This window comes from Ruegeria sp. YKSE079, assembly GCF_059612845.1.
In genome coordinates, this window is sequence record NZ_JBXWRJ010000015.1 from 53,469 (window position 1) to 109,311 (window position 55,843).

Consider the following 55,843-nt stretch of genomic DNA (forward strand, 5'->3'; position numbering starts at 1 on the left):
CAGGACCAGCACCAGATACTCGAAGATTAGCAATGTGTAGATTTCCAGGGGTCGGTATTCGGTGACCACCAGTTCGTTTGCCCTCCGGGTCAGTTCCTGCATGCCGATGACGCTGGCAAAAGCGCTCATCTTGACGATGTAGATGAATTGGTTAGCCAGCGGCGGCAGGATGCGCCTGATGGCCTGTGGGAGGATCACATAACGCATTGTCTGGGCATAGTTCAGGCCGATGGTCTGGGCCGCTTCGCTTTGACCCTTGGGGATCGACTGGATGCCTGCACGGTAGATTTCAGCTGTGAAAGCACTGTCAGAGATCGCCAGGGTGATGATCGCCCCCCAGAACGGGTCGATCGGGATGTTCATACCCATCGACTGGAATACGATTGGCAGCCCGTAGAAGACCCAGAACAGCATCGGTAGCAACGGAATCGAGCGGATGAACTCGACATAGATCCGGTTGATCATGCGGACGGGCCATCGGTTCGATAGCCCCGGCAGGGCGATCAGCAGTCCCAACACGATGGAAATCACCGCGGCAATGAGTGAGATCAGGATGGTATCGCCCATGCCTGAGATCAGGAACCTGACGTTGGTCCATCCGGATGCGGTTCGCGGGTCGATCACGTACCAGCCCCAGGTGGAAGAACTGGAGCATCCGGAAAGCAACAGGAAGGGTGCCAAAATAACAATGTATTTCTTCATAGCGCGGCCCATTCTTAATGTTGCAATATCTGGCTGAGGAACTTTTGGCAGCGTTCGGATCGCGGATTGCCAAAGAAATCCTCGGGCGGGCCTTGTTCGACGATTTCGCCGGCATCCATGAACACCATGTTGTCGGCGACGCGGCGGGCAAATCCCATCTCATGAGTGACCACGACCATCGTCATGCCCTCACCCGCAAGCTGTTCCATCACGTCGAGCACCTCGGAAATCATCTCGGGGTCGAGTGCTGAGGTGGGTTCGTCAAACAATAGCACCTTGGGGCCCATGCACAGGGAACGGGCGATTGCCACGCGTTGTTGTTGTCCACCCGAAAGCTGGTTGGGCTTTTTGAGCGCCTGATCGGGAATGTGCACGCGTTCAAGATAATGGCGGGCACGCTCTTCGGCCTCTTTCCGGCTCAGCCCACGCGCCTTAATGGGGCCAAGAGTGAGGTTCTCAAGAACAGTCAGATGTGGGAACAGGTTAAATTGTTGAAATACCATGCCGACTTCTGACCGGATCGCGGCCACGGATTTGGGATCGTTGGTCAGCTCGATTCCATCGACGCGGATGGTGCCTTTCTGGTGCTCTTCTAAACGATTGATACATCTGACGACAGTGCTCTTGCCCGACCCAGAAGGGCCGCAGATCACCACTTTGTGACCAGCCTTCACCGAAAGGTCGATATTTCGCAGGACGTGAAACGTGCCATACCATTTGTTGACGCCAATAAGCTCGATTGCGGTTTCCGGCACAGTCTTCTCCCTTGGAGCATTTCCTGAAAGGAAATTTTTTTCTTGAGAATAAGAGTTATCTTTGCCTTAAATCAAGCGACAATCAGGTTATCATAAACAGAACATATAGCCACCAACGGGAGACCAAGATGAAACAGGTGTTCAAGGCAGCCGCGATTGCGATGATGGGGCTGGCGTTTGCCGGAGCCGCCCAGGCGCAGTCAGCACTCAACGAAATTCTCGATGGCGGCGTCCTCAAAGTCGGAACGACGGGTGACTGGAATCCGATGACGCTGCGCGACCCGGCGACCAACAGTTACAAGGGGTTCGATATCGACGTGATGACCGAACTTGCCAACGATCTCGGTGTTGAGGTCGAATATGTGCCGACCGATTGGAAAACGCTGGTCAACGGGGTTGTCGCGGGCAAATACCACATCACCGGTTCGGCTTCGATTTCGCCTCCGAGGATGAAGGTGGCAGGGTTCTCGGAAAGTTACATTTCGGTTGAGCTTTATCCCTATACCACCAAAGACAAGGCCGATCGGTTCGATGGCTATGATTCCATCAACCAACCGGGTGTGACAGTGGCCACGACACTGGGCACGACCTTTGAAAAGAACGCCCGCGAATGGTTCCCGAATGCCGAGATCAAGGTTGTCGAAGCGCCTGCGCGAGGGTTTCAGGAGGTGATTGCTGGGCGGGCCGACGTGTTCATTACCTCAAACATCGAAGGAGCGACTCTGGAGGAAAAATTTCCTGTCGTGCGCGTGACTGGTGCCGAAGCCAGATCTCCATCGCCTATTGCGATGCTGTTGCCGCAGGACGATCAGGTCTGGATCAACTACATGAACAACTGGGTCAAGGTAAAGCAGGCGCAGGGTTTCTTTGACGCCACCAGCGCGAAATGGGGGCTTTGAGAGTTCTCGGAGTTGGAGCAATCGCGAGGTCGCGCAGCTATGCGCGGCCTCATGGCATTTCAGAGATCGTTTGTTCCAGCCTTGGCGATGATTGCAATGAACCTGACCCTGCCTGTGGGAAGACCATCCGTTTGATGCGCACTTTTTCCCTCGAAGGACAGGCTGTCGCCGGGGTGCATGTGATAGTTTTGCTCGCCGCAGCGAAAGATCACTTCGCCCTCCAAGACATGCATAAACTCGATGCCCTGATGCAGATAGATGGGTCGCATTGCCAGAGGTTGCTCGAGTGTGATGTCGAAGCATTCAAAGCTGACGTGTCCGTCGTCTGCCCGGCCAATTAGCTTGTATGTGTGGCCAAAGTCACGGTCCAAGCGTTGCATATCGATGCCCTCGCCTGCGCGAACAAAGGAGACGTCCGTCCGTTCGACTGTTTCTGCAAAGAAGTTGATCAGCGGCACATCTATGGCAGTTGCCAAGGCTTCTAGCGTGGAGAGGGAAGCAGATACCTGACCGCGTTCGATCTTTGAAATCATCGCGGTCGATACGTTGGCCCGCTCGGACAAAGCCGCAAGAGTCAACCTCGCAAGTGAGCGATGGTATTTGACCGCGGTGCCGATTTTCTGGTCAAGTGTCGAGCCAACGGCGGGCTGTGGGGCTGAATCTTCCATGCTGCGAACCTAATACCATCAATCAATCACCGAAATAGCGGAGAATCAGGCAAATGCAACTCACTGACATGACGTGGCGCGACGTCGAGGCTCGGATTGGGCAGGGAAGCTGGGTGCTGTTGCCGGTGGGTTCTACTGAGCAGCACGGCCCAATGGGGCGGATTGGAACAGATACGATCTGTGCCAAAGCAGTGGCTGATCGGGTGGCAAAGCTATGCAATACTATCGTCGCGCCTGAGCTTGCCTATACGCCTGCGCCGTTCAACACGGCGTTTCCGGGAACGGTTTCAGTATCGGAGCCAGTGTTCGAAGCTTTGGCCGGTGAAGTCATCGGCGGGCTTTTGAGCCAAGGGTTCAAGGGCGTGTTTGTGGTCAACGGTCATGGAGCCAATCTGACGCCGCTGCGTCGAATCGCAGGTCGAATGAGGTCAATGGAAATCATGAGTTGGTGGGAGGCGCCCAAAGCGGATTCCTTGCGCAAATCGCTGTACGGCGACTGGGAAGGAATGCATGCAACGCCATCCGAGATCGCAATCACGCAGGCTTTGCTTGGGGTGTTGCCGGTCGGCGATGCCGCCGAACCGCCCGTTGGGCTGTCGCGCGAGTATATTGCAGCGCATGCCGGTGACCGCCACGGACCGCCAGATGAACATCGCGCGATGTTCCCGGATGGCCGTGTGGGTTCGCATTCGGCTTTGGCCACTCCCGAAGACGGAGCACGGCTTTTGGAACTGGCAGCTCATGGGGTTGCAGAACGGTTCAGGGCGTTTTGCCAGTCGGACCCGAAAGCCTCGGGGGTGCCAGCGTCAGGATGGTCCTGAGGCCGGGAGCTGCGTTTTCCGCCAAAAACGTTCCTCCATGCATGCGGGCAATCGCTGCAACCAGTGCCAGTCCCAGCCCCGAATTGCCTTCGCTGCGCGCTGGATCAAGTGTCACGAAGGGCTGCGCCAGTCGGGAAATATCCGTTTCGGGAACGCCCGGCCCCTGATCCGCGACGCTGAGAAAAGGCTGATCGTCTGCCAGTCCCACTACAACCTTGATTGTGGACCCCTTTGGAGCGTAGCGCAGAGCATTTTCCACAAGGTTTGAGAGGGCTTGTGACAGTAAGGGGCGGTGGCCTTGAAATCGCGTTGTATCGCCCGAAGTGGCAAATGAAATATCCTGATCTGCGGCAAGGGGCTCGTAGAGTTCCAGAACGTCTTGCGCCAGTTGTTTCAGGTCCAGTTCTTCGAACTGATCCCGGCCCAGCCCGGCCTCGGCACGCGAGATTTCGGTGAGTTGCGCAAAGACCCTCAGCAGGTGATCGACCTCAGACAGCGCTCGGATCGCGTCGGTTTCCCGGTCCAGCGTCGAACGGTCGGGATCAGACAAACCTTCGACTCGCTGACGCAGGCGCGACAGCGGGGAGCGCAGGTCATGGGCGATGGAATTCGAGGTGGTGCGCAGGTTGCTGATCAGTTCTTCGATCCGATCCAGCATTTCGTTCAGTGTTCCGGCCATCTGGTCGAATTCATCGCCCGTCCCGCGCAGCGGAATGCGACGGGTAAGGTCGCCGGACACGATGTTGTCGGCGGTTCGGGCGATGTCCTTGAGGCGCGAAAATACCAGACGCGTCAGCAACCAGCCGGTGAGAAGGCTTAGCGCAAACGCTGCGGTCAGCGCCAGTATGAACGAGCGCAGCAATACGCGGTCAAACTGTTGTCGGGCCGAGGCATCGCGCCCAACCAACAGGCGGTCGCCACCGGGCAGGCGGATCGAGGCGGCAGAAATCGGGACAGTTTCGCGGGATTCAGCTCGGATGAGATCGAGTTCGACCCAGCCACTGCCCGGTTCGATCCCCGGCGGCCAGGTGCGCATGTTTCCCGCCAACACCTTGCCGCTTGCATCGGTTAACAGGTACAAGGCGTCCCGCTCGGCTGCATTGACGAGGCGACGGTTGATGGTGGTTATGAGGCCAATCATGCCCAGCCGCTCGAATTCGTCGGACAGGCCTGTCAGTTCGGCAGTTACGACTGAGCGGGTCTCGCTGGCGATGGTTCGGTTGGCTGTCACATAGACCAAGGCTAGCACGGCTGCGGTCAGTAGCGTGCTGAGCAACATGCTGGCCAGCATCAGCCGTGCCCGAGAGTTCCTGAGCAGAACTAAAGGCTTAGCCATCGGAAACCATGTATCCGGCACCGCGCACGGTTTCGATCATGGGAAGCGCATCGCCTTCGTCGAGCTGCCTGCGTAGTTTGGATATGTGCACATCGACGACGTTTGTGTTGGGGTCAAAGTGATAGTCCCAGACACCTTCGAGTAGCATGGTTCGCGAAACTACCCGGTTCTTGCGGCGCAGGAAAAATTCGAGGATCTGGAATTCGCGCGGCGTCAGGGTGATGTCGCGGCCCGATCGGGTGACGCGGCGGGTCAGAAGATCCATTTCCAGGTCGCGGCAGCTGAGAGTCGAGTTTTCCTCGGTATCCTGCGGCCGGCGCAGCAGCGCTTCGATCCGGGCGTGCAATTCCTGAAACGAGAAGGGTTTGACCAGATAGTCGTCGGCTCCGGAGCGCAGGCCCTTGACGCGCTCATCGACCGCGCTCATGGCCGTGAGCATCAGTACCGGTGTTTTAAGACCCGCTGCGCGGACGGATTTGATCAGCGACAGCCCGTCTAGACCTGGTAACATCCGATCGAGAATGATCGCATCAAAGCCGCCGTCGGTGGCGTGATAGAGACCTTCGCGCCCATCTGCTGCGATTTCGATGGTGAAGCCTTCTTCGGAAAACCCCTTGGCAATGAAATCGCGGGTATCGGGATCATCTTCGACGATAAGAATGCGTCGGCTCATGCTCTGAATTCCTTTTTCTTTGGTATACATCCCGATTTTCGGAAATGCACGCGCCGGACGCGGTCACCCGCGCCCGGCGGACCGGCGGCTGGGGGACAATCCGGAACCGCCGGTGGATGCGCGCGCAGGAACTCCCCGGTGGCCACGCGCGCGTGGGCTTCGGTCAGGCGATTTTGATCGCGACGAAGATCTGGTTGCCCTTGCGATTGATCAGCATCAGGGCAGGATCGGTCTTTTCGCTTTTCAGTGCGCCCTTCAGCGCTTGGGGTGTATCGGTTTTTTGGCTGCCAAGTTTGACGATGACGTCACCGCGTTGCAGCCCGGCTTTGGCGGCAGGGCTGTTGGGCACCAGCGATAGAACGACGACGCCGTTCACGTCCTCGCTGATGCCGATTTCGGTCCGAGCGGTTTCAGTCAGTGGCGTCACGGACACGCCCAGTGCGGTTTCAGAGATCGTGTCTTCGGTTTGCTCCATGTCTGCAGAAGCCATTTCATGCGTGCCGATCCTGACAGTAATCTCTAGTTTTTTGCCTCCTCGCAGAATCCCGATCCTGCTGTTCTCGCCAATCTCGGAAGCACCAACCAGACGCGGCAGGTCGCTGCTTGAGGACACGGCTTGTCCGTCATAAGACAGGATAACGTCTCCGGGTTCCAGCGATCCATCCGCGGGGCTTTTGGCGGTGACGTCCGAAACAAGCGCGCCGGTCGCTTCATCCAAGCCCATTGCGGCGGCGATATCCGGGCTGACATTCTGGATCGACACGCCCAACCAGCCGCGATCGACTTCACCGTCGTCCATGAGATCGGCTGCAATGTCCCCGACGATGTTCGAGGTCACCGCAAAACCAAGCCCGACGGAACCACCCGTAGGTGAATATATGGCCGAATTCACGCCAACAACTTCACCCTCCATGTTGAAGAGAGGGCCGCCGGAATTGCCTTTGTTAATGGCCGCGTCAGTTTGGATAAACTCCGCATAAGGGCCTTCTGACAGGTTACGGCCCTTGGCCGAAACGATGCCGGTCGTCACTGTGGAACTCAACCCGAACGGATTACCAATGGCGACAACATCTTCGCCGACACGGATCGCATTGCTGTCGCCCAGTGTCACGGCAGAAAGTGGTTCGCCTGCGTCGATCTTCAGCAGAGCGATGTCGGTCAGGGGGTCGGTTCCTATGACTTCGGCCTCGAATGAACGTTGGTCGCTCAGGCGCACGGTGACAGTGTCGGCCCCTTCGACAACGTGGTTGTTGGTGATGATATATCCGTCTTTGTCCAGAACAAACCCTGATCCAAGGCCTTGTTGTGGGCCTTGCCGAGGCGATTTGAACTGTTCGGGCATGCCGAACTGGCGGAAGAATTCGCCAAATGGATGGCCCTTGAGATCAGAGTTATCGATGCCGGCAGGTGAAGGTTTGGCTTCCTGCTCGGCCAGAATTGTTACGACAGAGGGTGACACCTCTTCGATCAGGTTGGCCAGGTTTTCGTCCGCCATGGCAGGCAGGGCTGTGGTGGCCATGAGGGTGGCTCCCAGTGCCGATGCTCCGAGCCAGTGGAAGTTCGATGGGATAAGGCGGGGTGTTTTTCGAATGCTCATAGAGGTCTCCTGTGATCGGACCCGGTTTGTCACCGGGCTTGAACAAAGGAATGGCATGGCAAACTGAGGCGTTCATTTCCCCTGAATTAAGATTTGTTCATGGTTTCGGAGAGCGTACAAGGCACCTGTATTGCAGGTGCTTCCGTCCGCGAATGCGCCAATATTGCTCGGATAACGAATCAGCTAACCATTTCCGACAATCACATTGTGTCAAAATTGTGTCATTGTTCACGATCGGCAGGATAATGCCAAGCATTTTGTGGATTGAAGGTGCTGAGAATATTCAAGCCAAGCAAACGGGATGAAGAAGTAACGTTCTATTAGAGGTTGAAGGGCATTGCTGCGAAGTTCAAGGCTTTTGTACCGATATCATTGGCGACACTTATAAAACACATTTTTTTATTCAGGAAATTGTATCCATTTTTGTGCAGAGTATTGTGAGAGTTCAATCAATGGTGGAAAAGATTAGGGAAAATGGGGAGTTCCCAATGCCTCAGGAGCTTCAAAATATGTTGTTCGCGGCAAGATTTTCGTTGTTTGAAGCGCTCTGATGCGTAAGCATGAATTTGCCTAGATGAGGGGAACTGTCGACGCAAAGCGCGTTTGGGAGTTTGGAGTTCTGATACTGGGAGCGCACGTCGCCAATGTTAACGAGGGGGTCTTGTGTCGGTTGGCGGTGACGGAAGCAGAATCTGCGGCGTTGTCAGAAATGGGAAAACGAGTGGAAATCATTCTTTAGGCAAGTGACCCGGTCGACATGGCCGGGTCACTTTTTTGTTCCAGTGTTCTTGGCCATCCAGTCTGACCAGTCGCCGGGGGTGTCCAGATCAAAGCGGGCTCGGATGCCCGGCAAAGGAACAAGATGAACTCGGTCAGAATGCCTACGAACCACAGGTGAAGCTCCGTCGTCACCGGTGAGGGAACTCAGCTCCGGCCAGAGTGAGCGGTGGAAAATCACCGGATGACCGGGTTCACCTGTCTGTGTTGCACCGCGCCAGATCAGGTTGCCGGGATAGTCATCAACCGCGCGCATAACCTGCTCCAGATTTTTACGGGTCAGATCCGGCAGATCAGCGAGGAGCACCATTGCTGCGGGCGCGCCTGAAGGTAAGGCGGCCAAGGCGCGGCGCAGACTTGCATTCATTCCTTCATGTGCATCGGGAACACTAACCGCCCGCGCCGGTAATCCCCGCAAAGTTGCATGGCGCGGATGCGGTTCGGGGGGGAGCGCGACGATGACCGGACCAGCAGTCATCGCAATCTGTGCGCTGCGGCGCAACAGCGGGCAACCGTCGATCTCGCGCATTAGCTTATCTTCGCCGCCCATGCGGCTGGATTGACCGGCGGCCAGAAGGATGATGGGTATATTGTTCACCCCACCAATTCTACCTGGTATTTGGGGATTGTCACCCACGCATCCGCGCGCCTTCCGCGTCAAACAGTGGGGTCATGATCACGCACGCCTTGCGCATTTCTCCCAGGATTTCGATCTTTACTTCCAACCTCTCGGTTATGCGGTCAACGGGCAAGAAACCCTGCGCAATGGATTTTTGGGAGTAATGCGAATATCCACCCGAAGTACAGAAACCGACAACCTCGCCATCCAGCCAGATTGGTTCATAAGCATTGACGTCTGCGTCGTCGGCATCAACCTCAAACGCCACCAGTTTTCGCGCAATACCCGCGTTGCGTTCCGCCTCGGCGGCTGCGCGACCGATGAAATCGGCATTCTTTCTGAACGAGATGAACCTGTCCAGCCCGGTTTCTGCGGCGGTGTAATCAGGGGAAAATTCGGCCATCCATGAGCCAAAGAACTTGTCCAAGCGCAGACTCATCATCGCGCGCATTCCAAAAGGTGTCATGCCGAGCGGCTCGCCCGCCTGCCACAGCGACCACCAGAGCTGTCGCTGGGCCATCGGATCGCAATAGATCTCGTACCCCAAATCGCCGGTATAGCTGACGCGCTGAACGATGCAGTCGGTCATGCCGACGGTCATTCGACGTACTTCCATGAAACGCATGTCGTTAATGTCGATCCGGGTGCAAGCGGTCAAAACCTCACGCGCCTTGGGGCCCGCAATCTGGAATCCATTCCGTTTGTCGCTGATATTCTCGATAGTTACTCCACTCTGTGCATGTTGTAAGAACCAGCGCATGTGGAAGGCCTGACTGCCATAGGAGGCAGTGAGTTGGAACTCGTTGTCGCTTAGGCAGGAAACCGTGAAATCGCCGATCAACTTGCCCTTGGGGGACAACATGGGGGTCAGACTCAGGCGTCCGGGTTGCGGAATGCGGCCCGCCATAATCCGGTCCAGCCATGTCCGCGCGCCTGCACCCTTGATCAGGTATTTGCCAAAATTGTGGACCTCGTTGATGCCTACGCCCTCGCGCACGCCTCGCACCTCGCGTCCCGTGGCCTCGAACGCGTCCGAGCGTCGAAAGGACGGAGTTTCATATCCCGGCTCGTCGCCTTGAGCGAAGTAATTCACCACCTCAAGCCCGTATTGCTGCCCCCAGACCGCGCCCATGTCGCTGAAGATGTCATACATCGGAGTGGTGCGATTGGGTCGCGCGGCGGGCAGTTCCTCGTTCGGATAGGCGACCGAGAAGCGTTTCTGGTAGTTCTCGATCACTTTGGGCCGCGTATAGCCCGGGCTGATCCAGTCACCGAAGCGGGCAACATCCATGGCCATAACGTCGCGCTCGGGCTCGCCCTCTATCATCCACTGCGCCAGTGTAAGGCCGACACCGCCGCCCTGGCTGAATCCGGCCATGACGCCGCAAGCCGACCAGTAGTTGCGCACACCAGGAACCGGACCGACCAAAGGGTTGCCGTCGGGCGCAAAGGTGAATGGGCCGTGGATCACCGATTTCACGCCGGCCTCGGCGAGTACCGGGAAACGGCGGTAGGCAAATTCGATCGCGTCGGTGATCTTGTCGAAATCGTCAGGCAGCAGTTCATGCCCGAACTCCCAAGGGGTGCCATCTACTGCCCAGGGCTTGCAGGGCTGTTCGTAAAATCCGATGCACAACCCGCGCCCCTCTTGCCGAAGATAGCTTTCGCCGGCGGGGTCCATAACATGCGGATGCTCGCCGCCCGCGTCGATGATCGCCTCGATCTGGGGGATGGTGTCGGTGACCAGATACTGATGCTCCATCGGGTGCAGCGGGAAATAGATGCCCGCCATCGCACCCACCTCGCGCGCCCAGAGGCCGCCCGCATTGACCAAATGCTCGGCATGGATGGTGCCCTTGTCGGTGACCACGTCCCAGGTGCCGTCCGAACGCTGGTTGGTCTCGCGCACCATGCAATGGGTCTCGATGGTGGCACCGCCCATGCGCGCGGCCTTGGCATAGGCATGGGTGGTGCCGGATGGGTCGAGATGACCGTCGAGCGGATCGTAGAGCGCGCCGATGATGCCGTCGGTATTGGCGATGGGGGCAATCTTCCTGATCTCTTCCGGTCCGATGATTTCGGTTTCAAGCCCCATGAACCGGTGTTTGGCGCGCTCTGCCAGCAACATGTCGAACCGGTCGCGATTGTCCGCCAGCGTGATGCCGCCCACATGGTGCAACCCACAGGACATGCCTGTGATCTCTTCCAGTTCCTTGTACAACCGAATCGTATAGCCCTGCAGCGCCGCCATGTTGGTGTCACCGTTCAACGTATGAAACCCGCCGGCTGCGTGCCAGGTGGACCCGGACGTCAGTTCGGAGCGTTCAAGCAGCATCACATCCGACCAGCCCAGCTTGGTAAGATGATACAGAACGGAACATCCGATGACACCGCCGCCAATCACGGCCACCTGACATGTGGTTTTCATTTGGAACTCCCTAATTGTGGCCCGACTGTGCAAAGGCTGTTATGGGTCTTCTGTTCAAAATACGACCAGAATTGTCGCCGTCATCAATCGGTGCTGCGCAAGGGGGAGATTTGGACAATCCAGACCGCTATCAAAGGAGCAGCCACGGTTATGACAGCCACCGTGATCATCAGCATCCCAAGCTCTGAATAGTCTGCCGGGGTGGTCACAAGACCACCGTCGTCCTTGACCTCGCGGGTGATGGTGAAAATCTGGTTGAGGTATTTTGTGCCGAGACTGGAGGCGGAAAGCGCCAGATTGGTGAAGGAGGCCATCACCGCAAAGAAGGTGGCCTTGAGTGCGGGTGGGGCATTGCGGGCGATCCATGCCAGCATGGGGATCATCGAGATCTGACCGAGTGGGGATTCGACGGCGGTGTTGACCATGGCGATGAAGCGGGCATCCACGACGCCGCCAGTCATGGCTGATGTCCAGTGGTGGACACCGAAGTACAACCCGATGCCCGGCAGCGACAGAATACCTGCGGCGATGCTGAGCAGAATCACGATATCAGCGATGGTCTTCGAAGCCATTAAAGGGCGGAGAACCACCATACCGACCAATGTCAGAACGGAAGTGATCAGATAGAGGACCGACAGGAACTGCTGGTCGAAACCCAGGACATCGATTTCAAACCAAGTCGAACCCGCTCCGTTCAGGGGAACCGCGCGAAAGACGAACACGATAACGGCAGTTCCGACCAGAGCCCGCGCTTTGGCTAACTCCAGATTGCGGATGAGTTGCCGCATCAGGGTCAGCACGATGCCCATGGAACCGGCAAAGACGATTTCCTGCGAATAGGGGACATCCGTCAAACCGACCGTGAGGGTCATGACGATGAAAACCGCACCTCCGGTGAAGTACCAGTGGTTAAGTTTGACGGGTTCGCCATCGGGATCAAAATGCGCGATGGCCCGATGAAGTTCCATGCCACCCGAGATCAGCTTGCGGATCGCTCGACGTTTTTGGGTTGCGGCAAGAAGCACACCGGAGATCGAAATGCACGGGATCAGCTGCGCAAGAAGATATACCTCGCCATAGACCGTAGCCTTTTCCGCTTCGGGCAAAGTTTCAATCCCGGCAAACAGCCAGATATTCAGCAAGGCCACAGTGCTTGCACCACCGATCAGGGCGAACCGGCCCAGCGTCTGCATCGTGGTATGCAGGGCGCGTTCGGTGTCTTCGTTCAATCGGTTCCCGTCGGCATCGGTGCGCGGCACGGCTTCGACCGACATGGCGTCGGCCACCGCGTCCTGAACCACATAACCGCAGGGGGCAAGGATGACCGACAGCACATACCAGGCGGTGACCGACATGATTTCGGGCATCCAGGCAAGCCGCGTGGCCAATCCGAACATGATCAGGAAACTGGCCGCAATCAGGGTCGCGCCGACATAGACGAGGAAGGTCTTCCAACGCCAGATCAGATCGACCAGATGACCCAGTGGCATCTTCAACGCCCACGGCAGACCGGCCCAGAAGGCTAGACCCGCAATGAATGCTGCTGAGACATCGAGATATTCCTTGATGAAGAAGGTGCCTACGATCGCTGTCAGCCCCTGCGCCCCGGCTGCGAAATAGATCATCAGCGGGGGTAGGAAGGACCAGCGAAACTGGCGGCCCAAGTCAAGAACAACCGCGTCGAACCACACTGCAAGACGCGCAACGGCAGTCATAGTCGCCGGATCTTTAGGCCGGTAATGCGATTGCCTTCTCGTGCGGTCACCTCGAAGCGGAACCCGTGGAAGGCGAAGACCTGTCCCACCGTCGGGATCATCTGGGCCTCGTGGATGACAAGGCCCGCGATGGTGTTGGCTTCCTCATCGGGCAACGCCCAGTCCATGGCGCGGTTGAGGTCGCGGATGGTCATCGAAGCTTCGACAAGGAACTGGCCATCGTCGGTGCGGGTGACCGCCAGATCCTCATCCAGATCGAATTCATCAGTGATTTCGCCCACGATCTCTTCGAGGATGTCTTCTAGAGTAATCAGACCGCGCAGTGAGCCGTATTCGTCCACCACCAGTGCGAAATGGCTGTGTATGCGCAGAAATTCCCGCATTTGGTCGTCAAGCGTAGTAGTTTCGGGAACGAAATAGGGGGCATTGGCGACCTTGGTAATGTCAAAGGACTTGAGCCGTTCGGCGTCGCCCTCGGTCCCACCGACTTGGGCGTACATGGCGCGGAACAGATCCTTGGCGTGCACGACGCCGATGATGTTTTCTAGGTCGCCACGATAGACCGGAAGCCGCGTATGCGGGCTTTGCAAGCATTGCTCCAAAATCGCTTCGGGTCCGGCATCGGCGTCGATCATCTGGATGTTCGAACGGTGCAACATGATCTCTTCGACAGTGCGATCGCCGAGATCAAGCGCACCAAGAATGCGGTCGCGGTCTTCCTTTTCGACGACCCCCTCGGAATGGCCCAATTGCAACGCACCGGCAATTTCCTCGCGCACCGCCAGGATGTGGCTGTCGGGGTCGATCTGAACGCCGAACAGGCGCAGCACGCCGCGCACCAACAGGCGGACGGCGGCCACTACCGGGGCAAAAAGCGTCACGATCACACTAATTGCGGGTGCCACCCATGCGGCAGCTTTTTCGGCATTGGTGATAGCGTAGGTCTTGGGCAGCACTTCGGCAAAGACCAGAACCAGCACCGTCATAACCAGAGTCGCCAGCGCCACGCCGCTTTCGCCAAATGCCCTTGTGAACAGGGCCGTCGCCAACGAGGCAGACAGGATGTTGACTAGGTTGTTGCCCAGTAAGACTGATCCGATGAGGCGTTCGTTGTCTTCGGTGATGTCCAGAGCTTTTTGCGCACCACGAGAGCCCTTGTCGGCCTGCGCCCGCAATTTACCGCGCGACGAGGCCGTCAATGCAGTTTCCGACCCCGAGAAAAAGCCTGAAAGCACGAGTAAAAACAGGATGGCGCAAGTGGTTATCCAGAATGCGCCGTCAAAAGCGGAAGTGGTCGCGTCCATCGGTCCTTCGTTTCCTTGGTGTTGCAACCGTTATGGGGCCGGTGCCGTTCCCGATCAAGGGTTTAGCCTTTGTTCCTGGCCAAAGGATGATGCTCCAGCACTAGTTCCATGAGTCGTTCATCCAGAACATGGGTATATATTTCTGTTGTGGCCACGTCGGCATGACCGAGCAATGTCTGAATCGACCGCAAGTCGGCGCCGTTAGCCAGAAGATGCGTGGCGAATGCGTGGCGCAAGGTATGCGGCGTCACCTTGTTCGGCGGCACCCCTCCGGCAACCGCGAATTCCTTGATCAGCAGATAGAATCGATGCCGTGTCAGGTGACCGGACTTGCCGCGCGATGGAAACAGATACTTTGAGGGTTTGCAGCCGTTCGAAGTTTTTTCGCCTTCGACAGTGTCACGCTCAGTCAGCCAACTTGCCATTGCATCGCGGGCAGGCGGGGAAAGTGGCACCATCCGTTCCTTTCCACCTTTGCCGAGGATCAGTAACATGCGCGGGTCGCCCCGTGCCGAGGACACCGGCAGTGACACCAGTTCGCTCACCCGCATACCGGTGGCATAGAGCAGTTCCATCAGGCAGGTATTGCGCAGACGGTCTGTGATCGAGCGTCCGCTGCAGCGCGCAGCACCAAGCAGACGGTCCACCTCGGTCACTTCAAGGGTCTTGGGAAGACGCTTCTGGCGGCCCGGTCCTCGGATCTGGATGGCTGGATTTGTTTCGCGCCATCCTTCCTCGAAGGCAAAACGATAAAGCTGCTTGATTGCCGACAGGCGGCGTGCGCGCGTCGACCGGGCCATTCCTTGTGCGTCACAATCAATCAGATAGGCCTCGACCTGGTTGCGGTCGGCCTCGTCAAAGCTGGAGTTTTGTTGATCAAGCCATCCGGCGAAATCCATGAGGTCACGGCCATAGGCAAGCAGCGTATTGGTGGCAGCACCCAGTTCCGCAGCCTGGGCTTCGAGGAAGGTTGAAATCCAAAGCTCTGACGTGCTTGGCCCCGCCATGGTTAGGCTCCGTTCACGATCATCAACTGCAGGGCGGCTCGGCGAGCGGTATCTTCCAGCCCAACGTGACGAAACGCTGCCAATGCGCCAGTCAGGTCCACCACGTTGCCACGCGCTCCGTGTGCAAATAGGGACATAGAGACAAGTATTGCCTCACCCAGTCTTCCTTCGATCAAAAGTTGTTCGATCTCAGGTGGGATCTGTGTTGTCTGTTTGAACCCTGAGGAGATGGCCGTCGCCCGGACCGAAGGTGCGGTGGCCTGATATGGTCGCCCTTTTGCCAGCATGGCAAGAAAGGTGTTTTCGCTACTTTCGTCTGGCTGTGACTGAGCAGCGGTTTCATAATTTTCTGAGAGCAGAAGGATACGCCAACGCAACGTGTCTACCTTGGGATCGGGCAGGTGCATGACGGACAATTGTTCGGCGAACAGATCGGCAAAGGCAACTTGCAGACCGACTCCTGACATTGCCACCCAAACGACCGGAAGCGTTTTAGTAATCGCCGTCGCGTTTCCGGTCGACAGCGCCGTCTCGAACCGCTGGATGGCAGAAACACGATCCCAAACGCCGCCCGATGCGGCCGGAGCACGTTCAGTGTAGAGTCCCAGCAACTGGTTGGGAGTCAGCGAACCGATCCGTGTCAGTCGCTCGGCAGCCTCTATTTGAGCTTTCCACCCCGCCACGTCACGCAGATCCGCCGTTGCATAGGCGCGGGGGAGCGAAGCCGTGGGCAGGCGTTCGCCGATCGACTCAAAAAGACGGAAGGTCAGAGGATTGGGATGCTGTGGCTGAGGTAGTGGCGGTGCGCCCTCGAATAGTTCGGGGCTGAGAAACCGGTCGAGCAGGGCCATTTCATCGGGTGGCAGAAGGTCGAGCGCATGAGCGGCTTCGAGCGTTAGCGCGGCTGAAGACCAGTCACCTCGGCGAACCTTGCAGAAAATCTGAGCGGTATAGTCTTGTGACAGGTAGGGTTGCGCGGTCAGGGCCGAACAACTCCGATCTTCGTCGCCCGTCAGAAGAGTAGCGTCGAACCACCGCGCAAAGCGTCCGACCGTATCCGTCGGGCCGGCCAGTTGTGCCAAGGCCTGGGCCGGGTCGGTCGCGCCAAGCTGCATCAGGCGGTCGAGGCGCGCCAACAACAGCGTTTCGCCAGCGCCGGACCCTGCAGGCGCACGGGATTCGGTCAGCAGCAAGGTAAACAGCAACCGCTGCATCGCGGCATTATCGCGCACTGGCACGCTTGTTAGCATTTCAGCGATATACTCGGGTTCGCTGCCTTGCCACAAATCCGGAGGGAGCCCGGTCACCTTGGATGACACCAGTCCGATCGGACGCGAGATTGCCTGTAGCGAAGTGACCTCAACTTGGGGGTGTATGCCGGTTTGTGTTACTGGTGGTTCCAGCAACACAGTTCCGGGCAGGTTCTGGGGTGGGTCGTTCAGCCAGTCGATGGCCGACAAAGGTTGCTGTGCTGACGCTGTACCACCCAGGAGCAACGCAACAAGCGCGGTCCTAGTCAACATTCAGGATCACCGGTTCGTGAATCTCGCTTTGTTTGGCCGAGAAATCCACGCCAAAAAAAGGCCCCAGATAAGCATAGCCAACAAGGCCTATGAAGACGATACACAGGACGTAGACTACGAATTTGATTAGACGCTTCATTGCCTGACACTGCCCCAATTTACTCTTTTGCCCAAGTTATAACTTCCATTTTCTGCAAGATCACGTCATTCACGGTGAAATGAGCGAAATTAAGCATAATCCGGACCGAACGGGTAAGACTCTGGCCTTTGACCTGCACAAAACAGTGGTTATGGTGGGGATGATGGGGGCTGGTAAGACCGCTGTAGGGCGGGCCTTGGCTGTGCGACTGGGTGTTCCCTTTCTTGACAGCGACGCCGAAATCGAATCGGCGGCCAACATGACCATCCCGGAAATATTCGAACGCGACGGGGAGCCGTTCTTTCGGCAGAAAGAAAGCCAGGTCATCAGCCGTCTGCTGGATGAGGAAAGTGGCATACTGTCGACCGGAGGTGGCGCATTTCTGCGTGAGGACAACCGTCGGATGATCTCGGACCGGGGAGTGTCGGTTTGGTTGCGTGCGGACCTGAACGTGTTGTGGAACAGGGTGCGGCACAAAGATACCCGACCTTTGCTGCGCACTTCTGATCCACGTGCGACGTTGCGCGCGTTGTATGATGCGCGGGTGCCGATTTATGCCAAGGCTGACCTGGTCGCGGATTCGGATGGTGAGACCTCGATCGAACAGATGGTGGATCGGGTGGTGTCAGCCTTGTTGACGCGCCCGGATGTTCTGGAACGGAAATAATGCATCAAACCGTACATGTCGTGTTGGGCGAACGTTCTTATGACGTGGAGATTGGCCCGGACCTTCTGGCACACGCGGGTGCGCGGATCGCACCTTTGCTAACGCGACCGAAGGTTGCGGTTCTGACAGATGAAACGGTTGCAGCGCTACATCTCGAGGCGTTGGGTTCAGGTTTGGCTGCCTCTGGGATCCAGATGACATCACTGGCGTTGCCGGCCGGTGAGGCCACCAAAAGCTGGCCGCATTTCGAACGAGCGGTCGAATGGTTGCTGGCAGAAAAGATCGAACGCAGCGATGTGGTGGTGGCATTTGGTGGTGGTGTTATCGGCGATCTGGCAGGGTTCGCCGCTGCCGTTTTGCGGCGCGGTGTGCGTTTCGTGCAAATCCCGACCACGCTGCTGGCGCAGGTGGACAGTTCGGTGGGCGGAAAGACGGGGATCAATGCGCCTCAGGGCAAGAACCTGATCGGTTCCTTCCACCAACCTTCGCTAGTGCTGGCTGATACCGCGGTTCTGGGAACTTTGACGACACGAGACTTTCTGGCGGGCTATGGCGAGGTCGTGAAATACGGTCTGTTGGGCGACGCGGTTTTTTTTGACTGGCTTGAGATCAATGGTCCAGTCCTGTCCGGTGGCGATATGGCTTCATGTGTGCAGGCAGTGACCCGTTCGGTACAGATGAAGGCCGACATTGTTGCGCGTGACGAGACCGAACAGGGGGACCGCGCTTTGCTCAATCTCGGGCATACGTTCTGTCATGCGCTGGAGGCGGCAACTGGCTATTCTGATCGTCTATTGCATGGCGAAGGTGTTGCCATCGGCTGTGCGTTGGCTTTCGAGCTTTCGGCGCGGCTGGGCCTGTGTTCACAGGAAGATCCGAGCCGCGTGCGGGCGCATCTCAAGGCGATGGGGATGAAGACTGACCTGGCCGACATTCCCGGCGACCTGCCCGGGGCCGAAGCTCTGGTCGATTTGATGGCGCAGGACAAGAAGGTGATCGATGGGCAGCTTCACTTTGTCCTTTCTCGCGGGATTGGAAGCGCTTTCGTGACCTCGGATGTGCCTCGTGACGCGGTTTCGAGATTACTTGAGGATGCGCTGGCGAACTGTTGATATTTCAGTGTTTCCGCCCCGTTAAGACCATCAATTCCCCGATGTTCTCACGGGTGATGTAACCAACCATGTGACCATTTTCGGCGCGTACTGCGATGGCGGGTGCACCTTGGTGCAAAGCGTCCAGGACTTCTTCCAGTCCGGCAGTGAGATGGACCGACGGGATCTCTTCATCCATGATCGAGGTCGCAGGATCTGAACGTGGGTGATCCCCGGCAAGAGCAGCAAACAGACGTCCGCGCGTTACGAAACCCATCAGATCGCCAGAAGCGCCGAGAACCGGGAATTCGTGCTGTGTCGTGTGGATGACGGCCTGTGCTGCGGTACCCAACGTATCGGTGGGTGAAAGAGATTCGAAACTTGTGATCATCGCGTCGCGGGCCAGCATTCGCCGCGCCACGGCCCGCAACGCTACGTCCTGACTTTCTGCATTGGCGGCGATGAACACGAAAAGTGCAATTAGAACCAGGATCGGATTGCCCGAACTCAGCCCCGCAAAGCCAAGCATGAAGGCCACCATCTGACCGGCCAACGCCGCGACGCGGGTAGCCTTGACCCGATCCATCGCCATGCACAGAAGCGCGCGAAACACCCTCCCGCCGTCCATCGGGAAGGCTGGGATCATGTTGAACAGCGCCAGAAACAAGTTCACAAAAGCCAGCCGGCTGAGAAAGTCGATCTGCGCGTTGTCGATCTGCGCCAGGGTTTCGACGTCCATACCCGCGCCAAGTAAAACGAGGACCATCCAGATTACGACATTTACAGCCGGTCCTGCGAGTGCGACAAGAACCTCCTGCATCGGCTTTTCGGGCATTCGTTCCAGCCGCGCCAGCCCGCCGATGGGCAGAAGCGTGATGTCCGGTGTCTTGATACCGTATCGCCGAGCCGTCAGGGCATGGCCGAATTCATGCGCTACTACGCAGGCGAAGAGTGCCAGCACAAACGCGATGTTTTCGACGGCGGCGGGCATGCCGCCATTCGAATAGGCCGAAAACCCGACCCATGCGAGAAGAAGGAAAAAGGTAATGTGGACCCTCAGTTCCGAGCCGAACAGGCGACCGAGAGAGAAGGACCACGTCATATTGAACCTCTGTTGTTAGAACGGGATCTCGTCGTCGTCGATCCCGCCCGAGGCCGGGGCAGGACTTCCGGACGGACCGTCATAGGGATCACCTTGAGAGCCGCTTCCGTAGCCGCCACTATATCCGCCACCAGCCTGACCACCGCCATAGCCACCGCCTTCGCCGCGGTTATCGAGCATGACTAGGGTGGCGTTGAAGCCTTGCAGAACCACCTCTGTTGAATAGCGATCCTGACCGGATTGATCCTGCCATTTACGCGTCTGCAACTGACCTTCGAGATAAACCTTTGAACCCTTGCGCAAGTACTGTTCGGCAACACGGACCAAACCCTCGTTAAAGATTGCGACCGAATGCCATTCGGTCCGCTCACGGCGTTCGCCGGTATTACGATCTTTCCAGGTTTCGGATGTCGCGATGCGCAGGTTGCAAACCTTGCCGCCGTTTTGGAAGGTGCGAACCTCGGGATCGCGGCCCAGATTTCCGACCAGAATGACTTTATTGACCGAGCCTGCCATGTATTTCCCCGTTCATTTTACGATACTCTGCGAATCTGAACGATCCGTCCACGTGACCCTATACGTCCTGTGACATGGTTAAAACACCGTTGATATGGCACAGGTGATGACAGAGTGATCTGACGCCGCTTTTAATTCAACGCGAATCTCCTATACTGCGGCCCGAGGTTTAACGACCAGGCTAGGTAGAATGCGCAGGCTTTTCAGCGGCATCGCGATTGGTTCATTGTTGTTTGCATCGGCTCCGGTGCACAGCGATGTGTTGTCGACCAAAAATCGCCGTGACATATTTCGCAATCAGGCCAAGGTATTAGATAGCCGAGCGGCAGTTCAATACAAGGACTCCACTCGGCTAAAACCAAAAAGCGAGCATAGTGGCTTCGACAAGCGCTACACCGGGAAATACCGGGGCCTGTATCTGGAAATGGCGAGGTCGGCTGCACGCCTGCACAATGTTCCAGAGGAGTTGTTTCTTCGTCTCGTCCAGCAGGAAAGCGGGTGGAACCCGCATGCTAAGTCGCACAAGGGAGCGTTGGGGCTGGCGCAGCTTATGCCGCAGACGGCGCAGCTTTTGGGTGTGAACCCGAATGACCCGAAACAGAATTTGGAAGGCGGTGCACGGTATCTGTCCTGGCAGTTCCGCAAGTTCAAATCCTGGCGCTTGGCACTGGCGGCCTATAATGCCGGGCCGGAAGCGGTCGAGAAACACGGCGGGGTACCGCCATATCAAGAAACTCGCAACTACGTTAAGGCGATTTGGGGCAGCTGACGATTGCATGCTGCAGAGCGGCGTGTCTGCCCCTTGATTGGATTGAACCGTGGCGGTTACAATTTTTCCTGTCTGTGAAAGGGAATTGGTGCCGCCTAATGTCTGTTGATCGCCCTGAAATCCCGTCTGCAACATTGGCCAACTGGCAGAAATTGGTCGATCTTGTTGCCCGGCTTGCAGATGTTCCGGCCAGTCTGATCATGAAAACTGATGCACCCGATCATACCGTGTTGGTGACATCTGATTATCCAGATAATCCTTATCCGGTTGGCATGGGGTTCCGGCTGCATCCCAAGCTTTACTGTCAAGGAGTGTTCGCCCGTGATGGGGAACTGGTCGTCGAAGACGCCGCCTGCGATCCCGACTGGCGCGACAACGAAGATCTGGAACACGGAATGACATTTTACATCGGATTGCCGCTGAAATGGCCCGATGGGGGAATCTTTGGCACCATTTGTGTGCTGGACCGCCAGCGCAACCGCAGGGCGCTTTTGTTTCGTGAAGGGCTGAATCAGTTTGCACGCATGGTCGAGTCGGATTTGGCCTTGCTTCAAGAGGTTTACCTGCGCCGGGAATTGGAGGGCAAGCTGAACGAAACGCTTGTGCATCTGGAAAACCGAGTGCAGAAACGAACGCGTGAGTTGCAGGAAACCAATACTGCACTGCGGGTTCTGCTGAGCAGCGTTGAAGACGAGCGAAAAAAGCGGGATACCGAGATTCTGGAACAGGTCAAAAGCATGGTTTTGCCTTATCTCGACAAACTGCGAAGCCAAACCGGCGTGTCCGAGGCATATGAAATCTATCTCGATCTGGCTGAGCGCAATCTTCGCGAAATCACCTCCGCCATGTCCGACAAGTTGTCGGATGCGTTTTCGGTCATGACTCCAACGGAGATCGAGATCGCCCAGATGGTGATGTCGGGTAAAACGACAAAAGACATCGCCAAGGCTCTGTCGCGCGAGACGTCCACAGTTGATTTTCACCGCAACAACATTCGCCGCAAGCTTGGTCTTGAGGGGCGTGGGCGAAACCTGCGGAGCCACCTGCTCGCGATTTCGTGAACAGAAAATAGGGGGATTTCCCCCGCAATACCCCCCGATTTTTCCGGTCTGAGCATCGGGGTCCCACCTTGTTAACCTGTTTGAGACGACCGCAATTGGTCGTCGAATTCAACAGGGAGACAAGAATATGGATCGCAAGGATCTTAAGCCGACGTTGCTAAGGGGCGATAAGGGTAATCTTGCACCGGGCCTGTCGCGCCGCTCGTTCTTCATGGCAGCTGGTGCAGTCGGAGTCAGTGCCGGTGCGGCTGTGGTAGGGGCAAAACCTGCGCAAGCGCAATCGCAGGCGTGGTTGCAGCCGGGCAACAATAATCGCGTAATCGGGATGCAGGGAGCGACCGGACAAGCCAGTACCGGTGCGGTCGGTATCGACTATTTCGGCCATTGCGCCATCAAGATTACTTCGCCCAGCGGCGCAACGGTGCTGTTTGATCCATGGCGCGATGACCCGTCGGGCGCATGGGGGCTTTGGTTCCGCAATGAGTTTCCGCAGATCCCAGTGGACATCACGATGTCGACCCACGCTCATTTCGACCACGACGCCATTGAACGGCCGAATTCGACGATGGTTCTGGACCGGATGGTCGGCAACTTCGAGTTCGCAGATATCAAGATCACAGGATTTGCCGATAAGCACGCCTGCGTCGCTCCTGGCTGGTATAGCTGGACAGATGCGCTTGCCGAATTCGGTGTCGACGCCTGCCCGCCGAACAATCCGGGTCATATGGATATGGTGGTCTATCTGGTCGAAGCCGGCGGAATTCGCACTCTGATCTGGGGCGACAATCGGCACAACCCACCGCAGGAATTCTGGGATGCCGTGGGGCAGGTGGATGTCCTGACCCTTCCGGTCGATGGCTCGCAGCACATACTGAGCTATGGGCAGGGCAATGACATCGTCGCAAAGCTGAAACCCAAGATTATAATCCCGACCCATTACCTGAACGAAGTTACGTCTTATACTCTGACGACGCTGCAATCGGCGGATGAGTGGGTGAAAGGACAACAGAGCTACAAGATGCTCGACAGTGCCAGCCTCTCGCTCGAAGCTGGCGAAATCGCGGGCATGAACCAAGAGTTCATGTATTTCGGCAGCAACGTGGCGACCGGATAAATCAACCACCAGACCCAGCCGGATTTGCTCTCCAATCCGAGCAGGACGACGTTCTCACTCCTTCCTACTCTTGGGCAACGGAAAAGGGCCAGGCTTTGCCTGGCCCTTTGACGTGGCGTCCGTTTTCGGGCGCTATTATTCGGCAGCGATCTTGATGACCGGTTCCATGCGGGCGAGAACATCTTCGGACAGATGGCATTTGATCTGATGTCCAGCTTCCAGCATCTTGACCGGAGGTACGTCTTTTTCACACAAGCCGCCCGGCACTTCCGATTTCCAACGACAGCGGGTTTGGAATGGGCATCCCGGCGGCGGGTTCATGGCCGAGGGAATGTCGCCTTCAAGCACGATGTGCTTTTTCTCGATCGAAGTGTCGGCAATCGGGACCGCTGAAAGCAGCGCTTCGGTATAGGGGTGATAGGGCGGGCTGAAGACCTGATCTGTTGATCCAAGTTCGACCACATGGCCCAGATACATCACCATCACGCGATCACTTAGGTAGCGGACGATTGACAGGTCGTGGCTGATAAACAACAGCGTCGTTTTGTGCTCGCGCTGAATCTCCATCAAAAGATCCGTCACTGCGGCCTGGACCGACACATCCAGTGCCGAGACTGGCTCGTCCGCAACCACGATGCGCGCGTCACCGGCGAAGGCGCGGGCAATACCCACGCGCTGTTTTTGCCCCCCCGAAAGCTGTCGTGGCATCCGGTCGGCAAAGGCGCGGGGCAGTTTTACCAAGTCGAGAAGTTCTAGCATCCGCTTCTTGCGCTCGGCCTCAGAATTTCCAACGCCAAAGATTTCGAGCGCGCGGATTATCTGCCGACCCACCGTCATCGACGGGTTCAGGGTGTCAAACGGGTTCTGGAAAACCATCTGAACTTCACCCACCGTTTTGGCATCGCGTTCTTCGATCGGAACCTGTTCGATATTGCGATTATCCAGAAGGATCTGGCCGTCTGTGGCAGTCTCCAGACCCATCAGGACCTTGGCAAAGGTGGACTTTCCGCAGCCCGATTCGCCAACTATGGCCAGCGTTTCAGATTCGTGGGCCTCGAAACTCAGGGTTTCGTTGGCCTTGACGACCTTGGTTTCGCCGCCGCCGAACAGTGCGTTGGCCGCCACCTCGTAATACTTTTTAAGGTTGTCCATCTTCAGCACCGTCTTGCCGATCGCGGCCTTTTCTTTCTGTTCGCCGACAGTGATCGGGGCATTCCAGTCGATTTCCTGAAACTTCAAACAGCGCGTATGGTGCCTGTCATTGCCAGGAACCACTGACATCACGATATCCTGCGCGTCGCAGCGGCCCTCCTCGAAATAGTCGCAGCGCGGGCCGAAATTGCATCCGGGCGGGCGTTCGTGGGGCAGGGGGAAGTTGCCAGGTATTGCCACCAGCGGGCGCGAATTCTTGTCGGCGCCGGGCAACGGGATCGATCGGAACAGAGCCTGCGTATAGGGATGCTGCATCTCGTCAAAGACATCCTTGATCGAGCCGCGCTCGACTGCCTCGCCAGAATACATCACGCAAAGCCGGTCGCAGGTTTCCAGAACCAGGCCGAGGTTGTGGCTGATAAACAGCATCGAAGTGCCGTATTTCTTGCCCAGATCCTTGACGAGTTCGACCACGGCGGCTTCTACGGTCACGTCAAGTGCGGTCGTCGGCTCGTCGAGGATAAGCAGTGCCGGTTTCGACATTAGTGCCATCGCAATCACGATCCGCTGTTGCTGGCCACCCGACAGCTGGTGCGGAAAGCTGTTCAGCATCCGCTCGGGGTCTGGCAGGCGCACGTCTGTCACCACCTCCAGCGCGCGGGCATAGGCTTCTTCGGTGCTGACGCCTTCATGGATCATCGGAACTTCCATCAGCTGCTTGCCGATTTTCATCGCCGGGTTCAGCGAGGCCATCGGCTCCTGATAGATCATTGCGATCTCGTTGCCGCGGATGTCGCGCAGCTCTTCGGCGCTCATCTGACTTAAATCGCGTCCCTTGAACTTGATCGTACCGCCAACGATACGGCCATTCTTGCCCAGGTCCTGCATGACGCCAAGGGCGACAGTAGATTTGCCGCAACCGGATTCACCCACCAGCCCCACAGCCTCACCTGGCTGAACGCTGACCGAAAAATCCATCACGGCCGGAATTTCGCGCAAGCGGGTGAAGAAAGAAATCGACAGCTTGTCAATCTCCAGGATCGGGCCGTCATATTCCGCCATTTTGTTCATTTTGTCGTTCTCCCAGATAAAGCTGGATAGATCCTTCTTCATCTTTTCGAAAATACTCCGGGGGTCCGGGGGCAGCGCCCCCGGCCTCGATCACATCAGTCCTTCAGACTTTCTTCACGCAGGCCATCCGCCAGCAGGTTCAAACCAAGAACCAGCGACAACAGAGCCAGTGCCGGCGGCAAAGCCGGGTGGAGGTAGATTGACAGGAGCTTGCGACCCTCGTTGATCGTCGAGCCCCAGTCAGGGCTTTCAGGTGGCAGGCCCAATCCGAAGAAGCCCAAGGTTCCCAGAAGGATGGTCGTGTATCCGATACGAAGGCAGAAATCCACGATCAACGGGCCACGTGCATTGGGGAGAATTTCCCACAGCATGATGTACCAAGGTCCTTCGCCACGAGTCTGGGCGGCAGCTACATAGTCGCGGGTCTTAATGTCCATCGCCAGACCACGTACGATGCGGAACACCGTGGGCGAGTTGACGAAGACGACAGAGACGAACACGACAAGAATTCCGCCTGGAACGTCAAACAGATCGACAAACGTGGGCAGCCCCCAGATCGCATAGTCCTTGGTGTTGATCAGATATCCACCCGTCGAGACAAGGGACAAATACAACCAGATCGCTACGCCGAGGACACCAATCAGTAGAGGTGTTCGGAAGTTGGGGCGCGTATAATATCGCGAATTCAGCAACACCCCAATAAAGATTATGGGGAAGACGAACAGAACGATGGCCATATAGTTCGGAACGCCCGTCGCGACGATTTCTGGCGTCACCAGCAAGTAAAACAGCAGGATCACAGGAAAGGCGAGGATCAGGTTGGCAAGAAACGACAGGAATGTATCCAGTCGACCACCGTAATATCCAGCGGGAAGGCCCAGCGTGATGCCGACCATAAATGCAAACAACGTCGCCAGCGGTGCAATCTGCACAACGACCCAGGCACCCTTTACCATACGGCTGAAAACGTCACGGGCCAGGTTGTCGCCTCCCAGCAGGTACCAGGCGTATTCACCTTCTTCAGCACCTGAAAGAGGTGTTCCTGGCACCTTGTTCTTCATGCCTGAGACCTGCACCAACGGGTCATGGGTCAGTATCAGGTCCAAAGCACCGAAGATCCCGGTAAAAACCCAGAACATCACCAGACCAAACCCGATCATTCCAATGGGACTGTCGTAAAGTTTACCGTAAAGGCCCAAGCGGCGTTTGAATGCCATAGACATCGCGAACAGGATTATTAAGGCAATCCAAACAGGCATGAACTGTTGCGAGATGGCTCCGATAATACCGGCACCGGTGCCCATCACCACACCCAGAACAAGATAGGCTAGGGCCAATCCGATACTCGCCATAAAGGAATATCTGACAGCCGTTTCCGCAAGCCCGCGAAGACCGCCGGTGGCCTGCAACGTACCGTCTGAGTTGGCGACTACCGGGACCTCGGTCGTAAAGATTCCGGCAAAGATCCAGAGCACGATGGCAAGAGCGAGGAGCACAAGCGCGATTTGGATAAGCGGGTTGAGAAAGGCGATAGAGCCGGTCCAGCTAAGAGGTTCCATGATCTATCTCCCTTACGAAATACGGATGCGCGGATTGAGGTAGACATAGCCGATGTCCGAGATCAGCTGGGTCACCAGCACCACAAAAACCGACACAACCGAAATGGCCAGAAGCAGCTGAATGTCATTGTTGCCCGCCGCCTGAACCAGCGCCCAACCGAAGCCTTTGTAGTTGAACAGGGTTTCCACGATCACCACGCCGTTCAGCAGCCACGGGAACTGCAGCATGATGACAGTAAATGGAGCAATTAATGCGTTGCGCAGAGCGTGCTTCAGAACGATGTTCGAGAACGAGACGCCCTTAAGGCGCGCGGTTCGGATGTATTGCGCCGTCATCACCTCTGTCATCGATGCACGGGTCATCCGAGCAATATATCCCATGCCGTACAGCGAAATTGTCAGCACCGGTAGAAAGAAGTTCTCGAAGGTCGGGTCGTCCATTGCCTGCGTCGCGGTTCCCTTGAACCACTTGAGACCCACGGTGGAAGAGGTGAAAATCGCGATAAAAATCACGCCCGATACATATTCCGGCGTTGCCGTGGTAATGATTGAAAATGTGGAAAGAGATCGGTCGAGAGCCGAGCCTTCGCGCATGCCCGCCAGCACACCGACCAGCAATGCGGAAGGTATCATCAGGATAAGGACCCACATCATCAGGTATCCCGTATTACCCAATCGCTTTCCAACGATCGTCGAAACGTCGTCCTTGAAAACGGTTGAATACCCCCAATCCCCTTGCAGAATACCGCAGAACCGTGGTGTTTCTTCGGGTGTCTGTCCCGGCCGCACGCAGGTTCCGACAAACTGGCCGTCGGCCAGCGTGTTTGTAAATCCAGGTGCTACGCCAAGCCACTGACCGTATTTGATCAAAACCGGCTGGGTATACCCGCGGTTCGTGAGCCAGTTTTCAACCTGTTCGTCCGACATACGCTGGTTGCCCTGCGTCTTGGCGAGCTTCTCGAGGTTTGGATAGAGATTGGTCAAGAAGAAGACCACAAATGTCAGGCATAATGCCGTGAGCAGCATTACCCCGAACCGTCTGAGGAAAAAGAGTCCCATGATGGCCCCTGTTGTTCAGGTGTTCCGCAGATCATTGGACCATTGTCTGGCCTCTCACATTCCGGTTTCATCCGGCTTGTCTGCGGCTGGATGAGACGCGCACCAAACGCGCGCGGCTCAATGTGCAGATTCGGCAATCGTTCAGGCTGCCCAACCCCACTTGTAGTGGTGGTGTTCAAAGGCGACATGCATGTCGGTTCCGACAAGGCCGTCCTTCATATGGCGGTAGAGTGCCCGCCAGTAAGGTTGAATGGTGACGCCTTCTTCCTGGATGATGGCTGCGGCTCGCGCCGCGACTTCGCGGCGCTTGTCCGCATCGGCAATTGCCAACGCCTCTGCCAGGACCGCATCGAAGTCAGCGTTGGCCCAACCGAATTCGTTCCATGCCTCACCAGACTTATACGCAAGCGCCCAGATCTGGACGCCCAGAGGGCGGTGGTTCCAGTTGGTCGAGCTGTATGCGTACTTGGTCCAGTCGTTCCAGAAGGTATTACCCGGCAAAACAGTCCGCTTGACGTTGATACCCGCGTCGCGCAATTGAGCTGCGACCGCATCTGTGGTGTTCCGGCGCCAGTCGTCGTCGATCGAGATCAGCTCGTGCTCGAAATCGGCCATGCCGGCTTCTTCCATCAGCGCGCGTGCACCTTCAGGATCATGTTTTTGCGGCGGAAGCTCGGGATATTCAGGATGGATCGGGCCCACATGGTGGTTTTCCGCTGTCGTACCACGGCCACCATACCCGAGTTCCAGGCAGACTGAATTATCGACAGCCATTTGCAGGGCCTGACGAACGCGCTTGTCCGCATAGGGTTTCTTACCGTCGACCTCAGCCAACTGGTTCGGGCGGATCACGATCGAACTCATGGTGATCACTTCGGATTTCACATATCCCAGACCATCCATCACGTCGATGAATTCGCCGACCGATTCATACAGCATGTCGACTTCGTCGGATTCCAGCGCGGCCAGCCAAGCCGATGGATCGGTGCCGTAGTCGATGTATTCGATCCGGTCGAGCGCCGGGCGCCCAAAGACTTCTTCACCCCACCAGGTGTGGTTTTCGTTGCGGACCAGTACCCCTTTGACGCCGACTTCAAGTTCGCTCATCAGGTAGGGGCCGGTGCCGACGTTGTTCAGCAGGTCGGTTTCACTGAAAGACGGGTGGACGATTGCCGCAGGATAATCCGACATGCCAGCGATCAACGAAATGTCGGATGCAGGCAGGTTCAGTTTTACGGTGTGGGCGTCCACCACTTCGATGCCGCCTTCGATCGCCTTGCCGGTGTCGTTGTCGACCAGCGTCGCAAAGCGGCCCGCCATCGAATTGGTTTCCGAACTCTTGTCACACCAGCGGTCTACATTGAATGCGACGTGTTCTGCGGTAAAGTCCTCGCCGTTGTTCCACTTGACGCCCGGGCGCACCTTGAGGGTGTAAACGGTGGCGTCTTCGTTGATTTCCCAGCCTTCCAGCAGCATGCCGCGGAATGTCCCGTCCGAGTTATACTCGACCAGATATTCCAATGTGCCGCGGCTATAGTTGCCGATCTGTGACCAGTCATAGGTGCGCGGGTCTTTCAGTGCGCGGACTTCGGTCTGAACGCGGATAGTGCCGCCTTCTTTTTTGGCATCCTCACCTGCAGCCAAAGCCGGGGCGGGCAGGCCGATCATACCATAGGCGGCGGCGGCGGTAACACCAAGGCCGGTGGCGCGTGTCAGAAACTCGCGGCGGCTAAGCTTGCCATCGCGATATTCCTGAGCATGCATCTTGGCGGCCCAGTGTACCGGTGCTCCAGTCATTGTTTCTTTTGTCATGAATGTCTCCCTGTGACGTTTATTCCATGGCGGAGGGTTTCGGGATATCAGCGCGACCGACGAGTTTCAGCCGCCAAAATCGTTTCCGTCATGTGGAACCTTCGCATCCCCATGGCCGTATTCGGCAACAGAAATGCCGCGAGGTCAATGATAGGAATCGTCATCAATGGGACAAAAACGACATTGTAAAAAGAAATGTCGTTTTTTGGCGGGGGGTTACCACATGGGCTTGAGCACTGGGTTCGCTTTGGTTTTCTGGGCTGGTTTCGACCCGTCTTAGTGATACGCACAGATCCCGGGATGCAACGAAAAAGATCAGAGTTTCGGCAAGATTCAGCGGCCTGCGGACTCAATGAGCCGAATCAACACGATACCAGTTATTCATACGTGCCCTGAACCATGTGCGCTGACGTTTGGCAAACTGGCGCGTCGATATTCCTGCTTTTTCCCGCGCTTGATCAAGCGTCAGTGCTCCGGTCAGGTATGCCATCAATTCCGGTACGCCGATGGCCTTACAGGAAGGGAGCACAGGATTGTAACGATCCTGCATGGCCCGAACTTCATCAAGCGCGCCCTGATCCAGCATCTGGTCAAATCGTCGGAAGATACGATTTTGCAGCCAGGTTTTGTTGACATCAAAAACGATTGGAACGCATTCGCTGAGGGGCAAAACCGGGTCAGGAGTTTCGCTTTGCCAGTCCGCCAGCGAACGGCCCGTGGCCTGCAAAACTTCCCAAGCGCGTTGTACACGCATGCGGTTTTGTCTGTCGATTCGGTTGGCGGTCGTTGTGTCGAGGTCAGCCAGAAGCTGGATCAGACTCATTGCGTCCGCAATATCACGTATCTCGGGCGGAGTGGCCGGGATATCGACCAATCCTTCGGTCAACGCCAGAAAATAGAGCCCCGTCCCCCCAACGATAATCGGGCGTGCGCCGTTCGAAAGCAGGGGGGTCACCTCACGCAACCAGTGGCCGGCGGAATAGGAGACGTCATAAGGCACATGACCATAAAGTCGATGTTGGGCTTGCGCCTCTTCTGCGGCTGTAGGACGGGCAGTGATGACGCGCCAGCAATCATAAACCTGGCTTGCATCAGCATTGACGATCACGCCGCCGTGGCGTTTTGCGATTTCTAGCGCAAGGGCCGATTTTCCTGACGCGGTCGGACCCGCGATGAGAACCGGTTTGTCATCGGGAATCGCAGGCAGGTTTTCGAACAATTTTGCCGCAAAAGCCGCCACCATTTGTTGTACGCCTCATTCCTTGTGATGTTGCATTGAACCTGATCGGCTTTTGCTTCATTTTGCGCCGGAAATAAACCGGTGCCGCAGCGGAGCGCAACATGACCTCTTCCAACATCCAAGCAACTACCCCGCAAACGCAGACCAAGTTCAAGCGGGTCATGCTCAAGATTTCGGGGGAGGCGCTGATGGGGGACCAGGGATTCGGCCTGCATCCACCGACGGTTCAACGAATTGCCGAGGAAGTGAAATCAGTGCACGATCTGGGTGTCGAAATCTGCATGGTGATCGGCGGCGGTAATATCTTTCGCGGCCTCAGCGGCTCGGCGCAGGGGATGGAGCGAACGACGGCGGATTACATGGGCATGCTGGCCACCGTCATGAATGCGCTGGCCATGCAATCTGCACTGGAAGGGCTGGGTGTGTTCACTCGGGTCATTTCGGCCATTCCGATGGATCAGGTCTGTGAACCTTATATCCGCCGTCGCGCGGTACGCCACCTGGAGAAAAAGCGGGTTTGCATCTTTGCTGCCGGAACTGGAAACCCCTACTTCACCACAGATACCGCCGCAACGCTGCGTGCGAGCGAGATGAGTTGCGAAGCCATTTTCAAAGGTACCAAGGTTGACGGAGTCTACGACAAGGACCCAGCCAAGTTTGACGATGCCAAGCGCTACGACACCGTGAGTTATGACGATGTGCTGGCTAAGCGATTGGGAGTAATGGACGCATCGGCCATTGCGCTAGCTCGGGACAACAGTTTGCCGATCATCGTCTTTTCGCTGGACGAACCTGGTGGGTTCCGGGGTATTCTGGCGGGTGAGGGGACCTATACCCGGGTTCAGGGCTGATCTGCACCAATCAGCAAGCTGTGAGCCGGGATAGTATTGGTTTTGGTTCATTTTGTTGCATGACTGCCCGCGAAAAACTTGGCGATGGCCGCCACAATCTTCCATTGGGAACTGCACACGTGGGCGATCAATGCGGTTGTTGCGCTGGCATTAGTTTTTTAGCTTCTTAGCTTAAATCACTGGCTGCCGCTGACAACGCGTTCGGTGTTTTATCCGTTGTTCGGAGAGGCGACCTGGGGTCCGCTGGGACACATCGTCGACGTACTGGCGGTATTCGCGACCATTTTCGGCCTTGGATCAGGTGGTGTCGGGAACCGGACAGGCACTAGAATGATGCGGCTTTGGAGCTGAAAAAGTTCAAGATGTTCGAAGCTTTCCCGCTAACCGGGTTTTTGTCCTTCGCGGGTATCATTTTGGTGGTCATCTTCTTTGCCACCTCGTCTGACTCGGGTTCATAGGTGATCGACACGTTCACAGCGGGCGAGACCGACGCGCCAACTACACAACGGGTTTTCTGGTGTATTCTAGAAGGGGTAATCGCTGTTGTTCTGCTGTTGGACGGCGGATTGGGGGCATTGGAAGCGGTCGCTATTGCGACTCGCTTTCCGCTTGCCATCGTTTTGGTTTTGATGTGCCTGTCCATCCTCATCGGTTTGATCCGAGAAAAGCACGAACTTTGATCATTCGTTGATATCCTCTGAAAGCTCCGGCAATTCGCCGGGGCTTTTGCGGCTTGGGCGCTTGACCTGCATCGATGTTACGGGCTAGCTATCACCGTCTTTCGGACCACGAATTTTGTCCGAAAGACTGCTAGTGTTCCCTCAACTCAAACATAGGGGCCACAGCTCGGCTGGAAGACCTGCCATGTTGTCGGAGTTGTCCGAAATCATGTGCGGGCAAATCTGCGAGACGTGGAACATGATTGAGGAGAACATTTGCAATGAGCACTCTGGATATCGAATTCGTCAGAGCCCAGTTTCCCGCATTTTCCGAACCGAGCCTTGAGGGGCAGGCGTTCTTCGAAAATGCAGGCGGGTCTTATACATGTAAACCTGTGATCGACCGGTTGACGCGGTATTACACTCAACGCAAGGTCCAGCCCTATGGTCCATACGAGGCAAGCCGCCTTGCCGGGGCTGAAATGGACGAGGCCCGGACGCGGATGGCGGCTCTGTTGGGGGTTGAGACTGATGAGCTGAGCTTTGGCCCGTCGACTACGCAAAACACCTATGTGCTGGCGCAGGCGTTCCGTCAGTGGATGAATCCAGGTGATGCGATTGTGGTAACAAACCAAGATCATGAGGCCAACTCAGGCCCGTGGCGGCGGCTTGCGGATGATGGCATCGAGATCAGGGAATGGCGGATCGATCCGGATTCGGGATCGCTCGCCCTTGAGGACCTGGAAAGGCTTCTGGATTCAAAAGTTCGTTTGGTGTGCTTTCCGCATTGTTCGAACGTGGTGGGTGAGATCAATCCTGTGGCCGATATCACCGCGGTTTGCCACGCCGCCGGGGCTTACGTATGCGTCGATGGCGTTTCCTATGCGCCTCACGGTTTTGCCAATATCGGAGAGCTTGGCCCCGACATCTATCTGTTCTCGGCTTACAAGACCTATGGGCCGCATCAAGGTTGCATGGTGATCCGTCGAAGGCTGGGCGAGTTACTGCCCAACCAGGCGCATTTTTTCAACGCCGACGTTCTGTACAAACGGTTTACTCCGGCAGGGCCGGATCATGCGCAGATTGCAGCCAGCGCTGGCATGGCAGATTATGTCGATCTGCTGTGCGATCATCACGGAGGCCCTACCTCGAACGCGGCTGACCGGGGGGCGTATGTTCATGACCTGATGCGGGCTCACGAGATTGCGTTGTTGCAGCCGCTTTTGGATGCAGTAAAAAATCGAAATGCAGTTCGCCTGATCGGGCCCGACGCGGCGGAGCGGCGAGCGCCAACCGTCGCAATAGCACTGAACAGTTCGGTACACGCGGCAGCTGAAGGGCTTGCCAAGCTCAACATAATGGCAGGTAGTGGTGATTTTTACGCGGTCCGCCCGCTTCAGGCAATGAACATTGATCCGGATACTGGTGTCTTAAGGCTAAGCTTCACGCACTATACGTCTAAGAACGAAATCGACCGGTTGCTGGAAGCTTTGGATCGCGTTTTGTGATGGCGTTCCGCTGCCGCGCGTTTCGGCAAATCGTAAGATATGAAGCGCGCACGGATCAGCTTTCAGCTCCACTGCCACCGCGCGAAAACTTCCTGCTGATTCAGTCGTTCTGTTGGCTATTAGAAGGATAAATCCACACTCATCCACTCTCCGTTTGAGGTTAAAAAAAGTAGAAAAGACAAATCTTGCCAGAAATCCAATCTCCTTCTAGCCTGTTAGCACTTCGCAGCGGGGAGAGCGGATGGTCCTGACATCGACTGAAGGGCAGGAGAACCTGCCGCGATACTTCACTCAAGTCATGAAAATGCTGGATGGCATGAAAGCCGGCCGGTTGGACATTGGATTGCCAGATGGGCGCGTGTTTCGGGCCGAAGGAACGAAACCGGGGCCAGTTGCCCGGATCGACATTCATCATCCAGATGTGTTTGCGCGACTGATACGCGAGGGCGATCTTGGATTTTCGGACGCCTATCTTGATGAAGAATGGAGCACGCCTGATCTGAGATCATTCATGGATCTGGTCAATCTCGACAATGAAACTGTTTATGACGGGTTTCCCGGTCATTTCCTGGCGCGGGCCTATGAGCAATTTCGGTTCTGGCTGCAACGCAATCACAAGCAGCAGGCGAGAAAGAACATCTCGTACCATTATGATCTGGGCAATGATTTCTACAGCCTCTGGCTTGATGAAACGATGACGTATTCCAGTGCGATTTTCGAAACCGGGCAGGAAAGTCTGGAAACAGCACAGACGGCCAAATACGCCAGTTTGGTCGACGAAATGGGGGCCAAACCTGGAGATCATATTCTGGAAATTGGCTGTGGATGGGGGGGGTTCGCTGAATACGCAGCCAAGGAGCGGGGGTTGCGTGTGACGGGACTGACAATTAGTGAAGAGCAGTTCAGCTATGCATCGGAACGTATTGATAATGCAGGACTTTCCGATCTCGTTGATTTTAAGATGCAGGATTATCGTGACGAGAAAGGTTCGTATGACGGTATTGCATCAATCGAAATGTTCGAGGCGGTAGGGCAAAAGTACTGGCCGGTTTATTTCAATGCGTTGCGCGATTGTCTGAAACCCGGAGGATCGGCCACGTTGCAGATCATAACCGTCGCGGACAAACGTTGGGAAATTTATAGGAACAGCATCGATTTCATTCAGAAATACATTTTTCCCGGTGGAATGTTGCCCGCCCCTGCCGTCCTTCGCCAACAAATTGACGGGGCGGGGTTGTGTTTTGTGCGGTCAAAGGAATTCGGCAAAAGCTATGATTTGACCCTTCGCCGCTGGTACGAGACCTTCAATGACAGGTGGGATCAGATTTCCGCCATGGGGTTTGATGAGCGTTTTCGCCGCATGTGGAATTTTTATCTCACCTCCTGCGGCGCAGCCTTTGACACCGGCATTTGCGATGTGACACAGATCACAGTTGCCAGACCGAACTAAAGCCGGATACCGCTCATGCCCACAGCTTCTCGTCTTGTCGCAGCCCTTTGTCTGGCCGTGCTCGCATTTGTCGTGTCCGGGCAGATCATTGATCAAGCTCCAGAAGGCACTAATTTCGGAAAATTCACCTACGTGAATATTGGCTTGGGGATCATTTGTGGTTGGGTCATCATGGGTCGGCGCGCGGGCCGGGGCGCCACCTGGGCTATCAACAATGGCCTGACAGGAATGGCCGCGCTGGTGTTCTGGGGACTGTTCGTTCAGGGAACCAACGAAATGTTCAGGCTTGCCATGCGGCACCGTTTTGACGGCCCGTTCGAAGCTGTATTAGCGATCTTTACACTAGGAGTCGAATTCGGGCAGCAGTTGCTCGTGCCGCATATCATCTGGACGTTACTGATTGGCGGTGTATTGTCTGGAGTGCTTACTGAGGCGGCCTGGAAACGCTGGCGGTAAACGCGGTCATAACCACTGAAAGCTCGAATCTGTGACTGAACTGTTTTTTTACGGAACGCTTCGCTTTGCGCCATTGCTGGAACGTGTGCTGGGGCGGGACTTGGCAACCATTGATTTAACACCTGCGTCACTGGGAGGTCACGCGGTATACGAAGTAAAAGACCAAGTCTTTCCCGTCATTATTGAGGAGCCAGAGGCACAGGCTGAGGGAGTGTTGGTTCGGGGGTTGTCAGAAGAAGACATTCAGCGCCTGGTTTTCTACGAGGGCGGCTTTGCCTATGATCTGGAATCCCGCAATTTGCGGCTACCCAACGGCTCGCAGCAGAATGCCCAGATCTTTTTTCCTGAACCAGGTCGCTGGTCGCGTGGAAATCGTTGGTCGTTGCAGCAATGGGTGGATCAATGGGGAGAAATGACCTTATATGCGGCAGAGGAGGTGATGGCCTATTTTGGTCGTGCAACCTCCGAGGAGATCGACAGGAATTTTGGTGCAATCCGAATGCGGGCCTGGGCGCAAGTGGCCGCGAAGAAACGACGCACGGGTGATCTGCGGGATGTCAGTCGGGATGTAGTTCTGCATCGACGGAACTACCCGTATTTCGAGTATTTTGGCATGCAAGAGGTTCTGCTTCAGCACCGGCAGCACGATGGCACCTTGGGACCGGTAATCAGTCGAAACTCCCTGATGACAGGGCAGGCTGCGGTTGTTTTGCCTTACGACCCGATCCGGGATACGGTGCTGCTAATCGAGCAATTCCGTGCACCTGTCTACATGATTGGCGATCCGGAACCCTGGGTATGGGAGCCCGTTGCGGGCATGATTGACCCTGGAGAGACGCCCGTGGAAACTGCACTCCGCGAGGCGCTGGAGGAGGCTCACATCGCTTTGGATCGTCTCGAATATGCGGGGGGCGCCTATTCCTCAACCGGATCGTCAACCGAGTACGCACATTTGTTTGTAGGATTAACCGACCTGACAAAGACCGCAGACAATGGTGGTCTGGCCTCGGAAGGTGAGGATATCAGAAGCCGCATTCTTTCATTTAAGGAACTAATCGAAATGGTCGATAGCCACCGAGTTAAGAATTTGCAGCTTTTGACATTGGCGCATTGGTTGTTTCGAAACCGAGAGAGATTGCGTGAAGTGAATTAGCAGAGGTCATTTCAGACCGCTTGAGATTGCGCGGGGGCAACGCTACATCTGTTCTCCAAACTGACCGAAAGAGGGACCTATGCGCATTGCACGCGACCTGGCGGATGCCGTCGGAAAAACACCATTGATCCGGCTGCGCCGCGTCAGCGAGGAAACGGGCTGCGAAGTTCTCGGCAAGGCCGAGTTCATGAACCCCGGTCAGTCGGTCAAGGACCGCGCCGCATTGTTCATCATACGTGATGCCATCGCGCGCGGAGATCTGAAACCCGGTGGCACGATCGTCGAGGGAACGGCGGGCAATACTGGCATCGGGCTGGCTTTGGTCGGAGCGTCGATGGGATTCAGGACAGTGATTGTTATTCCCGAGACCCAGTCGGAAGAAAAAAAGGATATGTTGCGACTGGCCGGCGCGCAGTTGGTGCAGGTGCCCGCCGCACCCTATCGCAACCCCAACAACTTTGTGCACTATTCCAGGCGTCTAGCAGAGGAGCTTAACAAAACTGAACCCAATGGTGCGATCTGGGCCAACCAGTTCGACAACCTAGCCAACCGTCAGGCGCATGTGGAAACAACGGGCCCTGAAATATGGGAGCAAACCGACGGCAAGGTTGACGGATTCATCTGTGCCGTGGGATCGGGTGGAACGCTGGCCGGCGTGGCAGAGGCGTTGCAACCAAAGGGCGTCAAGATCGGTCTTGCAGATCCGATGGGTGCTGCACTCTACAGTTATTATACCACCGGCGAATTGGCGATGGAGGGGGGGTCCATCGCCGAAGGTATCGGCCAGGTTCGGATCACGCGGAATCTCGAAGGGTTCAAACCCGATTTTACCTATCAGGTGCCGGATGCCGAGGCGTTGCCATACATCTTCGATCTGTTGCGCGAAGAGGGGCTGGTGATGGGTGGGTCGACAGCGATCAACATCGCGGGTGCTGTCCGCATGGCAAAAGACATGGGGCCGGGCAATACGATTGTGACCGTTTTGTGCGACTATGGAACCCGCTATCAATCGAAACTGTTCAATCCGGAATTCTTGCGTGAAAAGGAGTTGCCGGTTCCTGATTGGATGACTGAAGCGCCCCGCAGTATTCCGGGTGTGTTTGAGGACGTATGATGTCCTGGCTAGGCCGGAATCTGTTCGGGGCAATTGCAATTCTGGCGTTTGGCTTGTTCAGTCTGGCCGAAGCGCAGCTGTCGGAAACTCAGTCCGAATACTATCGTGGGTGGGTCAAGACGGCGGATCGTGCGGAAGGCGTTGTTAAGGCCGACCGGGCTTCGAACGCAGCGATGGAAAACCTGCGGACTGAAATCAGTACTTACCGGGATGCGTTCAATAAGGCCCGCAGCGCCAATACAGACCGGATTCATACACTTGAAAGCCAGATCAAAGCTCTTGGTCCGAAACCCGAAGACGGGTCTGAAGAACCACCAGATATTGCGCGGTTGCGCACCCACTTGGAAAATCAACTAGACAAGTTACGTGTTCCGAGGATCATTTCAGAAGAGGCTTACAATCGCGCAAACGGGCTAATCAACGAGATTGACCGCATTATTCGCGAGAGACAAACCAAAGAACTGCTGTCTCGCGGCCCGTCGCCGTTAAATCCGAAATACTGGCCGAGTGCCTGGGCCGATATCAGCAAGGCGTCGCATGCTCTGGTCAACGAAATCCTTACCAATATCAGGACCGATGTCGCGCGTGAACGGTTTCAGGAGCGCGCGCCGGCCATTGTAATTCTTGTTCTCATCGCGTTTGTTCTTTTATGGCGCGGTAAACGGTGGGTCGAAAGGTTTGGTGCCTATCTGCGCTCTCTCGGCGGAAGCGGCTCAGGTGTTTGGACGTTTGTAGTATCGCTTTTTCGTATCTTTTTGCCATGGGCGGGTGTTTTGTGTTTGACCACAGCTGTGTCATTGAGTGGAATCATGGGGCTGCGTGGCACACTTTTACTTGAAAAAGTTCCATACTGGGCAGCAGCAATCCTCTATTTCGACTGGATCGGACGCCAAATTTTCCTGATGGGATCGTCCAATCATTTCCAAAGACTTTCAGCGGCGCAGATTAGCGAACTTCGGGTGCATATTGGGCTTCTGGCCGTTTTGCTGGTTCTGCATGATCTAGTGAATCTCTTCGAACAGATCGAAAACATTTCTGATGCCACACGCGCTGTCGCCGGTTTTCCAGCCATTGTGGCGACCTCTCTGGTTTTGTTGCGGATGCGGCAGATTCGCCAGAGCGAAGTACTCGACAATGACGAGGGTGTAAAAACATCGGTACGCGCCGCTGGCTTCAGCCAATTGATAGAAACCTTGCGTCGCGGTCTGTTCCTGCTTGGTATTGCCTCACCAATTCTAGCGGCCTTGGGCTATTCCAATGCCGCTGAAGGGATCGTGTTTCCTGCGGTAAAGACATTAGCTTTGATCGCGGCATTCGTTATTCTTCAACGCTTTATGGGAAGCGTATACGGGTGGATAAGCGGGCAAGGCGATTCTGCGAAGGATTCGCTCTTTACAGTGCTAATAGGGTTTTTCCTGTCGATCATGGCGCTTCCGATCCTTGCGCTGTACTGGGGTGCCCGCGAAGCCGATCTGCGAGAACTTTGGTCTCGCATGCTGTTGGGATTGGACATCGGTGGTATCACGATCTCACCCAAAAACTTCCTGACATTCATCGCTATATTCGCAATCGGGTTCGGTCTGACACGACTGCTGCAGGGCGGGTTGCGGAACTCCCTTCTGCCCAAAACCAAGATTGATCCGGGAGGCCAGAACGCCATTGTCGCCGGAACGGGGTATGTCGGAATCTTTCTGGCCGCCCTGGTGGCGATTACTGTTGCGGGTTTCGATCTGTCCAATCTGGCAATTGTTGCCGGTGCGTTGTCCGTTGGTATTGGCTTCGGGCTTCAGACGATTGTCTCGAATTTTGTTTCTGGCATCATTCTTCTGGTCGAACGCCCTATTTCCAAAGGCGACTGGATCGATGTCAATGGAATGATGGGGTATGTGCGTGACATCTCCGTTCGCTCAACGCGGATTGAAACTTTTGATCGTTCCGATGTGATAGTCCCGAATTCGGATCTGATCAGTGGAGTTGTCACAAACTATACGCGTGGAAACACAGTTGGGCGCGTCATCGTTCCGGTTGGCGTTGCCTACGGGACAGATACTCGCAAAGTTGAAAAAATTCTTGGCGAAATCGCCAATGCGCACCCAATGGTTCTGGCCAACCCTGCACCCAGCGTCGTGTTTCAGAGGTTCGGTGCGGACTCGCTGGATTTCGAAATTCGCGCGATTTTGCGTGACGTGAATTGGATGTTGTCGGTGAAATCCGACATGAATCACGAAATAAACCGGCGCTTTGCGGAAGAAGGCATCGAAATCCCGTTTGCGCAGCGCGATGTCTGGCTGCGCAATCCGGAAGTCTTGCAACACCGGGATAGCCCTTCGCCTGATCCCACCAGGGACGAAACTGAACCGGCCAAGGGGACGGCCCAGACCAAACCAGCTCAAATGACAGAGGTCGACATGGAGGCGGGGGAGGGTGATGAACACTGAACTCTTATTCCGCCAGGACGCCTATATGCGTCGGGCCACTGCTCACGTAACTGGTTTGACCGAGACAGGAGGAATTATACTTGATCGAAGTCTGTTCTATGCAACGGGCGGTGGTCAACCAGGAGATGCGGGGCGTCTGATCTGGGGCGCTGAATCTGCAGATATCCGAACAACTGTCAAAGGCGAGGGTGACAGTATCGTTTTGGTGCCGACGGACGTCAGCCCATTACCGCCGGTTGGGGCTGAGATCCGGCAGGAATTGGACTGGGAACGACGTTTTGGCCACATGCGGGTTCACACCGCACTACATCTTTTGTCTGTAGTGATTCCTCTGGATGTGTCCGGAGGGGCGATCGCGGCCCAAAAGGGGCGACTGGATTTCGATATGCCGGAGGCGCCGCAGAACAAGGAAGCGCTCGAATGTATGTTGCAGTCGCTGATCGACAGAGATCTGCCAGTAACCGAGGATTGGATCACGGATCAGGAACTGGATGCCAATCCTGGTTTGGTCAAAACGATGTCCGTTTCTCCCCCCAGAGGAGCCGGGAAGATCAGACTGGTTAGAATCGGTCAGGGAGACCAGCAGATCGATCTGCAGCCCTGTGGTGGCACCCATGTGGCTCGAACTGCCGAAATCGGGCGTATCAGGCTGGGAAAGATAGAGAAAAAAGGCAAACGAAACCGGCGTGTCTACTTGCATCTTGATGAATAAACACTGGAATCTACCCTTGCAAATTCCAATCCAATCGTCCAAATAACCCCGGCATGGAGAGGTGGCCGAGTGGTCGAAGGCGCACGCCTGGAAAGTGTGTAGGCGGGAAACCGTCTCCAGGGTTCGAATCCCTGTCTCTCCGCCACCCAGACCCCGAACAATTATCTGTTTGCCTGCGCGCTTTCCAAGCCTCTGAAACGGCGTGGTATTTGCCGCCGTTTCCTGTTCTTCTTGAGTTTATGCGCCGGTTCTCCGGGCTGTTTTGGGGCGTGTTTGCGCGCCGGTCTTTGCTGCCGGGAGGCCGGGTGAGTTTGGTCAGGAACAGGGAAATTCTGCTTTTTTGAGGCTAGTAACAGGTCGAAACCGAGGATTGGCGGCTGCCGCCTTGGAAACTATCGTGTGATTACATGGGCTTGCGATGGATAAAATCCACTTTCCTGTTAAAGCGCAATAACAGGTGATTTAGTGGCGATAACAGGTGAATTAGTGGCAATAACAGGTGAATTAGTGGCAATAACAGGTGGTTTCAGGTCCATGCCGGGTGCATGTGGTTGTCCATTGTCAGGGTGCGGAATGCGCTTCGGGTGCCAGCGGGGAGCCAAACAGGTGGTGCTGATCGGTCCAGGCATGTGGGATGCCGTGCTTCATAAGCCGGGCGAGGGTCATTTCTTTTGACTGCCGGCCCTCGAGAATTGCCTTTTGCAGATCAGGGGCAAGAAAAGCCAGACGGTTGAGGCGGCGGCGATGTGGTGTGGGCGGGGCAGCCTCGAGGATCGGTGCTCCAGATATATCCCGGTCCAGCATTGCATCGGCATCCCGCAGGGCGCGGATCAGGGTTGGATCGGGGCGGGGTGCGTTGCGGCTGCCAGCCTCGATCTCGGTTTGTGCGGTGTGGCTGGACGAAGTCGTGATCATGATCCGTGGCAAGAAGCACTGGTTGTGGCATGCGATCGCCGCCAATGGCGACGTGCTCGACATTCTCGTGCAAACTCGCCGAAATGCCAAAGCTGCAAAGCGCTTCTTCAGAGGGCCGGTTGCCAAATTCGGCGAACCCAGGGTCGTTATCCCGCTCTCGTGACATTGCATTCGCAATGCACTGCCGGGCGATGGACAAACTGCGCAGCTATGTCAAACCGATCAAAACACTGGCACCGGACGCTGACCATCGCACCCACAAAGGTCTCAACAACGCGATCGAAGTCTCGCACTGAGCAACCCGCAAAAGAGAGAAGCTATTCGGCAAGTTCAAGTTTCACCTGCAGGCTCAGAGATTTCTGTCCGCGCATGACCAAATCAACCTGATCTTCCGTCCCCGCCGATATCAACTCAACGCAAACTCATACCGCCACGCTCGTTCCGACGCCTTCAACCTCTGGAACGATTGCACTGCGGAAATGACAGCCTGAACCTGCCTTCGCCAATACCTTACATGCTTAGGTCAATAACTTGGCAATACCTCGGGCTGATAGCTGCTATCAGTCTGGATTTCATTCGTTTCCCTTGAAGGTCAGAGTTGTCGTACCGCGAAGGTATCGCAGCTGTTGGGGTTTCCGGATTTGTAGCCGCGGTAAAATCAGTTTTGCCGTTGTGCGCTGGTGCCATGCGTAAAACTGTCAGGTACCACAACACCCTTCTGGGCGCGTTGCAGCGCGTCATCTCCGATGGCGGCAGCCGTGTTGAGCGCCTCTTCAATGTCGCCCGGCTCCAGCACTCCAAACCGTTGATCCATGGCCCGCGTCCAGAAACCGGAGTAGCAATCCGCCTGAAGTTTCACGCGAACGGACAGAGCATTCGCCTGTGCCTGGCTGGACTGGCTTTTGGTTCGGTTGACCTTTTCCAGAAGTCCCAGACTGTTCTGAACATGGTGTGCGACCTCATGGGCGATCACATAGGCTTTGGCAAAATCTCCGCGCGCACCCAGACGTTGTTCCATCACTTGGAAGAACGACGTATCCAGATAAACACGCTGATCGACGGGGCAATAGAACGGTCCGGTTGCCGACATGGCACGCCGACAGGCAGATTGAGTGCGACCCGCAAACAGGACCAGAACCGGTGGCGTATATTGAATGCCAGAGTTTCGGAATATATCGGACCAGATCGCTTCGGTATCGGCCAAGATAACGGCAACAAACTCCTCTGTTTCATCGTCAATCTGCACCGGCGCATTTGCCTGCGGAGGGGCGACCTGATCCCCGCCACCCAGAAACGGCGTGACATCACCACCAAAAAGCAGACCGATCACGAGGACCACAATCAATCCGGCACCGCGGCCTTGTCAGAGGGATTGCGCTTGAGGCGGGCAGGGCGGTTTTGTAGCGTCTGGTCATGACGAATCCGAACCCGTTCCGCTACTTTCGAACAAGCCGCGAGATCATCCGGCTGGCCGTGATGTTGTACGTCAGGTTTCCGCTGTCTTTGCGGAATGTCGAGGATCTTCTGCACGAGCGAGGTATTGATGTGAGTCACGAATCTGTTCGGTTCTGGTGGAACCGTTTCGGTCCGATGTTCGCATCCGAGATCCGCAAGAAACGCGTCGAACAGATGCGCGACTGGCCGCAGTGGCGATGGCATCTGGATGAGATGTTCGTGAAGATCAACGGCGACCGTCATTACATGTGGCGGGCCGTCGATCACGAAGGTGAGGTTCTGGGAAGCTACGTCACGAAGACGAGAGACAGGAAAGCGGCATTGAAATTCCTCAGGAAATCATTGAAGCGTCACGGTCGTCCTGATGTCTTGGTAACCGACCAACTCCGGTCCTACGGTGCGTCGATGAAAGACAACGGCAATGCTCACAGGCAGGAAACGGGTCGCTGGCTGAACAACAGGGCCGAGAATTCACATCTGCCATTCCGACAACGAGAACGGGCAATGTAACGCTTTCGGCGAATGCGAAGTCTGCAGAAATTTGCTTCCGTCCACGCCTCGGTCTTCAATCACTTCAACTCGGAGCGCAGCCTCACCAGCAGACAGAATTTCAAGCTCAACCGCGCCGCCGCTCTAGCCGAGTGGCATCAACTTGCTGCGGCATAAAGGGCAGGGTTACTGTCCGAGCTGAGACTAGTTCTCATCCGTCTAACACCACCCGAAGGTGAAGTGCTGGAAAGCGTTGTCACCAAGCGGCGCAACAAGCGCGCTGCATTGATAATGTTCAGGAGATTGATGCGGCGGTATGGTCAACCAGAGGTCCTAGTCACCGATCGGTTCGCTTCATACAAGGCTGCACTTCGCGATCTGGGGTGCGATGATCTGCAGGCGTGCGGTCGCTGGCTCAACAACCGCGTTGAGAATTCACACCTGCCGTTTCGAAGAAGAAAACGAGCAATGCAACGCTTCAGGCAGATGCGAAGTCTGCAGAAATTCGTAGCTGTTCACGCCTCCATCTTCAACCACTTCAACCAGGATCGCAGCCTCTCGAAGCGAAACCACTTCAAGCAAAACCGTACCGCCGCTCTCGCCGAGTGGCGCGATTTCTGCGCGGCATAAGGGACAGCGTTACTGTCTTGGCAGAGACTGGTTCGAAGTCGTCTGACAGCACCCTCGGCACAATTGTTTCTTTGAAAAGTACTCCGTGTGATACAATCCCGGATTAGCAAACTTGGTCATTACCTTCATATGGGGTGACGTATGGGCCATTCCGGCAACAACTGCAAAGCGGGACGTTCCCGCAAAGAAAAAGGCACGAATCCAGAAAAAGACACGCTCGCAGTTGCTGCGCGGACGGATCAGGGGTCTCGGGTCCTGTCCCACGATCTTGCTCTTGGGAGCGTTTCGGATGACCGTTTGGTCGGTGTCATAGACGGCGCCTCGCAGGAAAATGCAGACTTCCTGACAGCTCTTGGAAAGATCATCGAAGCAATTGTGATGGACAGCGGGTCAGAGTGTGGATGCATATTGCTAGTGAAGGAAAGAAAGTTATGGCCCGCCGCTACTTGCGCAGGTTCTTCAGAAACCGAAAGCGGTTTCGAAAGCCTTTTGAACGCCATTTTGCACAACCACTCCATACAAGATAAGCTTTTGGAGGGAGAGGTCGTTTTTATTCAGGACGTCCAGAGTAGCATTGAAATGTCAGGATATTTTGTCGACGCTGTTGATGTTCGGAGTGTTTTTTCGGTTCCCATAGTTTGCGACGGACATCCATCCGGCGCTATTGTTGTCGGCCGTTGTGACGGGGGCGATTTCAATAAGACCACGACAAGCCATCTTTCCGTGTTCGCCGATTTGGTCGCGGCGGTCATCGAGAAATCTCGTCTGCTCTCCAGAACCTTGGAGCTTGAAACGGATCTGGCCGAGCGGAACAGCGAGTTGGCAGAAGCACGCGTTCAACGGGCAGCGTCATCCGACCTTTTGAAGATGATCAGCGGGACGTCATTTGATCCCGAACCAGTGCTTGGAACCGTGGTCGACACTGCAAAACGGCTTTGCGGTGCGGAACGGGCGCACGCCTTCATTCTTGAAGCGAACCTTTTGAAATTGGCGTCCGCAGGTACAGGCATGCCAAAAGGCCAGGAGCAGTATCTTCGGGATCATCCTCTGCCATTGGACAGAGGGTCGGTTGCGGGCCGGGCCGCTCTCGAACGCCAAGCGGTGCAGATCGAAGATTCACTGAACGATCCCGAATACAAGCTGAGCGAACTCACGGCACGTTATCAAGGCCGGACGCTCTTGGGTGTTCCGATGTTGAAAGGGGATCATCTGATTGGTGTCATTACAGTGGTCAAGTCTAAGGTCGAGCCATTCAATAAGCGCCAGATCGAACTGGTCTCAAACTTTTCGGATCAAGCAGTGATCGCGATCGAGAACGCCCGCCTGTTTCGGGAAGTGGAGTTGCGCAACCGCGATCTTGCCGATGCCTTGGAACAACAAACAGCGACAGCCGACATACTGGCGGTCATATCCAGCTCGTTATCGGATGCGCAACCAGTGTTCGAAGAGATTGTCGAAAGTGGTCTCAAGTTATTTCCAGGCTGTAAAGTTACGATAGCAAAGCCGCAGGATCGAGAACTTCACGTTGTGGCCATCGCAGCATCGAATGACGAGGACGAGGCCGCGGTTCGCGGTGTTTTCCCCATCCCGCTGTCGCATGAGTATCTTCATAGTGTTGCATTCCTGGAAAAACGTTTGGTCGACATATCTGACGCTGCGCAAGCCCCTGACGATCTGAAGGCAGGCGCCCAAAATCTTCTAGCCAGTGGCAATAACGCTATCACGGTATTTCCCTTGGTTCGTGATGATGAGGCGATTGGCGCTCTGAGCGTTATCCGGGAAAAACCCGGGCCCTTGTCTGACAAACAGTTGGGTATCTTCAGGACATTTTCCAATCAGGCCATGATCGCCATCGAAAACGCCCGGTTGTTGGAAGAATTACGTGAATCGCTGCAGCAACAGACCGCGACAGCGGACGTGCTAAAAGTGATATCGCGCTCTGCTTTCGATTTGCAGACAGTGCTCGACACGTTGACCCATTCCGCAGCAACCCTGTGCGAGGCCGAGAATGCGTGGATCTTTCGGCGGCACGGCGACATCTACAGGTTTTCCGCAAGCTTCGGTTTTTCCGAGACGTCGCATGCAAAAATAAAAGAATTCCTATCGCCTTTGGATGTGACCCCTGGCCCCGGTACGATGATCGGTCGAACCGCAAAAGCTCGCGAGCCGGTTCAGATTGTCGACGTGTTGGAAGACAGCGAATACTCGTGGGGAGAGTTACAGGAAATCGCCGGGTACCGGTCTGTCATGGGAGTCCCGTTGTTGCGCGACGGCGAGACAATCGGAATTCTGGCCTTGTCTCGCACCGTGGTTCGACCTTTCACTGAGAAACAGGTCGAACTTGCAACGACATTTGCCGACCAAGCAGTTATCGCAATCGAGAATGTGCGGTTGTTCGAAGAAGTTCAGGCGCGAACCAACGAACTTCAACAAACGTTGGACTACCAAACTGCCACGAGCGATGTATTGGGTGTCATTTCTCGGACACCCAATGAAATTCAGCCTGTCTTCGATGCCATCGTTAGTACTGCAAAGCGGCTATGCCACGCCAATGACGCACATATTTTCCGTTTGGACAATGGCATATACAAACTGGTGGCACACCTAAAAACCAAGGCATCTGAAAGCCTGACAGACTATTTGAAATCGCATCCCATCAAACCCGGACAACAAGGGTCGGTGACGGCCAGGGCAGCAAAAAAATTGTGCGCTGTGCATGTCCCGGACACTGCCGCCGATCCGGACTATGACAAGGGCATTATTGGCCACGCGGGACGCCGCGCCGTTTTGGCGGTTCCGCTGGTTCGCGATGGTACGGCTATTGGCGTCATAACTATGCAGCGCGAGGCCAATCGACCATTCACGCAAAAACAGATTGATCTGGTTTCGACATTCGCTGACCAGGCGGTGATCGCAATCAACAATGTCGAGCTGTTCGATACTGTCGAGGCCAGATCTCTTGAGTTGAGGGAGTCTCTGGATCAACAAATCGCTACGGCGGATGTGCTCAAGGTGATTTCCCGCTCGGCTTTCAATTTGACCAATGTGCTCCAAACCCTCGTCGAAGCTGCGGCCCGGCTATGCCGCGCCGACCAGGGGATAATTGCCCGGGAACTGGATGGTCAATTCGGTCGGGTGGCAAGCTTTGGGACTTCCGCCGAATTCAACGAATTTGTCAGAATCATGCCAACTGAGCAGGAACGTGGCACGGCGATTGGTAGGGCCCTGATCGAACGTCGTATTGTTCATATTCCCGATATCATGAATGACCGCGAATACACCTTTCTGGAAGGTCGGGAGTTGGGAGGGTACCGCACGATCCTTGCCGTGCCGATGCTGCGCGAAAACCGCGCTATCGGTGTATTGTTGCTGACCCGGTTTGAGCCGGACCCGTTCAACGAAAAAGAAATCGAACTTGCCGGCACGTTTGCAGACCAGGCGGCCATCGCCATAGAGAATGTTCGCCTATTCGACGACGCAGAGACGCGCACAAGGGAGTTGGAGCAATCGCTGAGCGATCTCCGCGCAACTCAGGATCGTTTGGTGCAAACCGAAAAGCTGGCCTCATTGGGTCAACTGACCGCCGGAATTGCGCATGAAATCAAAAACCCGCTCAACTTTGTCAATAACTTCGCTTCGGTTTCGACCGAACTCATAGACGAACTAAAGGAAGCGGTTGACGGGTTGCAAGCCGACAAGGAGGCAGCGGACGATATCCGGGAACTTGCGGACATGCTGCGCGGCAATCTGGAAAAGATTGTGCAACATGGTCAGCGGGCCGACTCGATCGTGAAGAACATGCTGCTTCATTCCCGACAGAGGTCCGATGAACATCGCGTTGTCGACGTCAATTCCATCGTCGAGGAAAGTCTGAACCTTGCCTACCATGGAGCCCGCGCCGAGCGGCAGGGCTTCAACATAACAATCGATCGTTCGTTGGCGCCAGACGCAGGCTCAGTGGATCTATACCCGCAGGAAGTTACGCGTGTTCTTCTGAACCTGATTTCAAACGGTTTTTACGCAACAATGAAACGAAAAGCGGATCAAACGGATCATGTTTATGAACCAACATTGAAAGCATCCACAAGAAACCTCGGGGACTGCGTTGAAATCGCCATTCGGGACAACGGCACCGGGATAACGGGCGAGGTGCAGGAGAAATTGTTTTCGCCCTTCTTCACCACCAAACCGGCTGGAGAGGGCACTGGCCTTGGTCTTTCAATCAGTCACGATATCATCGTCAAACAACATGGTGGTAGGATCGAGGTGGAAACCGAACCGGGGAAGTTTACCGAGTTTCGAGTCATTCTGCCCCGAACTGCCGTTGAGGGGGATAGACATGAACTTGCTCGTTCTCGTGATTGACGACGAAGCCGATATCGAAACCCTGTTCCGCCAACAGTTTCGAAAGGAGTTGCGGGCGGGTGAATTCGCCATGCAGTTCGCTCTTGGTGCCGACGAAGCCTTGGCCGCAATTCGCAGCATAAATGATGCAATGCTGATCCTCATCTTGTCCGACATCAATATGCCCGGCATGAGCGGTCTGGATTTGCTACCGAAAGTGCGCGCCGCCCGACCGGATGTCCCGGTGTTCATGATCACAGCGTATGGAGATGCCGAAACCAGGCGCTTGGCAGTGGAAAAAGGCGCCAAGGGCTTTCTGACCAAGCCGATCGATTTTGCATCCCTGCGTGAAGAAATCCGCTTGCGTGTGGAACAAGCCGCATGACGCCGCGAGTGCTTTTTGTCGACGACGAGGTGGATCTGGAACCTCTGGTCCTGCAGAAATTTCGGCGCCAGATACGGGATGGAGGGATAAGCTTCGTGTTCGCGCGCGACGGCATCGAAGCTTTGGAAATAGTTGGAAGCGACGAAGTTGTCGACCTGGTTGTAACCGACATCAACATGCCACGCATGGACGGCCTGACTTTATTGCAGGAGTTGCAAGAAAGAGAAGCCGGTCTATCCACCATCATTGTCTCGGCCTACGGAGATATGTCGAATATTCGCACTGCCATGAACCGCGGCGCGTTCGATTTTCTGATCAAACCCATCGACTTTGCCGACCTTGAAACGACGATCGCCAAAACCGTTCGGTATGATGAAATTCTGCGCGAGGCCCACCGCCGCCAAGCCATGGCTGAAAATGCCTATGCGTCTTTGTCTCGCTTCTTTTCCCCGAACCTTGCCGAACAATTGGCAAGGACAGGGAACGAAGCTGATTTTTCCGGGAAATGGCGGGAGGTTTCCATCCTGTTTACCGATATCGCCTCATTCACTAGTTTGGCCGAAACACTTGAGCCCGTTCAGCTGGAAACCCTTTTGAATGAATATCTTACGGGTATGACCGACATCGTTTTCGCTCATGAAGGGACGGTCACAAAGATCGTCGGTGATGCCATGCACATTCTTTTCGGTGCCCCGGGCGATCAACCCGATCACGCCGACCGGGCCGTGGCCTGCGCTCTGGCGCTGGACCACAAAGCGGAACGGTTTCGCGAAGCCTGGGAAGGGAAAGGGATATTGGTCGGCGCCACAAGAATTGGCGCTCACACCGGGCCCGCAATTGTGGGAAACTTTGGCGGTGAAAGGTTCTTCGACTACACAGCATATGGAGATACGGTGAACGTCGCCGCCCGTTTGGAACAAGCCAACAAAACACTCGGAACCAGAATATGCGTAAGCGCAGGTCTGGCGGAACGGGCGCGAAACTTCGAAGGCAGACCTATCGGCAGCCTTGCACTTAGGGGGCGCTCAGACATTGTGGACGCGTTCGAAGCATTGGCCAAAGACCAATGGAATTGCACAGGCACACGCGACTATTTGATGGCATTTTCTATGCTTGAGGCGGGGAATGCAGAAGCGCTACCTGCCTTTGCAGCACTGGTTGGAAGTCGCTCATGTGATCAACTTGCAAGCTTTCACCTAAAGCGTTTGCTTAACGGTGAATCGGGGGTTCGTATCGAGCTGACCTGAGGCGCCCCTTCGCCCATGTCTTAAGGAAACCGATTGAAGCGGGCCCGGCAGATTCCTGGCGTTTTGCGACAATGGATCCGAACCTGTTCCGCAATTTTCAAACCATCTCTGAAGTCATCCGGCAGACACCAACCGTCGGCTTTCATCAGCCCTGCGGTGTGTACCAGATGGGAGAGGTGTAGGCACGCTCCTGTTGCGATGTGGGAGCCCCGTCGGGGATCTCGATCCCGTAACGGAAAGCATCGTAGACATACCAAGGCGGCGTCGGGATCTCCAGCACGCGGACATAGTAGAAGGCCGGACGTGACGGATCAAAATCGGGGTCGGTCCACACCTTTGCAAGCTCCGAGGCACCGATCGTGTTGTTCCAGCTTGCAGACGCGACATCGACCGTGTCGCCCACAGCGGGAACCTTTCCGTCGGCACCGGCCTGGCGGTCGCCCGACCAGGCAACGTCATAGACCGTTTCGTCCGTCGTGCCATCCGCGTTCAGCCAGCCCTTCACGATCTGCACCCTGTCGAGATTGGCGCCAATCGGGTCTCGCAAGGCCGCTACCATGAAGGTCGGCGCCGTGGCGCCTTCGGGCGCGGCCATTAGGTCGGCGCCCATGGGTACTCCCTTGGCATAGCCGACCGTCGAGGGAATGCGCGAGTTCAGGTCGGAAGCGACAAAATCCCAGCCACCGAAGAACCGTACTGCGATGCGTGGCCCGGTCGTTGCGTAGATCTCCTTGCGGGCCATGGCGTCGAAGATGCTTTCGCGCGTATTTTCTTCTGCCCAGACCGCGGTGAGGCCCGAGGCCAGCATTTGCCATGCGAAGAGTTCACCATTCTCATTCTTCATGAACGGATGCTGCAAGCGTTCGGCCGACGGTTCGTACCCGGTGTGTTTACCGAAAAAGTTTTCCTCTTCGGCCGTGACAAGACCGGTATGGCTGTCAGTTGCGCCGCTCAGGCCGAACTTATATGGGTTGGTGCCGAATTTTGCCTCTAGGGCCAACCCGGTTTTTAACCCTTCACGAGCGTATTCCCGTGCAAGCATGTCATTGGTCTTGGCTTCTGACAGGTCAAGGTTACCAACATCCCAGTTGTAGAAATCCGCAAACTCGTCGTTGGGACTCAGGAAAGGGTGCGCCTCGCCATCACCCTTTATTTGAGTGATCTCATAAAGGGGTTCCCACCTTGCGCGCGCGTCAACATATTCCTGCGTAACCGCAGAACCGTCAAAGCGGGTGTCCACAGGGAACATGACGCCATTGGAAAGATTGCCGTTATGTGCAAGCGCAAGCGCGGCACCATTGGTCTTGTCTTCATAGGCGTCGAGATACGCGTAAAGATCCATAGGGTCAGGGCTGCCCCATGGCGGCGTCATCACCATCGGCACGACCTGCCCGACGCGCGCCGGGCCGTCGCGGAAGATGACGTTGCGGTGCAAATTGTTGCCAGCGACAAGAGACGTCCATTCGAACCCGAGCATCGGAGTGAAGACGCCGGGATCGTAAAACCGTTCGGCGGTGCGCAGGTTGTCTGACCAGATTGTCGCGAAACGCCGGGCCCCGGGCATGTAGTTGTTGAAGAGATCGACATCGATTGCCCCCTGCGACACCGTTCCGATCAGGTCCAGCGCGGTTTCCACTGCGGTTTGTCCACCTGCGCGGAAGCCTTCGGACCAGCGCCGCCCCTGTTCGTAACGCGTCACCGACGGGTTGCCAGCCAAGGCGTCAATGATCATGCCCATGCCGTCTGAATGATCGGTGATCGCCAGCCAGTCGAGCGGGCGCGACAGGCGCACGGGCTGACCTGATGAAGCGGTCACCTCCTCACCACGGGCAAAGCGGTAAGCGTCTTCGTGGGTCAGGCGCGCGCCGAAGCCGCCTGCGTCCATCGACTGACCAGTATGCAGGTGCGTGTCCCCCCAAAGCGGTCGTTCCGGAAAGCTGCGCCCGGCATAGGGCGAGTAGGCCGGGGCGGGGTAGGAATCGGCAAGCTGATCGGGTGAAGGCGTCCATTCCTGCGCAGCGGAGGGCAAGGCCCAAGACAAAAACGCCGTCGTCATCAGGATTGCCGCTTTTCTGGGGGAGTTTGGCCGATACAAATTCATGAAACGCTTTCCTATTAGTTTCTGTCCGGATGTGTCCGACAAAAAGGCCTGAGCAGCAGTAGGAAAGATGCATCCCTTCTACGCCACCCAATGACAATCGTAGGCTTCAATGATCGTAACTTAGCAGAATCGAACACTTATTCAAATTGGAATATGATCGCGGGTCGAAACCGCATCGAGGCACATGGTTAAACCACGGTTTCCATTTGTTCGGACGAGTCTCGCCAGCCATCCAACCTCATAGGACTTGTACTGGTCGCGGAAAGCCTTGCAATTTCGTTGCTTAGCAGAAAGCCTAGCGGATAAACGACCCTTTTGAATGCAAACCAGATGACTCCGCGATATTTTTTCTTTTCTCCCCTCGTCCATTTCTTTGTGATCGGTGCGCTGATTTTTGTCGGCTACGGGGTGGTCGAGGACGATGCAACTGCCCCTGCGCTTGATGCCATTGTTCTGACAGAGACCGACGCCGACCGTTTGGTGCAAAACTTTACCGCAACCTGGAACCGCTCACCGACAGCAACAGAACTCGACCACCTGATGCGGTCCTGGGCCCTGGAAGAGGTTAATGTCCGCGAGGCGCTGGCCCTCGGGCTGGACCGGGAGGACGCAGTAATCCGGCAACGGCTGCACCAAAAGATGCGCTATCTGGCGGAATCAGGCGCTGCCACTTTGGAACCCGACGACGTCACGCTCCAGGCCTATCTGGACAACAACGCGGACCGGTTCACGCGATCAGCGCGCTTTACCTTTGAGCACATCATCCTGCCACCGGAAAGCGAGGCTTCAGAGGTTCTCGCCTTGCTAGACAGCGGCGCTGACCCTTGGACATTAGGGGCTGCAAGCCTTTTGCCGCCAAGCCTGTCGATGTCGCCCGCACCGGTGATCGGCCGGACATTCGGAGATGGGTTTCACGTGGCCCTCGAGGACATGCCCATCGGAGAATGGCACGGCCCGGTTCAAAGCGGGTACGGCCTGCACTTGGTACGAGTGATTGACAGGGAGGACGCGGCGCTACCGCCGCTGCGGGACATCCGGGACCGCGTCAAAGCAGAATGGCTTGCCGAAAGAATGAAGGAAATGAGCGAGGCTTTCGGTCAGGCACTTCTGGATCGTTACCCGGTCAGCCTGCCCGATGCCGATACGGTGCTGAGCCAATGACCCGACTCCTGTCCGCCCTGATTGTTGTCCTAGCCACCTGTTTGCCGGGTTCCGCTTCGGCCCACGCACTCGATCCCGGGTATCTTGAGCTTGCCTCGCTCGGGCAGGAGCGCTGGCGCGTAACCTGGCGCACACCAGATGTGAAAGGTCGGCCGATGCCAATCGAGGCGCGCCTACCAGAGAATTGCTCGCACGAGCCACCTGCAGAGCCGATCTTCGATGGGCGGGCCTGGACAACGGCTTGGGTCACGACCTGCCCAGGCGGACTGAATGGCGGTGTGATCGAAATCGCCGGCCTCGACCAGACCCGCACGGAAACCTTGGTTCGGTATGAACTGGAACCCGGCCGGACGCAGGTCTATCGCCTCACGCCCTCCGAAACCGCGTTTGAAGTGCCGGAGAACCAGGGGGTTCTCGACATCATTACCAGCTACGTTGCGCTTGGGGTGACGCACATTCTGGAGGGCGTTGATCACCTGTTGTTCGTTTTTGCTCTTGTGCTGTTGATCCCAGGGCGCGGGCGACTGTTCTGGGCGATTACGGCATTCACGATTGCCCACAGTGTAACCCTGGCCGCGGCGACGCTCGGTTGGCTGAACATCCCGTCGCCACCTGTCGAAGCAGTGATCGCGCTCTCGATTGTGTTTCTCGCTTTCGAGTTGTCGCAACGACCGGAAGAGCGCGATCCACTGACGATGCGCTTCCCATGGGCGGTTTCCTTTACCTTCGGCTTGATTCACGGATTGGGTTTCGCCGGGGCCCTGCGGGAAATCGGCCTGCCCGAAGGCGATATTCCGGTGGCTCTGTTTGCCTTCAATATCGGCGTGGAACTCGGCCAGATTTTGTTTGTCGCTGTGGTACTGGCAGTTGGCTTCGCGGTCCAACAGGCCTATCCGGCAATCAAAGACCGAGCAGGACAGCTTGAGCGCGTAGCCAGCTACGGCATCGGGAGCTTGGCCGCGTTTTGGGTCATCGACCGGATTGCAGGGTTCTAAATGCGATTTGAAGTAGTCGGGGCTCTGATGATGTGACCGGATCAAAAGCGGACTCGCAAGCACTAGCAACTGTATTTCTCAGGCGGTCTGAGCCGACCAGTTTTGCCGAGATTTTAGGAGTGCGTTCGCGATTGTAACGAGCTTTCTAGCGACTGCTGTGATGATGACTTTGTGTGGTTTGCCTGCGTCACGCAAACGATCTGCGAAGATCTTGAGATGCGGATTGTGATGACTCGCGACCAGAGCAGCCTGGAACATGACGTGTCGTACCTGTCGCCGTCCGCCACCAATGACGCGCTTGCCGCGCATCGCACCGCTATCGTGAGCAATGGGAGCCAGGCCCGTGAGCGCAGCAGCTTGTTCTCCCGAGAGTTGGCCCAGTTCGGGCATTTCCGCGATCAGAATAGTGCTGGCAACGGGGCCAATCCCAGGGACAGAACGCAAGATATCAGCGGTTTTTGCAAGGCCCTGATCTGCGGCGATGGTCTGCGCAATCTGATCTTCCAATTTACCGATCTGCCGATCCAACAGCTCCCTCAGTTCAGCATCAACTTCAGTGAAAATCCCATCCGTTCCCAACTTCTCATGCGCCTTGATCTGCGCC

47 protein-coding genes, 1 tRNA gene and 3 pseudogenes (1 of these 51 running past the window's edge) are annotated in these 55,843 nt (G+C 56.1%); 26 read left to right on the forward strand and 25 right to left on the reverse strand.

All coding sequences use genetic code 11. From position 1 onward, the window contains the following. Together AC2FMY_RS14710 and AC2FMY_RS14715 are read right to left on the reverse strand one after the other, a co-directional pair. A protein-coding gene (locus AC2FMY_RS14710; RefSeq protein WP_480750534.1) for an amino acid ABC transporter permease crosses the window boundary here: on the reverse strand, positions 1–702 show its 5' portion. Its footprint begins 60 nt before the window's first position; 702 of the gene's 762 nt are visible here — the first part of the coding sequence; its start codon is at positions 700–702; its stop codon lies off the left edge, out of view. 14 nt (positions 703–716) lie between these two features. Further along, positions 717–1,457 carry an amino acid ABC transporter ATP-binding protein gene (locus AC2FMY_RS14715; RefSeq protein ID WP_480750535.1) on the reverse strand — a complete coding sequence of 247 codons (741 nt, stop codon included), beginning with the start codon at positions 1,455–1,457 and terminating at the stop codon, positions 717–719. A 128-nt stretch (positions 1,458–1,585) separates the two neighbouring features. Between AC2FMY_RS14715 and AC2FMY_RS14720 the strand changes: the two genes are divergently transcribed. Continuing rightward, on the forward strand, positions 1,586–2,356 hold the full coding sequence (locus AC2FMY_RS14720) for a transporter substrate-binding domain-containing protein (RefSeq protein ID WP_480750536.1): 771 nt from the start codon (positions 1,586–1,588) through the stop codon (positions 2,354–2,356). Positions 2,357–2,415: 59 nt separating this feature from the next. Here AC2FMY_RS14720 and AC2FMY_RS14725 read toward each other — a convergent pair whose 3' ends face one another. Beyond that, complete coding sequence (locus AC2FMY_RS14725; protein WP_480750537.1) at positions 2,416–3,024, reverse strand: helix-turn-helix domain-containing protein; 609 nt, start codon at positions 3,022–3,024, stop codon at positions 2,416–2,418. A 53-nt stretch (positions 3,025–3,077) separates the two neighbouring features. Here AC2FMY_RS14725 and AC2FMY_RS14730 point away from each other — a divergent pair, with 53 nt between their 5' ends. Then, on the forward strand, positions 3,078–3,845 hold the full coding sequence (locus AC2FMY_RS14730) for a creatininase family protein (RefSeq protein WP_496744365.1): 768 nt from the start codon (positions 3,078–3,080) through the stop codon (positions 3,843–3,845). Here the strand turns inward: AC2FMY_RS14730 and AC2FMY_RS14735 are convergent. From AC2FMY_RS14735 to AC2FMY_RS14780, 10 genes are all read right to left on the reverse strand, one after another. Further along, complete coding sequence (locus tag AC2FMY_RS14735) at positions 3,784–5,181, reverse strand: sensor histidine kinase (RefSeq protein ID WP_496744363.1); 1,398 nt, start codon at positions 5,179–5,181, stop codon at positions 3,784–3,786. The genes AC2FMY_RS14730 and AC2FMY_RS14735 overlap by 62 nt on opposite strands. Beyond that, complete coding sequence (locus AC2FMY_RS14740) at positions 5,174–5,854, reverse strand: response regulator transcription factor (RefSeq protein WP_496807639.1); 681 nt, start codon at positions 5,852–5,854, stop codon at positions 5,174–5,176. Before AC2FMY_RS14740 ends, AC2FMY_RS14735 begins: the two co-directional genes overlap by 8 nt. A gap of 163 nt (positions 5,855–6,017) precedes the next feature. Beyond that, complete coding sequence (locus tag AC2FMY_RS14745; RefSeq protein ID WP_496807640.1) at positions 6,018–7,451, reverse strand: Do family serine endopeptidase; 1,434 nt, start codon at positions 7,449–7,451, stop codon at positions 6,018–6,020. 766 nt (positions 7,452–8,217) lie between these two features. Beyond that, the gene (locus AC2FMY_RS14750; protein WP_496746522.1) at positions 8,218–8,826 is read right to left on the reverse strand and encodes a nucleotidyltransferase family protein; all 609 of its coding nucleotides are present in this window, start codon (positions 8,824–8,826) and stop codon (positions 8,218–8,220) included. A 31-nt stretch (positions 8,827–8,857) separates the two neighbouring features. Beyond that, entirely contained in the window at positions 8,858–11,275 is a 2,418-nt protein-coding gene (locus AC2FMY_RS14755) for a GcvT family protein (RefSeq protein ID WP_496746524.1), read from the reverse strand. 83 nt (positions 11,276–11,358) lie between these two features. Next, positions 11,359–12,990, reverse strand: coding sequence for an MFS transporter (locus AC2FMY_RS14760; protein WP_496746526.1), 1,632 nt, complete (start codon positions 12,988–12,990; stop codon positions 11,359–11,361). Next, the gene (locus tag AC2FMY_RS14765; protein ID WP_480750545.1) at positions 12,987–14,294 is read right to left on the reverse strand and encodes an HlyC/CorC family transporter; all 1,308 of its coding nucleotides are present in this window, start codon (positions 14,292–14,294) and stop codon (positions 12,987–12,989) included. The genes AC2FMY_RS14760 and AC2FMY_RS14765 overlap by 4 nt, the downstream gene beginning before the upstream one ends. A 62-nt stretch (positions 14,295–14,356) precedes the next feature. Further along, the gene (locus AC2FMY_RS14770; RefSeq protein WP_496746528.1) at positions 14,357–15,301 is read right to left on the reverse strand and encodes a site-specific tyrosine recombinase XerD; all 945 of its coding nucleotides are present in this window, start codon (positions 15,299–15,301) and stop codon (positions 14,357–14,359) included. 2 nt (positions 15,302–15,303) lie between these two features. Continuing rightward, positions 15,304–16,824 carry a hypothetical protein gene (locus AC2FMY_RS14775; protein WP_496746530.1) on the reverse strand — a complete coding sequence of 507 codons (1,521 nt, stop codon included), beginning with the start codon at positions 16,822–16,824 and terminating at the stop codon, positions 15,304–15,306. Continuing rightward, on the reverse strand, positions 16,814–16,963 hold the full coding sequence (locus AC2FMY_RS14780) for a hypothetical protein (RefSeq protein ID WP_480750548.1): 150 nt from the start codon (positions 16,961–16,963) through the stop codon (positions 16,814–16,816). Before AC2FMY_RS14780 ends, AC2FMY_RS14775 begins: the two co-directional genes overlap by 11 nt. Positions 16,964–17,042: 79 nt before the next feature. Between AC2FMY_RS14780 and AC2FMY_RS14785 the strand changes: the two genes are divergently transcribed. Together AC2FMY_RS14785 and aroB are read left to right on the forward strand one after the other, a co-directional pair. Next, positions 17,043–17,630, forward strand: a complete 588-nt coding sequence (locus AC2FMY_RS14785) for a shikimate kinase (RefSeq protein ID WP_480750549.1) — start codon at positions 17,043–17,045, stop codon at positions 17,628–17,630. Continuing rightward, entirely contained in the window at positions 17,630–18,742 is a 1,113-nt protein-coding gene (gene aroB / locus AC2FMY_RS14790; protein WP_496746533.1) for a 3-dehydroquinate synthase, read from the forward strand. The genes AC2FMY_RS14785 and aroB overlap by 1 nt, the downstream gene beginning before the upstream one ends. A 4-nt stretch (positions 18,743–18,746) precedes the next feature. Here aroB and AC2FMY_RS14795 read toward each other — a convergent pair whose 3' ends face one another. Continuing rightward, positions 18,747–19,823 carry a site-2 protease family protein gene (locus tag AC2FMY_RS14795; RefSeq protein WP_496746535.1) on the reverse strand — a complete coding sequence of 359 codons (1,077 nt, stop codon included), beginning with the start codon at positions 19,821–19,823 and terminating at the stop codon, positions 18,747–18,749. 15 nt (positions 19,824–19,838) lie between these two features. Then, positions 19,839–20,339 carry a single-stranded DNA-binding protein gene (gene ssb / locus AC2FMY_RS14800; protein WP_496746537.1) on the reverse strand — a complete coding sequence of 167 codons (501 nt, stop codon included), beginning with the start codon at positions 20,337–20,339 and terminating at the stop codon, positions 19,839–19,841. Between the two features lie 190 nt (positions 20,340–20,529). Here ssb and AC2FMY_RS14805 point away from each other — a divergent pair, with 190 nt between their 5' ends. The 3 genes from AC2FMY_RS14805 to AC2FMY_RS14815 all read left to right on the forward strand — a co-directional run bounded on the left by AC2FMY_RS14805 (position 20,530) and on the right by AC2FMY_RS14815 (position 23,283). Beyond that, positions 20,530–21,108 (forward strand): lytic transglycosylase domain-containing protein, encoded by a 579-nt coding sequence (locus AC2FMY_RS14805; protein WP_496746539.1) that lies wholly within the window; start codon positions 20,530–20,532, stop codon positions 21,106–21,108. Positions 21,109–21,206: 98 nt separating this feature from the next. Then, positions 21,207–22,169 (forward strand): LuxR C-terminal-related transcriptional regulator, encoded by a 963-nt coding sequence (locus tag AC2FMY_RS14810; RefSeq protein WP_496746541.1) that lies wholly within the window; start codon positions 21,207–21,209, stop codon positions 22,167–22,169. Positions 22,170–22,296: 127 nt separating this feature from the next. Beyond that, entirely contained in the window at positions 22,297–23,283 is a 987-nt protein-coding gene (locus tag AC2FMY_RS14815; RefSeq protein WP_496746543.1) for an MBL fold metallo-hydrolase, read from the forward strand. 135 nt (positions 23,284–23,418) lie between these two features. Here AC2FMY_RS14815 and AC2FMY_RS14820 read toward each other — a convergent pair whose 3' ends face one another. From AC2FMY_RS14820 to miaA, 5 genes are all read right to left on the reverse strand, one after another. Then, positions 23,419–25,506 carry a dipeptide ABC transporter ATP-binding protein gene (locus AC2FMY_RS14820; RefSeq protein ID WP_496746545.1) on the reverse strand — a complete coding sequence of 696 codons (2,088 nt, stop codon included), beginning with the start codon at positions 25,504–25,506 and terminating at the stop codon, positions 23,419–23,421. Positions 25,507–25,601: 95 nt separating this feature from the next. Continuing rightward, positions 25,602–27,065 carry an ABC transporter permease gene (locus AC2FMY_RS14825; RefSeq protein WP_496746547.1) on the reverse strand — a complete coding sequence of 488 codons (1,464 nt, stop codon included), beginning with the start codon at positions 27,063–27,065 and terminating at the stop codon, positions 25,602–25,604. 12 nt (positions 27,066–27,077) lie between these two features. Further along, entirely contained in the window at positions 27,078–28,124 is a 1,047-nt protein-coding gene (locus AC2FMY_RS14830; RefSeq protein WP_480750558.1) for an ABC transporter permease, read from the reverse strand. Between the two features lie 141 nt (positions 28,125–28,265). Next, on the reverse strand, positions 28,266–29,936 hold the full coding sequence (locus AC2FMY_RS14835) for an ABC transporter substrate-binding protein (RefSeq protein ID WP_480750559.1): 1,671 nt from the start codon (positions 29,934–29,936) through the stop codon (positions 28,266–28,268). Positions 29,937–30,285: 349 nt separating this feature from the next. Next, entirely contained in the window at positions 30,286–31,179 is an 894-nt protein-coding gene (gene miaA, locus AC2FMY_RS14840) for a tRNA (adenosine(37)-N6)-dimethylallyltransferase MiaA (protein ID WP_496746549.1), read from the reverse strand. Positions 31,180–31,277: 98 nt separating this feature from the next. On the opposite strand from miaA, the gene pyrH reads away from it, so the two are divergent. The 11 genes from pyrH (at position 31,278) to AC2FMY_RS14895 (ending at position 41,662) form a co-directional block, all read left to right on the forward strand. Further along, positions 31,278–32,027 (forward strand): UMP kinase, encoded by a 750-nt coding sequence (gene pyrH / locus AC2FMY_RS14845; RefSeq protein ID WP_480750561.1) that lies wholly within the window; start codon positions 31,278–31,280, stop codon positions 32,025–32,027. A 204-nt stretch (positions 32,028–32,231) separates the two neighbouring features. Beyond that, positions 32,232–32,378, forward strand: coding sequence for a BCCT family transporter (locus AC2FMY_RS14850; RefSeq protein ID WP_496746551.1), 147 nt, complete (start codon positions 32,232–32,234; stop codon positions 32,376–32,378). Between the two features lie 107 nt (positions 32,379–32,485). Further along, positions 32,486–32,707: a BCCT family transporter gene (locus AC2FMY_RS14855; protein ID WP_496746553.1), complete on the forward strand. Its 222-nt coding sequence runs from the start codon at positions 32,486–32,488 to the stop codon at positions 32,705–32,707. A gap of 260 nt (positions 32,708–32,967) precedes the next feature. Next, on the forward strand, positions 32,968–34,194 hold the full coding sequence (locus AC2FMY_RS14860) for an aminotransferase class V-fold PLP-dependent enzyme (protein ID WP_496746555.1): 1,227 nt from the start codon (positions 32,968–32,970) through the stop codon (positions 34,192–34,194). A gap of 241 nt (positions 34,195–34,435) precedes the next feature. After that, positions 34,436–35,644: a class I SAM-dependent methyltransferase gene (locus AC2FMY_RS14865; RefSeq protein WP_480750563.1), complete on the forward strand. Its 1,209-nt coding sequence runs from the start codon at positions 34,436–34,438 to the stop codon at positions 35,642–35,644. Between the two features lie 15 nt (positions 35,645–35,659). Further along, complete coding sequence (locus AC2FMY_RS14870; protein WP_496746557.1) at positions 35,660–36,100, forward strand: TrgA family protein; 441 nt, start codon at positions 35,660–35,662, stop codon at positions 36,098–36,100. Between the two features lie 31 nt (positions 36,101–36,131). After that, positions 36,132–37,253: an NUDIX domain-containing protein gene (locus tag AC2FMY_RS14875; protein WP_496746558.1), complete on the forward strand. Its 1,122-nt coding sequence runs from the start codon at positions 36,132–36,134 to the stop codon at positions 37,251–37,253. A 79-nt stretch (positions 37,254–37,332) separates the two neighbouring features. Beyond that, complete coding sequence (locus AC2FMY_RS14880) at positions 37,333–38,367, forward strand: cysteine synthase A (RefSeq protein WP_480750566.1); 1,035 nt, start codon at positions 37,333–37,335, stop codon at positions 38,365–38,367. After that, entirely contained in the window at positions 38,367–40,805 is a 2,439-nt protein-coding gene (locus AC2FMY_RS14885) for a DUF3772 domain-containing protein (protein WP_496746560.1), read from the forward strand. Before AC2FMY_RS14880 ends, AC2FMY_RS14885 begins: the two co-directional genes overlap by 1 nt. Further along, positions 40,795–41,517, forward strand: a complete 723-nt coding sequence (locus tag AC2FMY_RS14890) for an alanyl-tRNA editing protein (protein WP_496746562.1) — start codon at positions 40,795–40,797, stop codon at positions 41,515–41,517. Before AC2FMY_RS14885 ends, AC2FMY_RS14890 begins: the two co-directional genes overlap by 11 nt. Positions 41,518–41,572: 55 nt before the next feature. After that, positions 41,573–41,662, forward strand: a tRNA-Ser gene (locus AC2FMY_RS14895). Positions 41,663–42,078: 416 nt separating this feature from the next. On the opposite strand, the gene AC2FMY_RS14900 is transcribed toward AC2FMY_RS14895, so the two are convergent. After that, complete coding sequence (locus AC2FMY_RS14900) at positions 42,079–42,432, reverse strand: hypothetical protein (RefSeq protein ID WP_496746564.1); 354 nt, start codon at positions 42,430–42,432, stop codon at positions 42,079–42,081. Between AC2FMY_RS14900 and AC2FMY_RS14905 the strand changes: the two are divergent. After that, positions 42,413–42,923 (forward strand): annotated as a pseudogene (locus tag AC2FMY_RS14905) (IS6 family transposase); the annotation flags it as partial. The gene AC2FMY_RS14900 and the pseudogene AC2FMY_RS14905 sit on opposite strands and share 20 nt — an antisense overlap. 167 nt (positions 42,924–43,090) lie before the next feature. Here the strand turns inward: AC2FMY_RS14905 and ypfJ are convergent. Both ypfJ and AC2FMY_RS14915 read right to left on the reverse strand, forming a co-directional pair. Further along, positions 43,091–43,762, reverse strand: a complete 672-nt coding sequence (gene ypfJ / locus AC2FMY_RS14910; RefSeq protein WP_496807641.1) for a KPN_02809 family neutral zinc metallopeptidase — start codon at positions 43,760–43,762, stop codon at positions 43,091–43,093. A gap of 11 nt (positions 43,763–43,773) precedes the next feature. Next, a complete protein-coding gene (locus AC2FMY_RS14915) occupies positions 43,774–43,986 on the reverse strand; it encodes a hypothetical protein (RefSeq protein ID WP_496807644.1) in 213 nt (70 codons plus the stop codon). Here AC2FMY_RS14915 and AC2FMY_RS14920 point away from each other — a divergent pair. From AC2FMY_RS14920 to AC2FMY_RS14940, 5 genes and pseudogenes are all read left to right on the forward strand, one after another. Next, positions 43,909–44,553: pseudogene (locus AC2FMY_RS14920) on the forward strand (IS6 family transposase). The gene AC2FMY_RS14915 and the pseudogene AC2FMY_RS14920 overlap by 78 nt on opposite strands. A 33-nt stretch (positions 44,554–44,586) precedes the next feature. Continuing rightward, positions 44,587–45,006: pseudogene (locus AC2FMY_RS14925) on the forward strand (DDE-type integrase/transposase/recombinase); the annotation flags it as partial. Positions 45,007–45,147: 141 nt separating this feature from the next. Beyond that, positions 45,148–49,371, forward strand: a complete 4,224-nt coding sequence (locus tag AC2FMY_RS14930) for a GAF domain-containing protein (RefSeq protein WP_496807642.1) — start codon at positions 45,148–45,150, stop codon at positions 49,369–49,371. Continuing rightward, on the forward strand, positions 49,346–49,735 hold the full coding sequence (locus AC2FMY_RS14935; RefSeq protein WP_480752124.1) for a response regulator: 390 nt from the start codon (positions 49,346–49,348) through the stop codon (positions 49,733–49,735). Before AC2FMY_RS14930 ends, AC2FMY_RS14935 begins: the two co-directional genes overlap by 26 nt. Continuing rightward, positions 49,732–50,982, forward strand: a complete 1,251-nt coding sequence (locus AC2FMY_RS14940; protein WP_496748316.1) for an adenylate/guanylate cyclase domain-containing protein — start codon at positions 49,732–49,734, stop codon at positions 50,980–50,982. The genes AC2FMY_RS14935 and AC2FMY_RS14940 overlap by 4 nt, the downstream gene beginning before the upstream one ends. Before the next feature lie 145 nt (positions 50,983–51,127). Here the strand turns inward: AC2FMY_RS14940 and AC2FMY_RS14945 are convergent, their stop codons facing one another. Beyond that, the gene (locus tag AC2FMY_RS14945) at positions 51,128–53,083 is read right to left on the reverse strand and encodes a DUF3604 domain-containing protein (RefSeq protein WP_496748317.1); all 1,956 of its coding nucleotides are present in this window, start codon (positions 53,081–53,083) and stop codon (positions 51,128–51,130) included. A 330-nt stretch (positions 53,084–53,413) separates the two neighbouring features. Here AC2FMY_RS14945 and AC2FMY_RS14950 point away from each other — a divergent pair, with 330 nt between their 5' ends. Together AC2FMY_RS14950 and AC2FMY_RS14955 are read left to right on the forward strand one after the other, a co-directional pair. Further along, the gene (locus AC2FMY_RS14950; RefSeq protein WP_496748318.1) at positions 53,414–54,244 is read left to right on the forward strand and encodes a peptidyl-prolyl cis-trans isomerase; all 831 of its coding nucleotides are present in this window, start codon (positions 53,414–53,416) and stop codon (positions 54,242–54,244) included. After that, entirely contained in the window at positions 54,241–55,239 is a 999-nt protein-coding gene (locus AC2FMY_RS14955) for a HupE/UreJ family protein (protein WP_496748319.1), read from the forward strand. Before AC2FMY_RS14950 ends, AC2FMY_RS14955 begins: the two co-directional genes overlap by 4 nt. Positions 55,240–55,317: 78 nt before the next feature. Here AC2FMY_RS14955 and AC2FMY_RS14960 read toward each other — a convergent pair. Beyond that, positions 55,318–55,843 (reverse strand): transposase (locus AC2FMY_RS14960; protein WP_496807643.1); only part of this gene is annotated, 526 nt, incomplete at its 5' end.

What these genes read in the sequence shown, in the direction of transcription:
- AC2FMY_RS14765 (WP_480750545.1), bottom strand. Translation starts at nt 14,294, where the DNA reads ATGGACGCGACCACTTCCGCTTTTGACGGCGCATTCTGGATAACCACT.
- AC2FMY_RS14950 (WP_496748318.1), top strand. Translation starts at nt 53,414, where the DNA reads ATGACTCCGCGATATTTTTTCTTTTCTCCCCTCGTCCATTTCTTTGTG.
- AC2FMY_RS14780 (WP_480750548.1), bottom strand. Translation starts at nt 16,963, where the DNA reads ATGAAGCGTCTAATCAAATTCGTAGTCTACGTCCTGTGTATCGTCTTC.
- AC2FMY_RS14795 (WP_496746535.1), bottom strand. Translation starts at nt 19,823, where the DNA reads ATGACGTGGTCCTTCTCTCTCGGTCGCCTGTTCGGCTCGGAACTGAGG.
- AC2FMY_RS14940 (WP_496748316.1), top strand. Translation starts at nt 49,732, where the DNA reads ATGACGCCGCGAGTGCTTTTTGTCGACGACGAGGTGGATCTGGAACCT.
- AC2FMY_RS14900 (WP_496746564.1), bottom strand. Translation starts at nt 42,432, where the DNA reads ATGATCACGACTTCGTCCAGCCACACCGCACAAACCGAGATCGAGGCT.
- AC2FMY_RS14825 (WP_496746547.1), bottom strand. Translation starts at nt 27,065, where the DNA reads ATGGAACCTCTTAGCTGGACCGGCTCTATCGCCTTTCTCAACCCGCTT.
- AC2FMY_RS14805 (WP_496746539.1), top strand. Translation starts at nt 20,530, where the DNA reads ATGCGCAGGCTTTTCAGCGGCATCGCGATTGGTTCATTGTTGTTTGCA.
- AC2FMY_RS14955 (WP_496748319.1), top strand. Translation starts at nt 54,241, where the DNA reads ATGACCCGACTCCTGTCCGCCCTGATTGTTGTCCTAGCCACCTGTTTG.
- AC2FMY_RS14760 (WP_496746526.1), bottom strand. Translation starts at nt 12,990, where the DNA reads ATGACTGCCGTTGCGCGTCTTGCAGTGTGGTTCGACGCGGTTGTTCTT.
- AC2FMY_RS14865 (WP_480750563.1), top strand. Translation starts at nt 34,436, where the DNA reads ATGGTCCTGACATCGACTGAAGGGCAGGAGAACCTGCCGCGATACTTC.
- AC2FMY_RS14815 (WP_496746543.1), top strand. Translation starts at nt 22,297, where the DNA reads ATGGATCGCAAGGATCTTAAGCCGACGTTGCTAAGGGGCGATAAGGGT.
- AC2FMY_RS14880 (WP_480750566.1), top strand. Translation starts at nt 37,333, where the DNA reads ATGCGCATTGCACGCGACCTGGCGGATGCCGTCGGAAAAACACCATTG.
- pyrH (WP_480750561.1), top strand. Translation starts at nt 31,278, where the DNA reads ATGACCTCTTCCAACATCCAAGCAACTACCCCGCAAACGCAGACCAAG.
- AC2FMY_RS14835 (WP_480750559.1), bottom strand. Translation starts at nt 29,936, where the DNA reads ATGACAAAAGAAACAATGACTGGAGCACCGGTACACTGGGCCGCCAAG.
- AC2FMY_RS14725 (WP_480750537.1), bottom strand. Translation starts at nt 3,024, where the DNA reads ATGGAAGATTCAGCCCCACAGCCCGCCGTTGGCTCGACACTTGACCAG.
- AC2FMY_RS14740 (WP_496807639.1), bottom strand. Translation starts at nt 5,854, where the DNA reads ATGAGCCGACGCATTCTTATCGTCGAAGATGATCCCGATACCCGCGAT.
- AC2FMY_RS14720 (WP_480750536.1), top strand. Translation starts at nt 1,586, where the DNA reads ATGAAACAGGTGTTCAAGGCAGCCGCGATTGCGATGATGGGGCTGGCG.
- AC2FMY_RS14775 (WP_496746530.1), bottom strand. Translation starts at nt 16,824, where the DNA reads ATGTTGACTAGGACCGCGCTTGTTGCGTTGCTCCTGGGTGGTACAGCG.
- miaA (WP_496746549.1), bottom strand. Translation starts at nt 31,179, where the DNA reads ATGGTGGCGGCTTTTGCGGCAAAATTGTTCGAAAACCTGCCTGCGATT.
- AC2FMY_RS14945 (WP_496748317.1), bottom strand. Translation starts at nt 53,083, where the DNA reads ATGAATTTGTATCGGCCAAACTCCCCCAGAAAAGCGGCAATCCTGATG.
- AC2FMY_RS14930 (WP_496807642.1), top strand. Translation starts at nt 45,148, where the DNA reads ATGGGCCATTCCGGCAACAACTGCAAAGCGGGACGTTCCCGCAAAGAA.
- AC2FMY_RS14890 (WP_496746562.1), top strand. Translation starts at nt 40,795, where the DNA reads ATGAACACTGAACTCTTATTCCGCCAGGACGCCTATATGCGTCGGGCC.
- AC2FMY_RS14860 (WP_496746555.1), top strand. Translation starts at nt 32,968, where the DNA reads ATGAGCACTCTGGATATCGAATTCGTCAGAGCCCAGTTTCCCGCATTT.
- AC2FMY_RS14745 (WP_496807640.1), bottom strand. Translation starts at nt 7,451, where the DNA reads ATGAGCATTCGAAAAACACCCCGCCTTATCCCATCGAACTTCCACTGG.
- aroB (WP_496746533.1), top strand. Translation starts at nt 17,630, where the DNA reads ATGCATCAAACCGTACATGTCGTGTTGGGCGAACGTTCTTATGACGTG.
- AC2FMY_RS14735 (WP_496744363.1), bottom strand. Translation starts at nt 5,181, where the DNA reads ATGGCTAAGCCTTTAGTTCTGCTCAGGAACTCTCGGGCACGGCTGATG.
- AC2FMY_RS14820 (WP_496746545.1), bottom strand. Translation starts at nt 25,506, where the DNA reads ATGAACAAAATGGCGGAATATGACGGCCCGATCCTGGAGATTGACAAG.
- ssb (WP_496746537.1), bottom strand. Translation starts at nt 20,339, where the DNA reads ATGGCAGGCTCGGTCAATAAAGTCATTCTGGTCGGAAATCTGGGCCGC.
- AC2FMY_RS14870 (WP_496746557.1), top strand. Translation starts at nt 35,660, where the DNA reads ATGCCCACAGCTTCTCGTCTTGTCGCAGCCCTTTGTCTGGCCGTGCTC.
- AC2FMY_RS14830 (WP_480750558.1), bottom strand. Translation starts at nt 28,124, where the DNA reads ATGGGACTCTTTTTCCTCAGACGGTTCGGGGTAATGCTGCTCACGGCA.
- AC2FMY_RS14935 (WP_480752124.1), top strand. Translation starts at nt 49,346, where the DNA reads ATGAACTTGCTCGTTCTCGTGATTGACGACGAAGCCGATATCGAAACC.
- AC2FMY_RS14885 (WP_496746560.1), top strand. Translation starts at nt 38,367, where the DNA reads ATGTCCTGGCTAGGCCGGAATCTGTTCGGGGCAATTGCAATTCTGGCG.
- AC2FMY_RS14755 (WP_496746524.1), bottom strand. Translation starts at nt 11,275, where the DNA reads ATGAAAACCACATGTCAGGTGGCCGTGATTGGCGGCGGTGTCATCGGA.
- AC2FMY_RS14770 (WP_496746528.1), bottom strand. Translation starts at nt 15,301, where the DNA reads ATGGCGGGGCCAAGCACGTCAGAGCTTTGGATTTCAACCTTCCTCGAA.
- AC2FMY_RS14785 (WP_480750549.1), top strand. Translation starts at nt 17,043, where the DNA reads ATGAGCGAAATTAAGCATAATCCGGACCGAACGGGTAAGACTCTGGCC.
- AC2FMY_RS14730 (WP_496744365.1), top strand. Translation starts at nt 3,078, where the DNA reads ATGCAACTCACTGACATGACGTGGCGCGACGTCGAGGCTCGGATTGGG.
- AC2FMY_RS14810 (WP_496746541.1), top strand. Translation starts at nt 21,207, where the DNA reads ATGTCTGTTGATCGCCCTGAAATCCCGTCTGCAACATTGGCCAACTGG.